The following is a 49,181-nucleotide window of genomic DNA, read 5'->3' on the forward strand; positions in this document are numbered from 1 at the left end:
ATCCTGATCATCGAAGCGATGAAGGTGATGAACCCGATCACCGCGCCGACGGGCGGCACCGTGGTCGCCGTGCTGGTCGACAGCGGCCAGCCGGTCGAATTCGATCAGCCGCTGGTCATCATCGCCTGACATGCCCGACATCAAGAAACTGCTGATCGCCAATCGCGGCGAAATCGCGCTTCGCATCCACCGCGCGTGCCACGAAATGGGGATCGAAACGGTCGCGGTGCATTCGACCGCCGACAGCGACGCGATGCACGTCCGCCTTGCCGATCAGGCGATCTGCATCGGCCCACCCGCTGCCGCCGAAAGCTATCTGAACATCCCGGCGATCATTTCGGCGGCTGAAATCTCGGGCGCCGACGCGATCCACCCCGGCTATGGATTCCTGAGCGAAAACGCGCGGTTTGCCGAAATCGTCGAAGCGCATGACATCATCTTCGTCGGCCCCAAGCCCGAACATATCCGCACGATGGGCGACAAGGTCGAGGCCAAGCGGACGGCGGGCGCACTCGGCCTGCCGCTCGTCCCCGGCTCCGACGGTGCGATCAGCGACGTGGCCGAGGCCAAGGCGATTGCCGAACGCGTCGGCTATCCGGTGATCATCAAGGCGGCGTCGGGCGGCGGCGGGCGCGGCATGAAGGTCGTCAATTCGCCCGAAGATCTCGAAACGCAGATGCAGCAGGCCGGGACCGAGGCCAAGGCGGCGTTCGGCGATGCGACGGTCTATCTCGAAAAATACCTCGGCAATCCGCGCCATATCGAAATTCAGGTGTTCGGCGACGGCAATGGCAATGCGATCCACCTCGGCGAGCGCGATTGCTCGCTTCAGCGCCGCCACCAGAAAGTGCTGGAGGAAGCGCCCTCGCCCGTCCTTTCGCCCGAAGAGCGCAATCGGATCGGCGGGGTCTGCTCAAAGGCAATGGCCGACATGGGCTATCGCGGCGCGGGCACGATCGAATTCCTTTGGGAAAACGGCGAATTCTATTTCATCGAGATGAATACCCGGCTTCAGGTCGAACATCCGGTCACCGAAGCGATCACCGGGCTCGATCTGGTCCGCGAGCAGATCCGCGTTGCCGAGGGGCATGGGCTGACGCTGCGCCAGCAGGATGTCGAGTTTCGCGGTCACGCGATCGAATGCCGCATCAACGCCGAGGACCCGCGCACCTTCGCGCCGTCGCCGGGCTTGGTGAAGGCCTATCATGCGCCGGGCGGCATGAGCGTTCGCGTCGATAGCGGGCTCTACGACGGTTACAAAGTGCCGCCCTATTACGACTCGATGATCGCCAAGCTGATCGTCTGGGGGCACAGTCGCGAGGGCGCCTTGCGCCGCCTGCGCCGCGCCCTGCGCGAATTCGTGATCGAGGGGATGAAGACCACAATCCCGCTCCATCAGGCCCTGCTCGACGACCCCGAATTCCAGAAGGGCGACTATACGATCAAGTGGCTGGAGGCGTGGCTGGCGCGCGACGACGACCGGTAGAGACTTCACCCTGTCGCGATCGCGTGCCACACTCGCGCGACAATATCGACAAGGGGAGATGTCCGATGCGCCGCCTGATCGCCACCCTGTTGCTGACGAGTGTTGCCGCCGCGCCGCTCGCCGCCGAAATCCCGACGCCCACACGGCCGGTGACCGATCCGAAAAGCGTAACCTCGCCCGCCAATCCCAAGGCGCGGGCAGTGCCGGTCGAGGACATCGGCACCTCGCGCAGCCTTGCCGGCGCGGCGTGGAGCGCCGATGGGAAGCAGATTTTTGTCGCCACCAACCTGACCGGCCGCACCAACATCTGGCGTACCGATGCCAGCGGCAGCTGGCCGGTCCAACTCACCCAGTCCGATGACGCGCAGACCGGCCTGACGCCATCGGCCGATGGCAAATATGTCTATTTCCAGCAGGACGTCGGCGGCAACGAATATCCCGACATCTACCGGGTCCCCGTCGACGGCGGCGCGGTCGAACAGATCACCCGCACCCCCGACCGGCGCGAAGGCAGCATGCTCGCGGGCGGCGCGAATGGTGCGATCGCGCTGTCGACGAAGCTCAAGAGCGAAGGCCAGTCCAACCTCGCGGTGATGGACGCCGACGGCACCGTCCGCGTGCTGACCAAGGAAGCCGACCCGCGGTTCGGCTGGGCCGCGGTTGCCTGGGTCGATGGCGGCAAGGCAATCATCGCCAATCGCGACCGTGTCGACAGCAAAGTTACCGAAGTCTGGCGCATCGACGCCGCGACGGGGGCAGCGACGAAGCTGATCGGCAAGGCCGACACTATCTATTTTGCCGGCGACGCCACTCCCGACGGGCGGCTGATCGCGGTCAGCACCGATGAAGGCACCGGCCAGCCACATGTCGGCATCTACGATACCGTCGCCAAGAGCTGGAAATGGGTGAAGTCGACGCCGTGGGAACAGCAGGCCTATAATTTCACCCGCGACGGCAAGGCGTTGATCTTCGCCACCAACGCCGACACGCGCACCACCCTGTATCGCTACGATTTGGCGAGCGGCACAGAAACGGCGCTGGCGATCCCGCCCGGCGTCAATGGACTGACAGGTGCCGATCCGCGCTCGCCCGACGGCAAGACGCTGCTCGTCACCCATTCGGGGGCGGACACGCCAACCAATCTCTATCTCTACGATCTCTCAAGCGGTCAGTCGCGGCCCGCAACCCAGCTCGCGATCGCCAGCCTGACGCCCGAAGTGTTGCCCAAATCGACGGTCGTCACCTACAAAAGCTTCGACGGAACGCTGATCAGCGCGGTAGTGACCATCCCCGCCAATCTGAAGCGCGACGGCAGCAACCCGGCGATCGTGTTGCCACATGGCGGCCCGACCAGCCAGGCGCTCGACGGTTACAGCCGCTACGCGACGGCCTTTGCGAGCCGCGGTTATATGGTGATCCAGCCCAATTTCCGCGGCTCGACCGGCTATGGCAAGGCGTTCCAGGACGGCAATTTCAAGGACCTGGGCGGCGGCGACCTGAAGGATACGGTCGCAGCGAAGAATTTCCTCGTCGCGACCGGCTATGTCGATCCCAAGCGCGTCGGCATTTTCGGCGGCTCCTATGGCGGCTTCATGACGCTGATGGCGATCGGTCGCACGCCCGACGAATTCGCCGCAGCCGTCCAGTGGTTCGGCATCATCAACTGGCGGACGATGTACCGCGATCAGGACGAGCTGCTGAAGGCCTATCAGCGCGGCCTGCTCGGCACGCCCGACAGCGATCCGAAAGTCTATGACGCCGCCTCGCCGCTCACCTACATCAACGCCGCAAAGGCACCGCTGCTGACGATCCAGGGCGAGAACGACATCCGCGTGCCGCGCGGGCAGGCGCAGGAAGTAAACGACATCCTGAAAGCCAAGGGCAATATCGTCGAGACGATCTTCTACCCGGCCGAAGGCCACGGCTTCCAGAAGCGCGAGAACCAGCTCGACTCGCTCAAGCGCACGGTCGCTTGGTTCGACAAATATCTGAAGGGCGCGCCGGCGAAGTAATGGTGCGCGCTGCACGCCGATTGCTGAAGCTGCTGGGCGGGGCGCTGCTGATCACTGTCGCGGTTATCGCGGGGACGCTGGTCGTCTTTCGCACGCCTGATACCGATGCCGCCGCGATGCGCGCCAAATATGGCGGGCCGCCGTCGCAGTTCGTCGATCTGGGCGGCGGGCTGACGGTGCATCTGCGTGACACCGGCCCGCGCGATGCGCCGGTGCTGGTGCTGCTGCATGGCTCCAACGCCTCGCTCCACACCTGGGAGCCATGGGCCGAGCGGCTTGGCAATCGCTACCGGGTGATCCGCTTCGACCTGCCCGGGCATGGCCTGACCGGCGCCAACCCGACGCACCGCTATGCCACTACCGATTTCGTCGATGTGGTCGAGCGCATGCGCACGAGGCTCGGCCTCAACCGCTTTGCCCTTGCCGGCAATTCGATGGGCGGCGGCGTGGCGTGGCATTATGCGCTCGCCCATCCCGAGCGAGTCAATGCGCTGATGCTGGTCGATTCGGTCGGCCAGCCCGAGCCGGGAAGCCAAACCCCGCCGCTCGCCTTTCGCATCGCGCGGATGCCGGTCATCCGCAATCTCGCCACGGTGGTCACGCCGCGCAGCCTGATCGCCGATGGCTTGCCGCAGGCCTATGCCAATCCCAAGCTTGCCGACGACAAGGCGGTCGACCTTTACTGGGAATTGCTGCGCTACCCCGGCAATCGCGAGGCGACGATCGAACGCTTTGCGACGCCGTCCGACCCCGCGACCCCGGCGATGCTCGGGCGGCTGGAAATGCCGGTGCTGATCTTGTGGGGGGCTCAGGATCGCCTGATCCCGGTGTCGTCAGGGCGATGGCTGCACGACCATATCCCGGGCAGCAAGCTGATCGTCTATCCCAACACCGGCCACATCCCGATGGAAGAACGCGCCGACCAGAGCGCGGCCGACGTGCGGGCATTTCTGGAACAAGCCAGCCGCGACCGCTGACCGACAGCTTGCCATTTCGATATTTCCATAGTAATCGAAATATCGAAATGAACGACTCGGACCGGATCATCGCCGCGCTCGGCGCGCTTGCCCAGCACCATCGGCTGGCTGCGTTTCGTGCGCTCGTTGAAGCGGGGCCGGCAGGTCTGGCGGCAGGTGATATCGCCACGCGATTGGGCATCGCCGCGTCGTCGCTGTCCTTCCATCTCGCGCAGCTCGAGCGCGCCGGGCTAGTCCGCGCCGTGCGCGCCGGACGCTCGATCATCTACTCGGCCGACTTCGCCGCGATGACGGCACTGGTCGGCTACCTCACCGAAAACTGCTGTGGCGGTGGCACTTGCGCGCCCGCCGACAATGCCCTCCCCACCGAAAGGAACGCCGCATGAAGCGCCTGCATGTCCATGTCGCTGTCGATGATCTCGACCGGTCGGTCGGCTTCTATTCGACCTTGTTCGCGAGCGAGCCGACCGTACTCAAGCCCGACTATGCCAAATGGATGCTCGACGATCCGCGCGTCAACTTCGCGATTTCGGCGCGCGGCGTGAAGGCAGGCGTCGAGCATCTGGGCATTCAGGTCGAGGACGCGGGCGAACTCGCGGAAGTCTATGCCCGGTTGGACAAGGCCGACGCGCGCGTGGTCGAGGAAGGCGCAACCACCTGCTGCTACGCCAAGTCCGAAAAGAGCTGGATCACCGATCCGCAGGGCGTGGTCTGGGAAACCTTCCTAACGCACGGTGACGCGACGACCTATGGCACGTCGGCGACGATCGACGCGCTGACCGCCAAGACCGCGTGCGGCTGCGCATGATGAACGCAACGATCTGGCACAATCCGGCCTGCGGGACATCGCGCAACACGCTCGCCATCCTTCAGCAGACTCCGGGGATCGAGCTGACCGTGATCGAGTATCTGCAAGAGCCACCGACCCGCGAAAAGCTGGTCCAGCTCCACCGTGACGCCGGACTGACGCACCGCGAGGGGCTGCGCACAACCAGCTCGCCTGCCGCCGAGCTTGTCGCTGAGCTCGGCCTGGCGGATGCCGATGAAGCGACGATCCTCGACGCAATGATGGCGCATCCGATCCTGATCCAGCGCCCCTTGGTGGAAACCGGCAAGGGCGTTCGCCTGTGCCGACCGCCCGAGACAGTGCACGAGATTTTGTGACCGCGGGCGGCAGCCGCGCGCTCGCGGCGGAATTCATCGGCTCGTTGATCCTATTCGCAACCGTGGTCGGTTCGGGCTTGATGGCCGAGCGCCTGGCGGGCGGCAATGTCGCCGTTGCGCTGATCGGCAATACCGCCGCCACCGGCGCCGTGCTTTACGTGCTGATCACGTTGCTCGGCCCGGTATCGGGCGCGCATTTCAATCCGGCGGTGACGTTGATGCTCGGCGCGCGCAGGTTGTGGCTGCCCTTTATCGCGATGCAGCTTGTGGGCGGCGTGGTCGGGGTCGTGGCCGCGCACGCGATGTTCGATATGCCACTGATCGCAGCAAGCACCCATATCCGCACCGGCACGGGCCAATGGATCGGCGAGTTCATCGCCACCTTCGGCCTGCTGTTCACGATTGTCGTCGGCAGCCGCCAGCGCCCGGAAGCCGTGCCCGCTCTGGTCGCGCTGTGGATCGTCGCGGGCTATTGGTTCACCTCGTCGACCAGCTTCGCCAATCCGGCGATCACGATTGCCCGCGCGCTGACCGACAGCTTTGCGGGGATTCGCCCGGTCGACGTGCCCGCCTTCATCATGGCACAGATCGCCGGCGCTTGGGTGGCCATGCGTTTTGCCAACTGGCTCAAGCCGACGGTCGCGCATCGCCAGCAGGCATAGTCCAAGCGGAACGCTGCCTGTTCAGCCGCGCGTCATTGCCCAGACATCGTTTGAATAGACGAACACGGTTTCGCCCCGCTCAACGTGCGAATTCTTGCCACCCGTTATCAGCATTCGGCTCCCGTCGACCCATGTCGCGACGCCGCCGCGCGGGCTCCAAGGCGCGCGAACCGGCACCCAGTTCTTCGCATCGTCCGACACCAGCATTTCGCTGCGAAAGCTGCCCGATCGATTCGCCCCCACCAGCCAGAGCCGGTCATCGAACACTTGCGGGCTGAAGCCCACCGGCCGTTCGGGCGCAATCTGCGCGCAGTCGCGCCGCCATAGCTTGCCATCGACGGTCGACCAGATGTCGTTGCTCGCTACGCCGTCTATTTCGCCGCCGCCGATGATGAGCAGGCGATCATGGAACACGACAGCCTTGGCCGCTGCGCGCGGCGACCAGGGCGGTTTCGGCATCGCTTCCCAGCGCAAACCATCGCGTGACCGCCAGACCTCGGCAACCGCCTGCCCCTTGCGGTAGCCGCCGATGATCCAGATCCACCCGCCAAAGCTGGCCGCAGTAGCGAAGATCAGCTCGGGAAAATCCGGCGCTTCGCCAACGGCCTCCCAACGCTGCCAATTCGCCGTGCGCTGGATCAACGGGTCGATTGCATACTCCTGATAATTCCCGCGATGTCGTCCCAATACCCATGTCGCGCCATCGTGGAACAGCGTCGGCATATAGGCGGTATTCGATCCCGATGGCGGCAATGGTTCTGGGTGCCACCGGATCGCATCGCGCGACGACCAACAGCGTTCCGACTGCAAAAGCATGAACCTGCCATCCGGCGCGACATGCACCGGAAAGTTATAGTTCTTGCGAAACGGCCCTGCAGGGATGAGCCGCGACCAGCGGTAGTTTGGCAAAGACGCGGGAACTGCCGGTGCTCTGGCGCAACCGGCAAGAGCCGCGACACCGGCCCCATAAAGCAGCTGACGACGCGAGAGCATAACCCAAGCCTCCGTATCAAAGGCTGTCACAAGCTTGAGGCGGTGACAAGATTGGACATGGTGACGCCGCCGTCCAGTGCGGCTAAAGCCTGCGCCATGACCGAAATCACGCCCGACATCGTCGCCCAGCACGGCCTGTCCGAAGACGAATATGCCCGCGTCCTGAAGGCGCTCGGGCGCGAGCCGAACCTGACCGAGCTCGGCATCTTCTCAGTGATGTGGTCGGAGCATTGCAGCTACAAGTCGAGCCGCATCCATCTGAAGAAGCTGCCCACCACCGGCCCGCAAGTCATTTGCGGCCCCGGCGAGAATGCCGGCGTGATCGATATCGGCGACGGGCAGGCGGCGATCTTCAAGATGGAGAGCCACAACCATCCGAGCTACATCGAACCCTATCAGGGTGCGGCGACCGGCGTCGGCGGCATCCTGCGCGACGTGTTCACGATGGGCGCGCGGCCGGTCGCCAACATGAACGCGCTGCGCTTCGGACGGCCCGATCATCCCAAGATGCGCCACCTGATCGCGGGCGTCGTCCACGGCATCGGCGGCTATGGCAATTGCGTGGGCGTGCCGACCGTCGGCGGCGAAGTGAATTTCCACCGCGCCTATGACGGCAACATCCTCGTCAACGCGATGACGGTCGGCGTCGCAGAGCAAGACAAGATCTTCTATTCGGCTGCGTCGGGCGTCGGCAATCCGATCGTCTATGTCGGCTCCAAGACCGGACGCGACGGCATTCACGGCGCAACGATGGCCTCGGCCGATTTCGGCGAGGATTCGGAGGAAAAGCGCCCGACCGTGCAGGTCGGCGACCCCTTCACCGAAAAGCTGCTGATCGAAGCCTGCCTCGAACTGATGGCGTCGGACGCGATCGTCGCCATTCAGGACATGGGCGCGGCGGGACTCACTTCCTCGAGCGTCGAGATGGCGTCGAAGGGCGGCGTCGGCATCCGGCTCGACATGGACAAGGTGCCACAGCGCGAGACCGGCATGACCGCCTATGAAATGATGCTGTCGGAGTCGCAGGAGCGGATGCTGATGGTGCTCAAGCCGGGCCGCGAGGCCGAGGCCGAGGCGATCTTCCGCAAGTGGGAACTTGATTTCGCGGTGATCGGCGAAGTCACCGATACCGGGCGGATGGTACTGGTCCACCACGGCGCGACGGTCGCCGACATCCCGCTCGCCCCGCTCGCCGATGATGCGCCGCTCTACGACCGGCCCTGGGTGCCGACGCCGCCTGCGAAGGCGCTGGTCGATGTGCCGAGCTGCACCGATGTCGCGGCCGATCTGCTCAAGCTGATGGCCTCGCCCGATCTCGCCAGCCGTCGCTGGATCTGGGAACAATATGACCAGAAAGTCGGCGGCGACACGCTCCAGCCGCCCGGCGGCGACGCGGCGGTGGTGCGCGTGCATGGGGCAAAGAAGGCGCTCGCCATCACCACCGATTGCACCCCGCGCTATTGCTTTGCCGACCCCGTCGAGGGCGGCAAGCAGGCGATCGCCGAGGCGTTCCGCAATCTCAGCGCGGTCGGAGCAAAGCCGCTCGCGACCACCGACTGCATGAATTTCGGCAACCCGCAGCGGCCCGAGATCATGGGCCAGTTCGTCGGCTGCATCGAGGGCATGGCCGAGGCGTGCCGTGCGCTCGACTTCCCGATCGTGAGCGGCAACGTCAGCCTCTACAACGAGACCAAGAACGACGACGGATCGGGCAGCGCGATCCTTCCCACCCCCGCGATCGGCGGCGTCGGGCTGATCGACGACTGGACCAAGGCGGCGACGATTGCCTTCAAGGGCACCGGCGACGTCATCGTGCTGATCGGCGAGCCGCGCCATCACCTCGGCCAGTCGCTGTGGCTGCGCGAACTGCACGGGCGCGAGGATGGCCCGCCGCCGCGCGTCGACCTCGACGCCGAACGTCGCGCCGGCGACTTCGTGCGCGACTGGATCGCGAAGCGCGCGCTCAGCGCGGTCCACGACGTGTCCGACGGCGGGCTGCTGGTCGCGGTCGCCGAAATGGCGCTGGCCGGGAATATCGGTGCGATGCTGTCGGCGCCGCTGCCCTATGGCCTCGCCGAGACCTATTTCGCCGAGGATCAGGGGCTTTACGTCGCCACCGTGCGCGACGAGCAGCTGAACGATTTCCTCCACGCCTCGATCGATTCGGAGGTCAATGTCGAGCGGATCGGGCGGACGATCGCCAAGCGCATCATCGTGGAATGCCCGCGCACCGACCATGTCGTGGCGCTCGACGATCTGCGCGCGGCGCATCAGGCGTTCTTCCCGACGCTGATGGGAGCGACGGCCGCCTGAAGATTTTTTCGGTGGCGCTGTCGAGATCGACCATAGCGCAACGTCTCTGATCGGAAGGATTGATCGCGCTGATCGGTCCCCTGTGATGGAGATGACGATGGAAATGGCGATGACGGCACGGCGATTGCCAGTCGGGCTTCGGGTATTGGCCGCGCTTGGCGTGGCGTGGAATGTCTTCGGCATCGTCCAGTGGTCGGGCCAGGTCTTCGCGACGCCGACGATGCTGATGGCGAAGGGCATGACTCAGGCACAGGCGACGCTTTACGCTGCGCTACCGGCCTGGATGACAACGGTGTTTGCGATCGGCGTATTTGGCGGGACGGTCGGCGCACTGCTGTTGCTGGCGGGTCGCCGCGCGGCCACGACGGCGCTCGCCGTGTCGCTGGTCGGTTACGTCGCGCTTTACATTGGCGACATCACCGAAGGCGTTTTTGCGGCGTTTGGCGTGCCGCAAGTTATCATCCTGTCGACCGTCGTCGCGATTGCGGTCGGCCTTTTGACCTTGGCACTGCACGCCGATCGACGCGGGTGGCTGCGCTAGAGGGGTAGTCCATACCCGATCGGGCAGGCGGCGCACGGCGAGCGCTTGCCCGATCGGTCAACGGCAGGCATCGTCGCGCGATGCTCGACCACCCTGCCCAGCCCTGGCCCGGCCTGCCCGCCCTCCCCGACGACGATCGCATCGCGCGCGCGCAGGCGTTTCGCGACGAACTCCGCCAGCGGCGCACCTGCCGTTACTTCAGCGACACGCCGGTGCCGCGCGCGGTGATCGAAGCCGCGATCGAGGCGGCAGGCACCGCGCCATCGGGTGCCAACCACCAGCCCTGGCATTTCGCGGTGATCGGCTCGCCCGAAATCAAGGCGCAGGTCCGCGCCGCCGCCGAGGATGAGGAGCACGCCTTTTACGCGGGCAAGGCCAGCCCCGAATGGCTTGAGGCGCTGGCGCCGCTCGGCACCGATGCCGACAAATCCTATCTCGAGGTCGCGCCCTGGCTGATCGTCGTCTTTGCCCAGCGGCGCGGCGGGATCGACCCCGGCGACGACAAGCAGAATTATTACGTCAACGAAAGCGTCGGCATCGCCACCGGCTTCCTGCTGGCCGCGCTCAACGCGGCGAACATCGCGACGCTCACCCACACCCCCAATCCGATGCGCTTCCTCAACCGCGTCTGCGCCCGGCCCGACAGCGAGAAGCCGATGATGATCGTGGTCGCCGGCCATGCCGCGCCCGACGCGACCGTGCCGCTCCACGCGCTGCGCAAGAAGCCGCTCGACCAGATCAGCAGCTGGCTGTGACGCGGCGCCCGCCGCAGCGAGCGTTGACCCTCCGGCTGTGTTAACGTAATAAGACGGCAAATTCGGGGGGATTTCATGGCCGACACCGCGCCCTCGGGCGATCGCATTGCCACGCTCGACGTCGTTCGCGGCGTCGCGGTGATGGGCATCCTGATCATGAACATCGCCGGTTTCGGCATGCCCGAAGCCGCTTATCTCAACCCGCGTGCCTATGGCGGCGATACCGGGATCGATCTGGGCGTCTATCTTTTCAATTTCGTCCTGTTCGACGGCAAGATGCGCGGGCTGTTCTCGTTCCTGTTCGGCGCGTCGACGTTGCTGGTGATCGAGCGCGCGCAGGCCCGGGGGGCAAGTGCGGCGCGCATTCACTATGCGCGAATGGCGTGGCTGTTGGTGTTCGGGTTGCTCCACCTTTACCTGCTGTGGTGGGGTGACATCCTGCAGCATTATGCACTGATCGGCCTGATCCTGTTCTTCTTCCGCAACTGGCGGCCACGGGCGCTGGTAATCACCGGCGTGATCCTGCTCAGCGTGCAAACGCTGCTGGTGGCCGGGCTGCCGTTCGCTGTCGCGGCAACCGAGGCCGCTGCCAACAAGCCCAAGGCGACCGCCAAGGCGATCGAGCGGCGCCAGGACATGGAAGACACATTCGGCAAGCCCTCGGCCAAGAAGATCGCCGAGGAGCTGGCGGACTATCGGGGCAGCTACGCCGACACCGTCGCCAAGCGCGCCGAAGAAAGTGCCGCACCGGTGTTCGGCACCCTGGTCTTCGTCGGCATGGAAACGCTCGCCTATATGCTGTTCGGCATGGCCTTGCTGAAGACAGGCATGTTGCGCGGTGAATGGCCGGTCGAACGCTATCGCCGCTGGCTGCTGATCGGTTTCGGCATCGGCATCCCGGCCTATGTCGCGCTGGCCTGGTATCTGGTGAGCGCGGGGTTCAGCGCCTTTGCGACGGCACTGTGTGTCGTTGCGCTGTCGGCGCCGTTCCGCCCGCTGATGATCATGGGCTGGGCGAGCCTGATCGCGCTGCTGGCGCGGCACGGCGGTGCGCTGGTCGATCGTGTCGCGGCGGCCGGGCGGATGGCGTTCACCAATTATCTGATGACGACGATCATCTGCACCACGCTCTTCTATGGCTATGGCTTCGGGCTGTTCGGCTATCTCAGCCGCGCGCAGCTCTACATCGTTGTGTTCGCGGTCTGGGCGCTGATCCTGCTGTGGTCGAAGCCGTGGCTCGAACGCTTCCGCTATGGCCCGTTCGAATGGGTCTGGCGCAGCCTCGCTCGAGGGCAGTTCCAGCCGATGACGCGGTGATTGCGATGCGCTCGCAATAAGGCCCTTGCGAATCACTCGCATTAGCGTAAGCTATGTGGCGAGAGCGAGGGTCAATGGTCGTCTGCATCTGCAACAACATCCGCGAGCAGCAATTGCGCGAAGCCGCCCGGCGGGATGATGCGGTCAGTGCGTGCGCGACCTATCGCTCGCTCGGCTGCCGCGCCAAATGCGGCCAGTGCATTCGCGCCGCTCGGGCAATTTTGGCGGAAGAACGCGCCGCCGCTTGACGGTCACTCCCCTTCACTGTCAGAGGGAGTAGCAGTGTCGGCAAGGAGCGCATTATGAAGGGCGACGCCAAGGTCCTCGACTTCCTCAATCTCGTCCTGAAGAACGAGCTGACAGCCGTCAATCAATATTGGCTCCATTACCGGATGCTCGACAATTGGGGCGTTCGCAAACTCGCCGCGCACGAGCGCCACGAATCGATCGAGGAAATGCAGCACGCCGACAAGCTGGCGGAGCGTATCCTGTTCCTCGAAGGACTGCCCAATTTCCAGCTGCTCGGCCGCCTGCGCATCGGCGAGAGCGTCGAAGAAATCCTGAAGGCCGATCTCGCGCTCGAGCATGAAGCGATCGCCGTGCTTCGCGACGCCATCGAGCATTGCGAAACCGTCCGCGATTATGTGAGCCGCGACCTGTTCGCGTCGATCCTCAGCAATGAGGAAGAGCATGTCGACATGATCGAAACCCAGTTCGAAATGATCGAACGGATGGGGATCGGCAACTACATCCAGCTCAACAGCACCGCGGCCGAAGCCTAGGCGCGACCGAAGCCACTCACCGAGCGCTTGCCGAAACCCTGGCGGCGTTCGACCAGCGGATTGGCTTCGCGCAGCAACAGCATTAGCGTTTCATCGAACAGCTGGCGCAGCCCGACGACCGTTTCCAGCGCCTCGTCGGGCGAGTCATGCGTTTCGACACACTGGCGGGCGATCAGTTCGATTCGCTCCGCCGCGTCGGCCAGCGGCCCGGCGCCGAACTGGCGCGCTTCGCCCTTCAACGTGTGCGCGGGAATCACCATCGCAGCGGCATTCTTCGCCCGCATCGCGACTTCGATCGCCTCGACCGACTTGGTGCCGTCTTCCTGAAAATAGCCGAGAATGCGCACGAAACCAGCGCCCAGTTCCGCGCGCGCGGTGGCGAAGGCATCCCAGTCGACCAATTTGCTCTGCGTTACCGACACGCGTCCACCCTTTGCCCAAGCCGGCCCCGCCCACCGGGTTCCCGACCGTCTTAGCCGAGGGGGGTAAATGAGTTGTTGACGCCGCTGCGCCGCTCAACTCGAAAATGTGACGCGGAATCCTTTTTGATCAACGTGATGTCCGCGCCCGCCGCGGCTGCAACGGCGGCAAGTTCGCCCGGTGCAGCGGGATCGTCGGCGACGATCTCGACCCGCTCGGCGCCCTCGCGCAATGCCCGCCCCAGCCGGATCGCAGGCCACGGGCAACGCAGCCCGCGCGCGTCGATCCGCATGGTCAATTGCCGAACGGATTCTTGGGCGCGCGCAGCGTGAGGCGCACCGGCACCGCGCCGAAGCCCAGATCGCGGCGGATGCCATTGACCAGATAGCGCTGATAGCTCTCGGGCAGCTGATCGACGCGAGTGCCGAACAGCACGAAGCCCGGCGGGCGCGTCTTGGCCTGCGTCAGATAGCGCAGCTTGATGCGCTTGCCGCCGGGCGCGGGCGGTGGATTGGCCTCGACCGCGCGTTCGAACCAGCGGTTGAGCTCGCCGGTCGACACCCGCCGCGACCATGCCTCGCGCACCTCGAACGCGGCCGCCAGCAACTGATCGATGCCCTTCCCCGTCACCGCCGACACCGTCAGCAGCGGCACGCCGCGGATTTGCGCCAGCCCTTCGTCGAGCGCCGCGCGCACGCCGTTGAACAGCTTCGAGGCATCTTCGGCCACGTCCCATTTGTTCATCGCGATGACGAGCGCGCGGCCTTCCTGCAGCACGCGGTCAGCGATCTTCAGGTCCTGCACTTCCAGCCCGCGCGTCGCATCGAGCAGCAGGACCACGACCTCGGCGAAATCGATCGCGTGGAGCGCGTCGGCGACCGACAATTTCTCGAGCTTGTCCTGAACATTGGCGCGCTTGCGCATGCCGGCGGTGTCGATCAGCCGCACCTTGCGCGGCCCCGAGGCAGGATCGTCCCAGATCCAGTCGACCGCAATCGAATCGCGCGTGATGCCGGCTTCGGGGCCAGTGATCATGCGGTCTTCGCCGAGAATGCGATTGACCAGCGTAGACTTACCCGCATTTGGCCGCCCGACGATCGCGAGCTTGAGCGGCGCGGCAGGATCATCGAGGTCGACTTCCTCCTCGGCCTCGGCCTTGCCGTCGAGGTGGGGGAACAGCGCTTCGAACAGGTCGCCCATGCCTTCGCCATGTTCGGCCGAGAGCTGCACCGGATCGCCGAAGCCGAGCGCGAGCGAATCGAGCACGCCCGCCTCACCCGCGCGCCCCTCGGCCTTGTTGGCGACGAGCACCACAGGCGTGGTCGATCCGCGCAACCAGCGCGCGATCTCTTCATCGAGCGGCACGATGCCGGCGCGTGCGTCGATCATGAACAGCGCGACGTCGGCCATCTTCAGCGCCGCTTCGGTCTGCTGCCGCATCCGGCCAGGGAGCGTCTGTGCGTCCTCATCCTCGTAACCGGCGGTGTCGACGACCCGGAAATCGAGGCCGATCAGAGTCGCATCGCCTTCGCGTCGATCGCGGGTGACGCCGGGGCGATCGTCGACCAGCGCCAGCTTCTTGCCGACGAGCCGGTTGAACAGCGTCGATTTGCCGACATTGGGACGACCGATAATCGCGACGACGGGAAGATGTGCCATCGCCGCCTCCTAGGCCGAAAGGCCGGTCACTGCCAGCGTCTCAGCGATAGGCCGTAATCTTGCCCTTGCTGTCGAGCACGTAGAGGATGTTGTTGGCAACGATCGGGGGCAGCGAAAACGGCGCGGCGCCTTTGATCTTGCTGCCGACTTCGCCGTTCGACGCCTTGACCGACAGAATTTCGCCGCGCGAGTTGACGACGATCAGTCGCCCGCTCGCCAGCACCGGCCCCGACCAATAAATCGGATTGGTGCGCTTCTTCTTGTTCTTGAAGCCGCCGATGTCGGTGATCCAGCGAACTTTGCCATTGGCACGCGACAGGCAGAGCATGCGGCCGTCGTCGGTCGACACGAACAGCCATTCGCCCGCGATCCACGGCGTCGAAATGCCGGCGATGTTGAGTTCCCACAGCCGCCGCCCGGTGGTGATTTCAAGCGCGACCATGCGCCCGCCTTCGCCGATCGCATAGGCACGGTCCTGATCGATCACCGGCGAGGCATCGATGTCGGCGATGCTCGACACCGACGTCGACGCGCTGGTGCGCGACAGCGTGTCGGACCAAAGCGTGCGGCCGTTTTCGTAGCGATAGGCGTTGAGTTCGCCCGACGAGAAGCCCGCGACCACCGTGCCGCGGCCGGTAGCCGGTGCCGCGACGCCGAACACACCCTGCGACTCAAGCGTGCCGGTCTGGCTCCACTGCACCGAGCCATCCGCCTGCGATAGCGCGAACAGCTGGTTATCCTGGCTCAACACATAGACGGCACCGTTCGACACCGTCGGGGCGCCGCGCAGCGGGCCGCCCGGCTTCACGCGCCACAGCAGCGCGCCGTCGCTGGCCGACAGCGCGACGACGTCGCCAAGGCCGTCGGTTGCGAACAGCTTGCCGTCATCAAAGCTGACGCCGCCGCCGAAGCGAGCTTCGCGGTTCTTCTTGTCGGCAAAGATCGGCACGCTCCACAGCTTGCGCCCCGTGTCGGCGGCGAACGCCGTCACCATCGCGCCGACATCGACCACAAACAGCTTGCCGTCGGCAACGACCGGCGCCGCGCCCAGCCGCAGCTTCGGTGTGCCGCCGCGGATACGCGCACTCCACAGCCGGGTCGGGTTGGCCGCCAGCGTGACATGCCCCATCGATTTCGACGCGTCGCCGCCGGGCTGCGCCCAGTTGATATTGGTTTCGGCGGGCGGCAGCAGCACGTCGACCTGCGCCATCGCCGGATCAGCCTCGGCCCCGTTTTCGGACACGAGGATCGGCACGCGGTCGCCCAGGGTCGGCGTCTTTTTCGGTCCCTTGAACGTCCCGCAGGCGCCGAGCGCGAGCAGCGCGGTCAGCGCGACCGAAAGCGTCAGTCTGTTCTTCATTGCGGCTTCGTTTCCTTGCTGGTCGCGACGGCGGCCACGTCGAGCGTGCCGGCCATCTGCACCGCGCGTGTGCGCAGCGTTTCAGGCTGCTTTTCATCGTCGGCGACAGCCTTGAGCAGCTTGGCTGCCTCGGCGCGGCGGTTGGTCTGGAGATAGGCCATCGCGACCAGTTCGCCGGCGCTGCCGAACCAGGGATTCCCCTTGACCGCGAGTGGCTTCAGTCGCGTGATCACCGTGTCGGGCTTCAGCGTATCGAATTCGGCCGTCGTCTGACGGATCAATGCAAGATCGCGGAACGCGGGCGACAGGCCCTGATCATTGGCAATCGCGCCGAATATGCGCGCAGCCGCCTTCAGATCGTTCTTCTGCAGCGCAATGTCGCCCTGCACGAAGCGCGCGCTGGCGGCATAGCCGTCGCTCGACGAGGCCGCGAGTTCGGCCAGCGGCTTTTCCGCCGCCTTCACATCGCCCCGGCCAAGCGTTTCGAACACGGTCGACAGCTTGACACCCAGCGCGCCCGCCGTTTGCTCCCGGTTGTTCTGCCAGATCAGATAACCGCCGAACACGGCCAGCCCGACCACGACTGCGCCGATCAACAGGCGACCATAGCGCTGCCACAACCGGACTGCTTGTTCGCGCCGCAATTCTTCATCGACTTCGCGCAGGAATGCTTGGTTGGTTTGCGGCGTAACGGCCAAGTTCAATTCCCCTTGGGTCTGGAAAGGCGCGGACCTTAGCGGCGCGGCGCGCGATGCGAAAGTGCCTCAATCCTTGGGCGCGTAAGTCTGTTCCGGTCCGGGAAAGGCACGGGAACGCACCTCGTCCGCATAGGTTTGAACCGCGGCGGAAATACGGCCAGCGAGATCGTCATAGCGCTTCACGAAACGGGGCGTGCGATCGAACATGCCAAGCATGTCGTCGATCACCAGCACTTGCCCGTCGCACTGCGCCGACGCGCCGATGCCGATCGTTGGGCAATCGAGCGTGCGCGTCGCCTCGACCGCAATCGGTTCGACCACGCCTTCGATGACGATGCCGAACGCGCCCGCCTGATCGATCGCGCGCGCATCGTCGAGGATTTTGGCCGCCTCAGCCTGGGTTCGGCCACGCGCACCGTAGCCGCCAAGCACATTCACTGCCTGCGGCGTCAGCCCGACATGTCCCATCACGGGAATGCCTCGCTCGACGAGGAAGCGCACCGTCGGCGCCATCGCCTGCCCACCTTCGAGCTTTACCGCCGCCGCGCCGGTTTCCTTCATCAGATAGGCGGCGCTTTCGAACGCGACTTCAGGCGAGGTTTCGTAGCTGCCGAACGGCATGTCGATCACCACGACTGCGTGATAGCTGCCGCGCACCACCGCCGCGCCATGCGCCGCCATCATCTCGAGCGTGACCGGCAGCGTCGAGGGCAGGCCATAGATCACTTGCCCCAGGCTGTCGCCGACGAGCAGCAAGTCGCAATGCGGATCGAGCAGCTGCGCCATCCGCACCGTGTAAGCGGTCAGCATCACCAGCGGCTCAGCACCCTTACGCGCGCGGATCGCGGGGATGGTCAGCCGCTTCATCGGCGCAGGCGTCGGCGTCGCGCGGCTGGTGGCGGTATCGATGGTGTAGGTCGTCGACATGGGCGTAGCGCTAGCGCGAGACGGCCGTCGCCGCCAGCGTAGACGTCAGTCGAGTTCATCTGTCTTGACTCAATGTCAGTTTTATATAACATTGAGTCAAGAATGGTTACCATTTAAGGAGCACACATGGCCTTTCGGGAAAAAATCCATTGGGTTGCCTTCGCAAGCCTTGCCGCCGCATTTGGCTGGTATTTTCTGGCTTACCCCTGGTCGATCGTCGACCGCCCGGCCGGCGTCGCCGCGGTCGCAGGCATGTTGGTGCCTGTAACCATTGTGATTATCGGATCAATGTCTATCGCAGCCGCTGCACTGGCCATCCGCGCGCCACGCGAAGCTCATCTTAAAGAAGATGAGCGCGAGCAGATCATTCACCTCAAAGGCACCCATGCAGCTTATTACCCGCTCGTCTTGGGAGCGTGGGCAAATTTATTCTCGATCTTTCACCATTTCAGTTCGGCAATGCAGCTCAATATACTTATAGCTACTGTTGTAATTGCAGAGCTTGTCCGCGTCGGTGCCCAGCTTTATTACTACCGGCGCGGCTATTGAGTGATGGCTTTGCCCTTCACCAATAATATCAGGACCTTGCGCTTCCTCGCGGGCGAAATGACGCAGGCTGAACTTGGCGAGGCGATCGGCGTCACCCGCCAGACGATCGCGGCGATCGAAGCGGGCAAATATTCGCCCTCGCTGGAGGCTGCGTTCCGGATCGCGGCCGTATTCGGCAAGCCGCTGGACGAGGTCTTCCAGTGGCGGGTGCCCGAGGACTAGCGCAGCCAGCCGCGCCCCGTTGCGAGCCGGGCGAACCAGAGCTGGACCACACCCATCGCGATGATGAAGACCGGGAAGCCTGCTGCGACCAGCAAACCCTTCACGGCGATCAGATCGGTCGCGCCGAGCGTGTAGCCGAACTGCACGATCACGCTGACCAGCGAAACGAGGAACAGCAGCCTTGCGTGCGCCGAACGCGCCAGCAACAGCACCCCGCCCAGCGCGCCCGACAAAACGGCGATGGCATAGACAGCATTGAGCCACATCGGCATCGAGGTCAGTAGCTGGCGATCATAGTCGGGCAGCGCGGCGATCCCGGCGCTGTCGAGCACCTGGCTGTAGAAGGCGAACAGTCCCATGCACGCCCACAGGAACAGGACCACGCTGACGATCCAGAACCATAGCGGCGGTTTGCCGAATTGTGCGCTCATTGCGATCCCCTCCCCCCTTGATCCGCGTCGATGCTGCGCGCGAATCGTCGACGGCACAAGATCAGGCGTGGAGCGCGGCCTTGGCACGGATCTGCAGCCAGCGCGCCAGCCCGTTCGATTCGGCCATCAACGCGAGTTCGTCGCCGCTCGCCTGGCCGAAATTGACGATTTCGACCATCCGCGTGAACACCAGCCCCGGATGCGGACGCTCGACCAGCGCCACGCTATCGCCGGCCTGCAGCACGCCCTCCTCGATCGTGCGATAATACCAGCCCGACCGCCCCGAGCGGACCATCGCCTTGGGCATCGTCGCATCCTCGAAACGGAGCGCGAATTTGAAACAGGGCTGGCGCGGCTGGCAGACCTGCAGCCGGGCGCTGCCGATCGCGTGGATGTCGCCGATGCAAAGATCGGCCTCGGTGATGCCCGCGATCGTCAGATTTTCACCGAACACGCCGGGCGTCAGCCGCGCGGCGTGTCCCGGGCGCTCGCTGGCCCATACCGGATAGTGATCGGCCGAATAGGCATAGACGGCCTTGTCGGGGCCGCCGTGCACCGTCAGGTCGGCGGTCTCGTCACCGACCAACTGATGACCGCGCAGCTCGACGGGGCCGTCGACCGGATGCTTGACGATGCCGCTTGGGACGGCGTCGGGACCGATCGGCGCGATCTTGCCGATCTGCAGCGATTGAAGCGTGGCGATCACGGTCATGGAGATGCTCCCGACGAAGGGTCAGGCGACCTTAACGCCCTTCCAGAAGGCGAAATAGCCCTTGATGTTGTCGGCGGCCGATTTCGGCTCGGGATAGTACCACACCGCATCGGCATTGCGCGCGTCGCCGACCACGATCGTCTTGTAGCTGGCCACACCCTTCCACGGGCAGGTCGAATGGGTGCCGCTATCTTCCAGCAGCGCCGTGTTGACGGCGTCGGGCGGGAAATAGTGATTGCCCTCGACGACAATCGTCTTGTCCGATTGGGCGATGACCGTGTCGTTCCAGGTCGCGGTTACCATGGCGATGCTCCGTTGTTGCGCCCGCGATATGGGGGCCGCGCGCTCCGGCGCCAGAGGCTCAGGCGAGCTTGGCACCATATTCGTCGGGCTTGAAACCCAGCAGCAGCGCATCGCCGGCCTCGAGCACCGGGCGCTTGATCAGCGTCGGGTTGGCCAGCATCAGCGCGATCGCCTTGGCTTCGTCCAGATCGGCCTTGTCGGCATCGGGCAGGTTGCGAAAGCTCGGCCCGCTCCGGTTGAGCAGCTTTTCCCAGCCGAGCACGTCGGCCCAGCCGCGCAGCCGGGCTTCGTCGATGCCCTCGGCGCGGTAATCGTGGAAGCGGTGGGCGATGCCATGCGCGTCGAGCCACGCGCGCGCCTTGCGAACGGTGTCGCAGGTCTTGATGCCATAGATCGTCGTCATGCCCGCTTCCCTAGCCCGAGCGGGCGCAAGAGGGAATGGCAGGCGCGTCACCGCCGCAGAGGCGATTCTCGCTGTCGGGATGCCGCGCGGCTAGCCTCGCTAGCCTGCGGCAATCCGGACAATCAGGCGGGGCTCAGATCGGCCCCGCTGGTGACAGCGCCATGCGATGCCGAGCCGACGCTGCGCGCATATTTGGCATAGACGCCGATGACGTCGCGCTGGCGCCTGGGCTCGGGCTGGGGCCGCGCGGCAAGATCGGCGTCGGTTTCGAGCACGCGTGCCTCGACGTCGATCCGCACCCGGTCACCGGTCGCGAGACGCGCGATCGGGCCGCCGCGTGCAGCCTCGGGGCTGATATGCCCGACCATGAAGCCATAGGTCGCGCCGGAGAATCGCCCGTCGGTGACGAGCGCGACGCTGTCGCCCAGCCCCCGCCCCTGGATCGCCGCCGTCACCGCCAGCATCTCGCGCATGCCGGGCCCGCCCACCGGCCCTTCGCCGCGAATGACGACGACATCGCCCGCCACGATCTCGCCCGCTTCGAGCGCGGCAAAGGTCGCTTCCTCGCCGTCATACACTTTGGCGGGACCTTCGAAGCTCAGCCGCTCATGCCCCGCCAGCTTCACCACGCAGCCTTCGGGGGCGAGATTGCCGTAGAGAATGCCATAGCCGCCGCGCGCCTTGATCGGCGCGTCGGCGGTGACGATCACTTGCTGGCCCGGCGTCTCGTGGGCGTCGGCGAAAGTCTCGAACAAGGTCGCGCCAGTGACGGTCGGCGCGTCGGTGATCAGCCCCGCTTCCATCAGCCGCCGCCCGAGCAGCCGCGTGCCGCCTGCCGCGCTCATGTCGGGCGCCATGAAGCGACCACCGGGCTTGAGATCGGCGATCACTGGCGTGGTGCGCGACAGCGAATCGAACAGGTCGAGCCCGAACTCGTCGGCGCCGATCCCGGCCTCGCGCGCGATCGCGAGCAGATGGAGGATCAGATTGGTCGAACCCGCCGTCGCGGTGCCCGCCACCGCGGCATTCCGCAAGCTGGTCGGCGTGATTAACTTGCGGGCATTGCGCCCCGCGCGCACTGCCCCCACCAGCACCCGCCCCGCCTCGGCCGCTGTCGCGCCCTTGTCGGGATGCGTCGCGGGAACATCGTTGAGGCCCATCGGCGACAGCCCGAGAAAACTCATCGCCAGCGCCATCGTGTTGGCGGTGAACTGCCCGCCGCACGCCCCTGCGCCGGGGCACGCCGCTACCTCCACCGCCTTAAGCCCGGCATCGTCGAGCGTGCCTGCGCCATGCGCGCCGACGGCTTCGAACACATCCTGAATCGTGATCGCCTTGTCGCCGATGTGCCCCGGCATGATCGACCCGCCGTAAAGAATGACGCTCGGCAGATCGAGGCGCGCCGCCGCGATCGCCGCCGCCGGGATCGTCTTGTCGCAGCCGACGAGGAACACCACCCCGTCGAGCATGTGCCCGCGCACCGCGAGCTCGGCCGAATCGGCGATCGTCTCGCGACTCATCAGGCTCGCGCGCATCCCCGGCGTCCCCATCGAAATGCCGTCGGTGACGACGATCGTGTTGAAGTCGACTGCCGTCCCGCCCGCTTCCTCGATCCCGCGCCGCACATCATCGGCCAGCCCGCGCAGATGCATGTTGCACGGCGTGACCGTCGACCAGCTGTTGACGATCGCCAGCATCGGCTTGGCCATCGCCGCATCGTCGAAGCCGGCGGCGCGCAGCATGGCGCGGGCGGGCGCGCGCGCGGCGCCGGTCACCAGATCGCGCGACGGCAAGTGATTATCGGGCATATGTGCAGTGTTCCCCATCGCTATCGGCATTGGCGTCTAGCGCGACCGATCGCTTGACGATATAAAAAATCGCGTACAAGCGCTATTTGGTTGTAATGTTACGCGCAACACCCCCCGCGTCCCCGCCGGGACCGGGGGTTTTTGCTGCGATTGAAGGAAGACGCATGAAGATCGTTCTGCTCCCCGGCGATGGCATCGGCCCCGAAGTGACGCGCGAGGCGCGGTTGTGCCTTGAGATGATCGGCAATGCGTGCGGCCATGATTTCGTGTTCGAGGAACGCTCGATCGGCGGCCTCGCCATCGATCGCCACGGCAAGCCGCTGCCCGCCGCGACGATCGGCGCCTGTGTCGAGGCCGACGCCATCCTGCTCGGGGCGGTCGGCGGTCCGGCGTGGGACAGCGCCAAGCAGCGCCCCGAAATGGGGTTGCTCGAACTGCGTGCGGTGCTCGATCTCTATGCCAATCTGCGCCCGGCGCGCGTGATTCCGGGCCTCGAGCATCTCTCGCCGCTGCGCCCCGAGATCGCCGCCGGTGCCGATGTGCTGGTCGTGCGCGAACTGACCGGCGGCAGCTATTTCGGCGAAAAGAAATTGAACGACAGCGAGGCGAGCGACCTGTGCAGCTATAGCCGGGTCGAAGTCGAGCGGATCGCGCATGTCGCGTTCAAGGCCGCGCGCGGGCGGCAAAAGCGTGTGACCTCGGTCGACAAGGCCAATGTGCTGGCGACGTCGAAACTCTGGCGCCGCACTGTCGAAGATGTCGCCCGCGATTACCCCGATGTTGCGCTCGATCACATGTACGTCGATTCGGCGGCAATGGCGCTGGTGATGAACCCCCGCCGCTTCGACGTGCTGCTGACCGAAAACATGTTCGGCGACATCTTGTCCGACGAAATGTCGGTGATCGCCGGGTCGATCGGGCTGCTGGCGTCGGCCAGCGTGGGCGACGGCGGGCCGGGCCTGTTCGAGCCGATCCATGGCTCCGCACCCGACATCGCTGGCAAGGACCGCGCCAACCCCTGCGGCGCGATTGCGAGCGCGGCGATGCTGCTCGAGGACGGCCTTGGCCTTGCCGCCGAAGCGGCGATGCTGCGCGCGGCCCTTGACGATGCGCTGCACGGCTCGGTGCTGACCCGGGACCTTGGCGGCGATGCGAGCTGCTCGGCGATGGGCGCCGAAATCCGGCGCCTGCTTGACGCGCGGCTCGGCGCGCGCGACGCGCATGTCGACCTGATGTCGAGCAATCGAGGTTTTTGAAAATGGTGCCGCGTACCCTCTATGAGAAAATCTGGGATGCGCATGTCGTCGCGCGCCAGGCCGATGGCACTTGCCTGATCTATATCGACCGGCATCTGGTTCACGAAGTCACGTCGCCCCAGGCTTTCGAGGGGTTGCGCGCGGCCGGGCGCCGTGTGCGGCGGCCCGACCTGACGCTCGCGGTGCCCGATCATAATGTGCCGACAACGCGGCGCACCGATACCGACGGCAATCGCCTGCCCGTCAGCGATCCGCAGAGCGCGGCGCAGCTCGCCGCGCTCGACGCCAATGCCCGCGATTTCGGGGTGCGCTACATCCCCGATGGCGCGGCAGCGCAAGGCATCGTTCATGTCGTCGGCCCTGAACAGGGCTTCACGCTGCCCGGCACCACCGTCGTCTGCGGCGACAGCCATACGGCGGCGCATGGTGCCTTGGGCGCGCTTGCTTTCGGGATCGGCACCAGCGAAGTCGAGCATGTGCTGGCGACGCAGACGCTACGGCTGACGCCCGCCAAGACGATGGAAGTCCGCGTCGACGGCGCGCTTGGCTTCGGCGTGTCGGCGAAGGACCTGATCCTTGCGATCATCGGCCGCATCGGGGCGGCGGGCGGCAACGGCCATGTCATCGAATATCGCGGGCAGGCGATCCGCGCGCTCAGCATGGAAGGGCGGCTGACGGTCGCCAACATGTCGATCGAGGCGGGCGCGCGATCAGGGCTGATCGCGCCTGACGAAACCACCTTCGCCTATCTGAAGGGTCGCCCGATGGCCCCCGTCGGCGACGACTGGGACCGCGCGGTCGCGTGGTGGGAGACGCTCGCGACCGACGAGGGCGCGCGCTTCGACAAGAGCGTGGCGATCGACGCCGCCACGATCGCCCCCACCGTCACCTGGGGGACGAGCCCGGAGGATACCGCCCCGATCGACGGCGTCATTCCCGATCCCGCCAGCTTCGCCGATCCCGCCAAGCGCGACGCGGCCACGCGCTCGCTGGCCTATATGGGCCTCAGCGCGGGCACGCGCTTGCGCGACGTCGCGATCGAGCATGTCTTCATCGGTAGCTGCACCAACAGCCGGATCGAGGATCTGCGCGCCGCCGCCGCCGTGGTGGGCAGTCGGCGGGTGCATTCGCGCATCAAGCAGGCGCTGGTCGTCCCCGGCTCGCGCCTCGTCAAGCATCAGGCCGAGGCCGAAGGGCTCGACCGCATCTTTACCGAAGCGGGCTTCGAATGGCGCGAGCCGGGTTGTTCGATGTGCCTGTCGATGAACCCCGACCGCGTGCCGCCCGGCGAGCGCTGCGCCTCGACCTCGAACCGCAATTTTCAGGGCCGCCAGGGGCCGGGCGGCACGCGGTCGGGGTTCATCGACAGGCACATCGAACAACCCGGCTGGCCGATGTGCGCGAGTTGATGGCATGAGCGGCGTCACCAGGATCACGGGCCGCGCCTGCCCGCTCGGCCTCGCCAATGTCGACACCGACATGATCATTGCCGCCGATCATTTGAAGACCACAGTGCGCAGCGGGCTTGGCGAGCACGCCTTCGCGGCCCTGCGCGCGCAGGGATCGGTGATCGGCGACCCCGCTTATGCCGGTGCGCCGATCCTGATCGCGGGCGCCAACTTCGGCTGCGGGTCGAGCCGCGAGCATGCCGTCTGGGCGATGATGGATCGCGGCATCCGCGCGGTGATCGCGCCGAGCTATTCGGACATTTTCGGCGGCAATGCCTTCAAGAACGGGCTGGTCGCCGTCGAATTGCCGCAGGCCGCGATCGACCAGCTGATGGTCGGTGCGGCCGATTCCGAAATCACGATCGATCTCGAATCGATGACGGTGACGCGCGGCAATCTCGCGTTCGACTTCAGCCTTGATCCGTTCCGGCGGCAATGCCTGATGGAAGGGCTCGACGAAATCGCGATCACCTTGCGCGACGACCCCGCGATCGCTGCCTATGAAGCCAGGGCGCCCGCGCTCGGCTGGTCGATGGGGTCCGCCTTCACTGGCTGAGCCAGCTGCGCCTGGATCAAGGCACGGACATCGACGCGCGCCTTGAGCCGGTTTGCGAGCAGATAGACGCCGGCGATCTTGCGCTGGAGGAACAGCGCATCGACTGGCGGGATGTGCCAGTTGGCGCGGTCGGCGGCGATCTCCAGCCCCTCGGCGCGCATGGCATTGGCTGCCTCGACCTGACCGAAATCGAACACGCCTTCGCGGCGAAACAGGTCGAGGGCGTGACCGATAATGGCGTCGATCGACTTGCGGTGCCGCTCGACCGCGCGCTCGGAAAACAGCCCGAGCGCGATCATCGCGTCGCGCGCGGCATCGGCGTCGTCGGCAAGGGCGGCTTCGAACAGCCGCCGATAGCCATCGACGACTGTTTGCGGGAATGCCCGGGTCGCGCCGAAATCGAGCAGGATCAGCCGCCCGCTCGCGCGGTCATAGCGATAGTTCGCAAAATTGGGATCGGTCTGCATCAGCCGGAATTCGAACAATTCGCGCAAGGTGAGCGTGCTGAGCAGCAGCATCACCCGGTCGCGCTCGTCCTGCCCGGCGCGGGCAAGCGCCTCGACCGGCATGCCATGGATATAGTCCATCGCCAGAATCTCGGGACCGCTCAGGTCGGCATGGAAGCCCGGCACGCGATAGTCGGGCGCATCGGCGAGCAGCCGGGCGAAAGTGCTAAGGCAAGCGCCCTCGCGCGCATAATCGGCTTCCTCGTGCAACTGGCGCTTCGCTTCGACCAGCAGCGGCGCGATGTCGAGCGACTTGGGCAAGAGGTTCGACAGCCGCAGCAAGGTCGCGACATTGTCGACATCGCTGTCGATGCTGCGTGCGACGCCGGGATATTGGATCTTCACCGCCAGATCGCGCCCGTCGCGCGTGCGTGCGCGGTGAACCTGGCCGATCGACGCGGCGGCGAACGGGCGCGGCGTGAACGACTGGAACTTCGCCTGCCAATCGCGGCCCCAGCGCTGCGTCAACACCGTCTGCAACTGGCGCTCGGGCATGTGCTGTGCGTCCGATCGCAGCCGCGCGAGGATTTCGGCAAGCTCCGGCGGCAGCATTTCGCCCGCGTCCATCGACACGAGCTGGCCGAGCTTCATTGCCGCGCCGCGCAACTGGGCGAGCTGGTCGGTGACTTTGGCAGCATTGGCGGGTGTCAGCAGCAGGTCACTCATCGACGGGCGCTTGCCGGCTGCGAGCTGGCGCGCGCCGTCTATCGCCATGCCACCAGCGATGTTGGTCGCCAGCCCGCCGAACCGCGCGAGGCGCGACAGCCGCCCGCTCGGCACGCGCACGCCCTTGGATTGCGGTCGGTCGGCGGTCATCGGCGTTCCTGTGTTGTGAGCATATCGCATGTGGGAGCGTTTGCGCGCCCGACAATACCGCCCTTGGGAACCAACCCCCTGACAAGCACCGGCGTTGGCGCCATAGCTTGGGCATGAGCAGTCTGACGGTCTGGTACGATGGCGCCTGCCCGCTGTGCACGCGCGAGATTGCGCTGATGCGGCGGCTCGACCGGCGCGGGAGGATCGATTTCGTCGATGTCGCCGGCGCCGTCGGGGATGGGGGCGCCTGCCCGATCGACCGGGCGACGCTGCTCGCGCGATTCCATGCGCGCGAGGATGGCGTGCTGCTATCGGGCGCGGCGGCCTTTGCCGCGATGTGGCGAGCGATCCCGCTGCTGCGCCCGCTCGGGCTCGCGGCGCGCAACCGGTGGATGTTGGCGGCGCTCGAATGGCTCTACCTGCGGTTTCTCACCGTCCGCCCTTCCCTGCAAAGGCTGGCGCGATGAGCGTGCGGCGCGATCCCGTCGGCCCGGGGCAGGAAAGCGTGTGGGACTATCCGCGCCCGCCACGCGCCGAGCGCACCGATCGCCACTTGCTGATCCGCCACGGCGGCGCGACCGTCGCCGAGACGCGCCGCGCGATCCGTACGCTCGAGACCAGCCATCCGCCGACCTATTATTTTCCGCCCGAGGATGTCGACCAGTCGCTGCTGCGCGCTGCCACCGGCACGAGCTTTTGCGAATGGAAGGGCCATGCCCGCTATGTCGATGTGATGATCGGCGACGACGTGCTGCCGGGTGTCGGCTGGTTCTACCCGAAGCCGACGCCGGGCTTCGCGCTGCTCGCGAACCACGTCGCCTTTTATGCGGCACCCTTCGACGAAGTGCTGGTCGATGATGTCCAAGTGAAGCCGCAGCCGGGCGGATTTTACGGCGGCTGGATCACGCCCGACCTCGCGGGGCCGTTCAAGGGCGTCCCCGGCAGCCGTTTCTGGTAGGCAGCGCGCGTCGGTTCCCAACCTCTCACCGTTCGCCCTGAGCTTGTCGAAGGGCCGTTCTTCTTTCTCCACTGGCTCGCAAGAAAGAAGGACAGTGCTTCGACAAGCTCAGCACGAACGGGTTGAGTGGACTTCCTTCAGGATCAGAATTGCAGTACCGCTCACCCCGCCGCGCGACTGGCGATCGGGTGGAGCACCACCGGGAAACGCGGCCGACGTCCCGCCGCCTCGCCTGGGCATCCTACCGACCGATGGAGCCCCGCCATGACCGATTTCAGCCCGATCCGCGTTGCCTTCCTGCTGTTTCCGAACGTCACCCAGCTCGACCTCACCGGCCCGGCGCAAGTGCTGTCGCGACTCGGCAATGTGTCGGTCGATCTCGTCGCGAAGACGCGCGAGCCGGTGCCGACCGACGCCGGTTTCGCGCTGCTGCCGACCGCGACCTTTGCCGATGCCGCGATGCCCGACATCTTGTGCGTCCCCGGCGGCTTCGGCGTCAACGACGCGATCGACGATGCCGCGACGCTCGGCTGGGTGCGCGACGCCGCCGCTGGCGCGCAGTGGGTGACGAGCGTGTGCACCGGATCGCTGATCCTCGGCGCAGCGGGGCTGCTCCGGGGGTATCGCGCGACGACGCACTGGGCGCAGCACCACCATCTCGCAAGCTTCGGCGCGATTCCGGTCCACGAGCGGGTGGTGTTCGACCGCAACCGCGTGACAGGCGGCGGCGTGACGGCAGGGATCGATTTCGCGCTGGCGCTCACCGCAGCAATTCGCGGCGAGGCGCATGCGCGGCTGGTGCAATTGAGCCTTGAATATGATCCCGCCCCGCCGTTCGACAGCGGCTCGCCCGAACGCGCGGATGCCGAGACGCTCACGCGCTATCAGGCGCTGGCAGCCAAGGGTGCGCCGGGGCGGGATGCGCGCACGCAAGCGGCAGCGGCGCGACTGGCTGACGGGTAAACTCCCCCCCCCCCGTTCGTGTCGAGCGCGGTCGAGGAGAGCGGAGCGAGCAGCACCAGGCGCGTCGCTTGTGGCCTGTTTCTCGACTTCGCTCGAAACGAACGGGTCGGGAGACAAGCGGATTGGTCAGGCCCGCTTCGCCCCGCGCAGCCGGTGCCAGACGAACCACACCACCGCTGCCACCAGCAGCACGCCGATCAGCGCGTCCGCCGAATGGAACGCGGCTTTCACGCGCGGATCGTTGTCCCATTTCTCGCCCAGCACCATGCCGAGCCATGCGAGGCCAAAGCACCACGGCCATGAGCCCACGAAAGTGTAAATGTGGAACGGCACCAGCGGCATCCGCGCGACGCCCGCCGGAAAGGCGATGAACGATCGGATCGCCGGCAGCAGCCGCCCGATCAGCACCGCCATGTTGCCGAAGCGTGCAAAGAAGCGGTCGGCCGCCTCGATCTCGCCCTCGCCGATCAGCAGCCATTTGCCATAGCGCAGCAGCAGTGGCCGCCCGCCGCGCTTGCCGACTTCATAAGCGACGATCGACCCCAGATTGCAGCCGATCGCGCCTGCGGTCGCCGCCAGATAGAGGTTCATCTGGCCCTTGTAGACCAGATACCCCGCAAACGGCATGATGATCTCGGACGGCAGCGGGATGCACGCACTTTCGATCGCCATCAGCACGGCAATGCCGACATAGCCCCCCGAGCTGATCACCCAGATGGTGAAGCCCGCCAATACCGCCAGAATTTTCTCAACCATGGCCGCGGCGCATGCGCGATTGCGACGCGCTTGGAAAGAGGAAACGCGCCTCAGGCGCTGGCGCGGGACCGCCGCGCCGCTGTCAGCGCCCCAGCGAGCGCCAGTGCCAGCATAAGATAGACGGTCAGCCCCGCCCAGGGCGTCCACCCCCAGAATTCGCTCGGCAAGTCGCGGAAGCGACCTGCGGGCCAATCCTCGGCGAGGATCGGGCGCCACAGCGGGAAGCGATACGTATCGGGCGCGACGATCTCGGTCGCGGCAATCGCCAGGTTGATCGCGATCGACACGCCGAGCAGCGCGGCTGCTGCGATCCGCGCCCGCGCGCGCTCGAGTGTCGCCCATAGCGGCGCAAGCGCGAGCGCGAGCATCGGAATCGCCGGCACCGAATGGCGCGGCCCGGTCGAAAAACCCCCGTCCCAATAGACATAGGCGGCATTCACGAGCAGCACGACCGCGATCACCGCCGTCAGCATCAGCGCAAACGCCCGGTCGATCCGCGCCAGCCGCAGCAGACCAATTGGCGCCAGCGCCAATACCGGCGCGACCCAGATCAGCCCACGCCGCAAACCGAAGACAATTTCATAAAGCACTGCCGACTTTGGCGTGGTCAGACCGAACAGCCCCTGCTGCATCCCTTCGAAGCCGACCACGCCCTGATAACCGAGCCGGAACAGCGTGCCGAACGCGAGCAGATTATACCCGATCAGCGCCGCGGCCGCCGTCAGCCCGCCTGCGACTGCCCAGATCGCCAGCCGCATTGGCTGTGGCTGCCCGCGCAACCGCCACAGCGCCCACAGGCCGATGACACTGCCGCCCAGCACCGCCTGATATTCGATCACGACGGCCCAGCCGAGTGCCGCGCCAGCGATCAACGCGTGGCGGGCCGATGGCGCGGCGGCAGTCGCGCGCCACCCGGACCAAATCGCGATCGTCCACAGCGCGGCGACGGGCGCATGGCCGAACAAGGTGGTCGACCAGCCCCACACCGGCGTGCCGAGCGCATAGGCAAGAGCGGCGAACAGCGCGGCATCGTCGCTGCCGGTCAGGTCGCGCGCGAGCGACCAGAGTGCGACTGCTGCCAGTGCCGTCAACAGCGCGGTCACGAAAATCGTCGCCAGCCGCAGTCTCAGCCGCAAATAGCGCGACAGATCGGGCGCCTCGATCCGCTTTTCGAGCAAGCGCGCGCCTTCGCCGGTCGCAACGAACGCGCCCGCCACCACCGGCGTCGCGAGCAAGGTCATCCCCGGCGCTTTGTCGAGATAGGTATGCGGGCCGAACTGTGCCTTGTCGATCGTGAGCGCTGCGAACTCGTCGATCGTCGCATCGCCCTGTTCGGCAAGCGAAATCGCCGCGAACAGCCGGGTCGAGTTATTGGGATTGAACTCCCACGATCCGAACCAGCCGCACGACAGCCAGACCAGCGCGAACAGCAGCGCGGGAACGGCCCGGCGGTCGGCAAGCCAGCCCATGCCTCAGCCGAACAGCCACTGGCCGAGCAGGCGGTTGAACGGGAAGGTGAAGAAACCGGCGATCAGCAGCGCACCGAACACCATCGCCCGCACCGACCGGCGATGCTGCTTGATCTTGTGCGTGCGCGCCGACCACCAGATCAACGGCGCCTGAATCAGCACCCATGCCGACAGGATATGAATGATGCTGAAGCCGCCGTGATTGGCGTTGCGGATCAACAGGCTGTCGAGCGCAGTCGCGATCATCGCCGCGACCCAGAGGGTGCCGAGCAGTCGGTGCGGCCTGTCGCCCCGGCGACGCAGCAGCATCACCGGCGTCAGCGCAAGCGCCAGCGTCATTGTCGCAAGATGGACCCAAAGTACGATCGGCACGCGCGGCCACGACGGATAGCCGCGCAGGATCGCGGCCAGCACGAAGCCGAGCAGCATGACGGCGCCAAGCGCCAGCAGCCGTTCGAACAAGTCGGCAGCAAGCGACGGAGGCGGCGCTGGCCGGGTCGCTCGCGCCGATGCCGTCGTGCTCCCCAACGCCACCTGCCTATTGCGGCGTGTTGGCGGCTTCGGCTTCCTTGCGCGCCTTGTTGTCACCGCGCGCGCGCCGGAATTGCTGGACGATGCAGCCGCTATTGTTGGCGCCGACCGGCGCACAACTACCGATGCCAGTCGCCCCCGTTTCCAGGATGTCCTGAGATCGGTTGGCCCAGCTCTGATATTCGGGCTTGATCGATTCGGGCCGGATTTCCTTGGGAATGCGGAATTGTTCGCCGGCCGGGCGGCGCACGCACACGACGATTTCATTGCCGTTCGCATCGGTCGGGCACTTGGCGCGCTCGCCATAAAGGAACAGGACGCCGTTTACCGGCGCCTCGCGCGTACCTGATGTCGCGGTGGTCGCGGTCTGGGTGGGCTGGGAAGGCGCCGGGGTCTTGGGCGTATAAATCGTCGGCGGCGGCAGCGTCGACGGTCCGCTCTGCGTCTGCGCGGCAGCGGCGCCGGGGAGCGCGATCGCCACAGCGATTGCGAATGATGTCATCGGCTTCAGCATCGCATGTCTCCTGCGCCCCGTTGGGGCATCAATGCTACACTCGTTTGGCAGTTGCAATTGCCACGCGGCAGCCAAGGCGAATCGCCGCACTCAATAACGGGTAGGCGGGCGCATTTTCGGCACCGGCGGCAAAGGCCGCATCGCGGTGCTCGACTTCGTCGGCCTGAAAATCGGCAATCGCGTGCGCCAGCTCGGGATCGCTGTCGCCCAGCGCTTCGAGCTGCTCGCTGTAATGGCGGTCGATTTCGGTTTCGACCGCCGCCGTGCACGCCATCGCCGCTTCGGGGCCGAGTGCTGCCGTGACCGCGCCGAGTGCAAAGCCTGCGACGTTCCAGACCGGCTGCAGCAATGTCGGCCGCACGCCGCGCTGCGCCATCATCGCGTCGAAGAAAGCGCGGTGGCGCTCTTCCTGATTGGCCATGCCGGCAACCGCACGCGCCGTCTCACCACGATCGCCGAGCACCGCGAGCTGGCCAGCGTAGATGCGCGTCGCGCCATATTCGCCCGCCTGATCGACGCGGATCATCGCGTCGGTCCGCCGCCGCGCGTCGCCGGGCTTCCACCTGCTCATGCCTTGCTCCCTCGTGTCAGCAGCGCCAAGATGGTGGCGCCGCCTGCCAGCGAGAAGAGCGCGTTAAAGCCGGCGAGCGAAATACCGAACAAGGTCCATTGCGGCGCGTCGCAGCGCACGATCGGCGCATTCATGATCCGCGCGAGAATTTCATCGGGCGTGCCCCCGGCGCCACGCATGGTCGAGCTGCACGGCGTGATGCCCTGCCACCAGTGATATTCGACCCCGGCATGAAACACGCCGATTGCACCGCTCGTCAATATGGCGAGCGCGGCGAGCGCGACCAGCACGCGCGCGGTCCCCTGGTTCGGCACCATGAACGCCACCAGCGCGATAAAGATGGCGGTGTAATGCGGCCAGCGCTGCCAGTGACACATCTCGCACGGGAAGAGCCCGCCGAGATATTGCGAACCGAGCGCGCCTGCCATCAACGCGCCGGGCACGACCAAGGCCAGCGCGCGCGCGGCGGTGAAATTGCGGGCGGCCACCGTTACTTCTTCGGCGCGGGCGCCGGGGTCGGCTCTTCGAGCTTGGGCAACGGGGTGCCGAGCCGCGCGATCGTCGCGACCTGCGTCGGCCCGCCGAGCCGCGCGATCGTCTGCAGCGCGTAATAGAGCTGGTAATCGTCGATGTTCTTCGCCTTCAGCGCCTCGGGCGTCGCCGCCAGCCGTGAATCGGGCTTGGTGTCTTCCTCCAGCACCTTGTTGTCGACCTTCGCCTCGTTGATCAGGTGGCGGCGGAGATCGTCTTCACGGAACACGGGCCGAGTCTTGTAATCGGGATCGCTGAGGTTGGGCACCACGACATCGGGGTCGATCCCGCCTTCCTGCACCGACCGACCCGAGGGCGTGAAATAACGCGCCGTGGTCAGCCGGACCTCGCTGGTCGGGCCAAGCTTGAGCAGCGACTGTACCGATCCCTTGCCGAAGCTGCGCTCGCCGATGATCAGGCCGCGATGCTGGTCCTGCAACGCGCCTGCGACGATTTCGGACGCCGACGCAGTGCCGGCGTTGACGAGTACGACGATCGGCAGCCCCTTGGTGTCGTCGCCCGCGCGGGCATAGTAACGCTGGATGTCGGTCTTCTCGCGGCCGCGCTGCGACACAATCTCGCCGTGATCCAGAAATGCATCGGACACCGCCACCGCTTCGTTCAGCAGCCCGCCGCCATTATCGCGCAGATCGACGACATAGCCGATCGGATCATGCCCCAGCTTCTTGCGGATCTGGGCAATCGCGTCGCGCGTGTAATCGCCGGTGTGTTCCGAAAATGTATTGATGTTGATGATGCCGATGTCGCCCTTGACGTCCCATTTGACGGGCTTCTGGATGATCAGTTCGCGGGTCAGCGACACCTCAATGGGCTTCTCCGCCCCGCGGCGCACCAGCCGCAGGCTGATCTTGGTGCCAGGCTTGCCGCGCATCTGGCTGATCGCTTCATCCAGCGTCAGGCCATAGAGCAGCTTGCCGTTGATGTGCGTGATATAGTCGCCCGACTTGATCCCTGCGCGCCATGCGGGCGTGTCTTCCTGCGGGGTGATGACCTTGACCGCACCGTCCTCGGACGTCACCGACAAGCCGAGGCCGCCATAGTTGCCCTCGGTCTGGATGCGCAGATTTTCGTAATCGGCGCCGTCCTCATAGGAGCTGTGCGGATCGAGCGCCGACAGCATGCCCTGGATCGCGCCCTTGATCAGCACCTTGTTGTCGACCTTGTCGACATAGTTCGCCTTGACCAGATTATACACGTCCATGAGCTGGTCGAGCTCGCGATAGGCATCGCTATCGGCCTGGGCCATCGCCGAGGTCGTGACCGGCACGAGCGCAAGGGCGGAGACGATGGCCGTGGCGTGAAGCAGCTGGCGGGGCATCGAACGGATCATGGGAACGCAGCACTTTCTTGAGATCGAACGCCGCTAGTCTAGCGGCTATTCGCGCGCTTTCAACGATCCTTCAGCCAAGCAGCCGCGCAATGTCGATCGCGCGGTCGCGGCGGCGCAGCTCGACGGTGACGCGCGCGGCATCGCCAGCGACGGCGTGGCCGATCGGCGCGCCCTGCACGACCGTGTCGCCTGCGCGGACGCTGGTGTCGGCAAGCTCGGCGACCAGCGAGGTCCAGCCGCCGCCATGATCGAGAATGACGACCACGCCATAGCCGCGGAACCGGCGCGCATAGACCACCCGCCCGGCCGCCGGGGCAATCACCTGCGCGCCTCCCGCCGCAGCGATCGTCAGCCCGCGCGAGCGTACGCCGGAATCGGACAATTCGCCAAGACCGGTCAGCAGCTTGCCGGTGACTGGCAAGCGATAGGCAGGGACTGGCGCCGGCCCAGCCGCGGCGTCGGCCGGGGGTGCCGCTTCGCCGGGCCGGAGCGGGCGCGGCAGCGGTGCGGGCAGGCTTTCGAGTTCAGCGCGCAGACTGGCGCCGTCGCTCGCGCGCGCCATCAGGTCGACGAGGTCGCGCGCGCGTTCGCCCAGCGCAATCGCGCGATCCGATTCGAACAGCGCGTCGCGCCCCAGTGCGCGCGACTTCAGCCGATGTTCGGCTTCGAGCCGCGCGAGCGCGAGCCGTTGCGCCTCGAGCGCGGCGCGCCCGTCAGCAAGGCTCTTGACGGCGAGCCGCTGGCCCTCCTCCAGCCGCCGCGTGCGTTCGAGCTGCCCGCGCAGCGCCGCGGTACGCGCCCGCACCACCGGGCTGACCGTGGCCAGCACCGCGCGGACATGGACCAGATCGCTGACCGACCCCGGCTGGGCGAGGCTGATCACCACAGGCCGCCGCGCCAGCGATTGAAGCGCGGCGAGCAGGCGCGCGATCGGTTCCTGCTGCGCGGCGAGGCCCTTGTGCTGCCGGTCGAGCTGCGAGCGGATGAGCGCAATGCGGGCCTGCGCCGCCGCGATATCGGCTTCGGCGCGCTGGATCCGCGCAGCAACGGCGGCTTCCTGCGCCTGCGCCCGGCGCACTTCATTGCGCTCGGCCGCCGCGGCCGCCTCCAGCCTGTCGGCGCGCGCTTGTGCTGCCGCCGCCTGCGCCTTTGCGGCGGCGAGTCGATCCTGCTCCCCGGCGGCTGCAATCGGCTGCGACGCGGCGACCGCCGCGCCAATGGCCAATCCCGACAACATCAACCCGCGCCGCATGGCGCTATCCTTCGCGGTGATAGGGATGATTGGCAAGGATGCTCGTCGCACGATAAAGCTGTTCGGCGAGCATCGCGCGCGCGAGCAGATGCGGCCAGGTCGCGCGCCCGAACGACAGCAGCATGTCAGCCTCACGCCGCGCCGCATCGTCGAAGCCATCGGCAGCGCCGATCATGAACCGCGCCTCGCGCACGCCATCATCGCGCCAGCGCCCAAGCCGGTCCGCAAAGGCCCTGGACGAGAGCACCTCGCCAGTCTCGTCGAGCAGGACCAGCCGTGTCTGGCCCTCGATCGCGGGCAGTTTGCCGCCGCTATCGGGCAGCTCGGTCAGCCGGACCGGCCAGCTCAGCCGCTTGACATAGCGATCGACGAGCTCGGCCTCGGGCGAGCGCCCGATCCTGCCCCGCGCGACAATGTGGAGCAGCAAGGATCAGTGCTGGCTTGGGTCGGGCACTGCAACCGGCGCGTCGCCGAATGCCCACATCCGCTCCAGATTGTAGAAGCTGCGAACTTCGGGGCGGAACAGATGCACGATCACGTCGCCAGCATCGATCAACACCCAGTCTGCGGTCGGCAGGCCTTCAACACGGCACGACCGGCCGAGATCGCTCTTGATCTTCTCGGTCAGCTTCGACGCCATCGACGCCACCTGCCGCGTCGAGCGGCCGCTGGCGATCACCATGTGATCGGCGATGCTCGACTTGCCGGCGAGCGGGATCGAGACCGCGTCGACCGCCTGATCATCGTCGAGCGATGACAAGACGAGCTGGTGCAGCGCCTCGACGCTGTCGGCGTCGGGCGAACGATAAGCTTGCGGGGATGATGCCAAGGGAACTCCTAGGGTGAAGGCGGGCCGCGATGCCCGCTGGTGTCGTCGGGGGTCAGAAAACGGGTCTGCCAGGCGGGATCGGCTTTTCTCAGCCGTGTCGCCGAAGTCTCGTCGGGGCGAAAGCGCAACAGCACGAGGGCCGGCAAACTCCACCTCGTCCAGTCTTGTGCCTGATATGCGGGGTGGACGAACCGCCGCAACCAACCCATCGCGGGGGCCGCGCGGGCAGCAGCATCATAACCCGGACGGGCGATCACCGCAATCGGAACCTTCTGCGCAATCCTCCGCCAGCCGCGCCAATGGTGGAACTGGACGAGATTATCGGCGCCCATCAGCCAGATAAACTGCTTGCGCGTGTAAAGCTGCGTCAGCTTGTCGATCGTGTCGACCGTGTATCGCGTGCCGAGCCGGCATTCGATGTCGGTGACGCGAATGGGTGCATGCCGTGCCATCCGCCGCGCCGACGCCATCCGGACTTTGAGCGGCGCCATATCGGGCACCCCTTCCTTCAGCGGATTGCCGGGCGAGACCAGCCACCACACTTCATCGAGATCGAGCGCGACGAACGCCGCCATGCTGATCGCGCGGTGCCCCTTGTGCGCCGGGTTGAACGACCCGCCGAGAATGCCAATGCGAGTCACAATGGACCTTCGACCTCTGCGACCCAATTCTCGCTTGCATGCCGCACGCGCGCAATTTCCAATGCGTCATCGCGCAGGCGGTAGATGATCAGATAGGGCGTGGTCCGTACTCCCAAGACGCGAAATTTCTGATTGAGTGCCCGGCCGATGCGTGGATAATTGACAAGTCTCAGCACCGTTGCTCTGATGGCTTTGGCAATCCGCGCGGCGGCCATGGAATTGTCCGCCATCAGAAATTCATCGATATCTTGAATATCGCGCAGCGATGCTTCCGACCAGATCAGTCGCGGCATCGGGCCTCATGCTTGGCGATCATCGCGTCAAGTTCGGCCATGACGACTTCATGCGATACGGTCCGGCCTGCATCGAGATCGTCGAGACCCTCCTGCACAAAATCTAGAAAGGCGGCCTCGCGCCTCACGGCTTCGGCAACCGCCCTTGCGACGAACTTTGATCGGCTATGTCCGCCGGCGGATGCCACACGATCGACAAGGTCGATCGTTTCACTGTCCAGCCGCGTCGTGACGACAATCGAATTGCTCATGCATCAAATGTATACAATCGATTCAGACCGTCAACCCCGCACCTGCCCCGTGCCGCGCCCGACCCATTTGTACGTCGTCAGGCCTTCGAGCGCGACCGGGCCGCGGGCGTGGAGGCGCCCTGTCGCGATGCCGATTTCCGCGCCCAGCCCGAATTCGCCCCCGTCCGCATATTGGGTCGAGGCGTTCCACAGCACGATCGCGCTATCAACTTCGGCCAGGAAGCGTTCGGCAACCGCTGCGTCATCGGCGACGATTGCATCGGTGTGGTGCGAGCCGTGCCGCGCGATATGCGCAAGCGCGCCGTCGATCCCGTCGACAAGCGCGACCGATGCGACCGCGTCCAGATATTCCGTATCCCAGTCCTCCGGTGCCGCCGCCCCGATCGCGGGGACAAGCGCGCGCGCGCCGATGTCTCCACGCACTTCACACCCCGTTGACGCCAGCGCTTCGATCAGTGGCGCGGCGTGCGGCCAGGCGCGGTCGATCAATAGCGTTTCCATTGACCCGCAAATGCCTGTGCGCCGCATCTTGGCATTGACGGTGATTGCCTGCGCCATAACCGGATCGGCCGAGCCATCGACATAGACGTGGTTGATCCCGTCGAGATGCGCGAGCACCGGCACGCGCGCATCGGCCTGAACGCGCGCGACAAGGCTCTTGCCACCGCGCGGGACAATCATGTCGATCGCTCCTGCCGCGGTCAGCATTGCCCCCACCAGCGCCCGGTCGGTCGACGTGACGCGCTGCACGGCTTCGGTCGGCAAGCCCGCCTCGCCCAGCCCCGCCACGAACGCCGCATGGATGGCCGCGCTACTCGCCGCCGCTTCGGAGCCGCCGCGCAGGATTGCGGCATTGCCCGACATCACGCACAGTGCCGCCGCGTCGGCGGTCACATTGGGCCGGCTTTCGTAGATGATGCCGATCACGCCGATCGGCACCCGCACGCGGGCAAGCGCAATCCCGCTAGGCGCCGTGCGATTGTCGATCACCGCCCCGACCGGGTCGTCGAGCCCGGCAACGGCTTCGACGCCCGCCGCGATGCCCGCAACACGCGCCGGATCGAGCTTCAGCCGGTCGAGCATCGCGTCCGACAGCCCGCGTGCTGCGCCGCCGGCCATGTCCTGCGCATTTGCAGCGAGAATCTCCCCTTCGGCGGCGCGGATCGCGGCCGCGGCCGCCCGCAACCCCGCTGCCTTGGTCGCGCTCGGCATACGCGCCAGCGTCTGGCTGGCGGCGCGCGCGGCAGCCGCCATCGTGGCAATTTGGGCTTCGGGCGACATCGTCTCGGTCATGGCGCAAAGGCTATCACGGCGCGCACGCATCGCCAACGCGACTGCACAATAAGCAGTCGCGTCGTCGGCAGCGTGTTGTTACGCTATGGCGATGCAAGGGGGATTCGAAGCAGCAGGCGATCTCGCCACCGGCGGTCTGATCGGGCGCGCGCTCGAACCAGAGGCCGGGGAAGCCGTCGCGCACGGCCCGCACGCGCACGGCCGCTGCCTGAACTGCCAGACGGCACTGGTCGGCGACTATTGTCACGAATGCGGCCAGGCCGCGCATGTCCACAAGACTTTATGGTCGATTGTCCACGACGTGCTGCACGGCGTGTTCCACTTTGAGGGCAAAATCTACCGCACGATTCCGATGCTGTTCTACAAGCCGGGATCGCTGACGCGTCGCTATATCGCCGGCGAACGCGTGCGCTTCGTATCACCGCTCGCGCTGTTCCTGTTCTCGGTGTTCCTGATGGTGGCGACCTTTGAGACGATCGGCGCGCCCTTCGGCACGCCCGGCAAGGACGACAGCTTCACCAAACTCAGCGCCCCCGAAATTCAGGCGCAGATCGACAAGAATCAAGCACTCGACGCCAAGCTTTCGCCGCAACTAGCTGCGTTGGAAAAGGAGCAGGCCGCGATCAAGGCCAAGGGCGGCGACACCGAAGCCATCGAGGACCGCGTCGATAAACTGCGCGACGAACTCGAATCAGTGCGCGAGGATCTGAAGGGCGCGCGCACCGCCAAGAGCCTTATGGACGGCAAGTCGGGCTACACCGACGAATTCGGCAAGCCGAACTTCGACGTCCACACCGGTTCGGCCACGCTCGACGAGCGCATCAAGAAGGCCGCCAAATCCCCCGAACTGTTCTTCTACAAAATGCAATCGAGCGCGTATAAATTCAGCTGGGCGCTGGTGCCGATCTCGCTGCCCTTCATCTGGCTGCTGTTCTTCTGGCATCGCAGCGTGGGGCCTTACGATCACGCCATTTTCGCCATTTACTCGCTCTCGGCGATGACACTCGGCGCGGTCGCGCTGAGCGTGCTGCGCGTCATCGGCGTACCTGCCGGGGTGATCGGCACGATCTTCGTCTTTGGCCCGCCGCTCCACATGTACAAGCAATTGCGCGGCGCCTACGGCATCGGCCGCTTCGGCGCCGCCTGGCGAACCTTTGTGCTGCTATTGTCGGCGATGATTGCCGGGACGCTGTTCTTTGTCGTCGTGCTCAGCCTGGCATCCTGACCGGCGCGATCAGGCCTTGCAGGGATAGCGCTTGGTCATGAACGCGGCGAACGCGTCCTTGACGTTCGCCTTTTGCCGGGCAGGCGGCAGCGACTTGAATTCCTTGATGATGTCGTCGCTGGTCACCTTCGCCGTGCCCTTGGGCGGCGGGCAGCTCGATGGCTTCTTGCCCGCCGCAACCTGAGCAGCCAGCCCGGCACGATAAGCGTCGGAGGCCTTCATGATTTCCTGCCGCAGGAGCCCAACGTCGGGCGATGCCAGCGCGAGCACGCCCTGCGCCTTCAGCGCATCGGCCTTGGCGAGGAATTCGCTGACGGTCATTGCCGACGCGATTGTGGGCACGGTCAGCACGGCCGCTGCGGCGAAAATCGATAATCTGCGCATGTCTTTCCCCCAAAGCCTGTCGGTGATCACAAGAACTCAGTGTGCGGCACAAGCGAATCGTTTTGCCAGATAAAGTGCCATGCCTTGGCTCAGCGGCTGCGCCCGCTGCTCGGTGGTCAGCGCGCTCAAACCCGCCATCACATCACCAAGCGACATCTGTGTGGTACCGGGTGCCGGCAGACACACGTTGCTCAGCTTGCCGCTTGCCAGCCCGGCATCGATCTGGGCACGCGCCAAGCGGCCTGCCTCAACCAGTCGCAACCGGATCGCCGCAGCCTCAGGCGACGAAACCGCTTCCTCGCCGCCGCGCGCAACCAGCGCCCGCGCCTCAACGAGGAGCTCATCAGATGAAATTTCGGGCGCAGCCGCCGCAGCAAGGACAGGCGCCAACAACAGCGCTAGAGCAATCAATTTCATGCGCGCGCCCTAGCCGTTTCATTGTGAATTCGCAATGAACCGGCGAAGCAGAGTCAGGCACCCGCGGGGCTCGGATTGCCGAACGGATTGCCCGGTCGGCGCGTCTTCGGCACCGAGCTGCCTGCGGTCGGCAGTGAAGCCGTCAGGCCCGAACCCGGATCAGGCCGGTCGATGTCCTCGCCCGCGATGATCCGCTTGGCCTCTTCGCCGCTCAGCGTCTCATAGGTCAGCAGCGCATTGGTCAGCCGGTGGAGCTGCTCGAGATTGTCGGTCAGCACCTTGCGCGCGACGGCCTCGGCCTCTTCGACCAGCTTGCGCACTTCGGCGTCAATCTGGCGCGAGGTTTCCTCGGAGATATGGGCGCGGCTGCCCATGTAGCTCGGCTCATCCTCGCGGTAATGCAGCCAGCCGAGCGTCTTCGACATGCCATATTCCATGACCATCGCGCGAGCGATGCGGGTGGCTTGTTGCAGGTCGCTCGACGCGCCGGTGTTGAGCTCCTCCTCGCCATAGATCAGCTGCTCGGCGATACGGCCGCCGAACGCCATCGCGAGCGACGCCTTCATCTGCTTCTGGTTGCGGCTGAGCGTATCGCGCTCGGGCAGCGTCCAGGTGACGCCCAGCGCGCGCCCGCGCGGGATGATCGTCACCTTGTGCAGCGGGTTGTTGCCATCGACCTGCAGCGCGACGATCGCGTGACCGGCTTCGTGATAGGCAGTCGCCTTCTTTTCTTCCTCGGTCATCACCATCGACCGGCGCTCGGCGCCCATCATGACTTTGTCCTTGGCTTCCTCGAACTCAGCCATCGCGACCAGCCGCTTGCCGCGCCGGGCCGCGAGCAGCGCGGCTTCGTTGACGAGGTTGGCGAGATCGGCGCCCGAGAAGCCCGGCGTGCCGCGCGCGATGACGCGGGCATCGACGTCGGGCGCCAGCGGCACCTTCTTCATATGGACCTGCAGGATCTTGATCCGCCCCTCGATATCGGGGTGCGGCACCACGACCTGGCGGTCGAAACGGCCGGGGCGCAGCAGCGCGGGATCGAGCACGTCGGGGCGGTTGGTCGCGGCGATGATGATGATGCCTTCATTCGCCTCGAACCCGTCCATTTCGACGAGCAGCTGGTTGAGCGTCTGCTCGCGTTCGTCATTCGAATTGCCCAAGCCACCGCCGCGATGGCGGCCGACCGCGTCAATTTCGTCGATGAAGACGATGCACGGCGCCGACTTCTTGGCCTGTTCGAACATGTCGCGCACGCGGCTCGCGCCGACGCCGACGAACATTTCGACGAAGTCCGACCCCGAAATGGTGAAGAAGGGCACGCCCGCCTCGCCCGCAATCGCGCGCGCAAGCAGCGTCTTGCCGGTGCCGGGCGAGCCGATCAGCAGCGCGCCCTTGGGGATTTTGCCGCCAAGGCGCGCGAACTTCGTCGGGTCCTTCAGGAACTCGACGATTTCCTGCAATTCCTCGCGCGCTTCGTCGATGCCGGCGACGTCGTCGAAGGTGACCTTGCCTTCCTTCTGCGTCAGCAGCCGTGCACGCGACTTGCCGAAGCCCATCGCGCCCGATCCCGAATTCTTCTGCATCTGGCGCAGCACGAAAAAGGCGATGCCGAGGAACAGCAGGAACGGCAGCGACTGGACGAGCAGCACCTGCCAGATGTTCGGGCCATCCTCAGGCCGCGCATTGATCGCGACGCCCTTGCTCAGCAGGCGGTCGGTCAGCTGCGGGTCAGCCGGCGTATAAGTGCGGAACTTGTCGCCGCTGGTCAGCCTGCCGGTAACGACATTGCCCGCAATATTGACCTCGCGCACCGAGCCTTCCTGCACTTTCTGCAGGAAAGTCGAATAGGGCAGCGAGCCATTTTGCGGCGCAGACTGCTGGCCGTCCCCGATCAGCACGACGAACAGTGCGATCGCGACGAGGATCGCGAGCCACACCATGATGCTCTTCATCCAGGGATTGCCGTTGTCGGGCTGCTTGTCGTTGTCGTTCATTCAGGGGCACCTTTCACAAGTGCCAAGATAAGCACGCGCCGGTTAATGGCAATGGAACAAGTTACGGGATTAAGACTATCAGTGCGATCGACGCGGCGGGGCTTCGCTGAAGCGCCAGACGGTGCCTTTGGGAGTGACGAAAATCCCGGCCTGCGTGGCCGATTTGCCGCCCTCGAGCGCGTCGAGCAGCGGTTCGATGTTGGTCGCATCGGTAAAGTCGGGGCGCGTGATGCCGCTCACCAGCCGCACGTCGTGGATGGCGGCGCGCGCCAGCCTTCGTTTCAGCTCGCGCGGGAGGTCGGCAAGGTCGAGCCAGATTTGCACGTCAGGATCATCGACTGCTGCCGGCGTGACCTTGCGCGTCAACCAAAGCCAGCGCTCCATCGCGCGCAGCGCTGCCTCGGCTTCGGCGACGTGCTCGGCCGAATGCGCGAGCTGCGCGGGATCGAGCAGCGGGGTATTCGCCAGCAGCCCGCGAAACTGCGTGCGGTCGAACCGGCCATCGGCGTTGCTGGGGTCATTGATGAACGGAATCGCGCTTTCGACCACGACCGACGCCAACTCGTGTCGCCGCCAGCCTAGCAGCGGACGAATGAGGTCGAGCGACCAGACGTCGGAGATCGCGGGATATTGACGGCGGACGACCTTCGATACGTCGACCGTCTGGCGTGCGCGAATGCCCGCCAGCCCCGCCACGCCCGAGCCGCGCGCCGCGCGCATCAGAAAGGTCTCGGCCTGGTCATCGGCATGATGCGCGGTCGCCAGCAGATGCGCGCCGACATCGATCGCCCAGTGCTCGAGCAGCCGGTATCGCTGGCGCCGCGCCCAGTCGTGCAGATTGTCGCGCGGGTCGCGGTGTTCATGGATTGCCAGCGTCGCATGCGGCACCCCCAATTGGGCGCACCACGTCGCGACCATCGCTGCCTCGTCGGCGCTTGCCGCCCGCAAACGGTGATCCACCGTCGCTGCCGCCACCTGCCCCGGAAACGCGGCCGCCGCCAGCGCGAGCATCGCCATGCTGTCAGGCCCGCCCGAGACCGCGAGTGCCAGCCGCCGGTCACCGATCGGCCCGGCCAGTGCTTCCACATCCCGCCGGAAGCGCGCAACCGGCGCCCCCGTCGGCAGGGTCATGTCACTTGCACTTTTCGGCGGTGCGGTTGCGCGCGACGTCGGCCTTCATCGTCGCGGTGATCTTCGCGCCATAAACGTCGAGCAGTTCGTCATAGACTTTGCAAATGTCCGCCGACGGCTTGCCGAGCTGCTTCAGCGCGGCGGCGAGGTAGAACAGGCTGTCGGGCGCGCGTTCGCCGTCGTGGAAATTCTTGTAATTGTCGTAGAAGGCGTGGCTCGCGAGGCTCGGCTTGCCCTGATCGAGATAGGTCCGCCCCAGCAGATTCTGCGCCCAGCTTGCGCGCCGGTGCGTCGGATATTTGGCGACGACCTGCTTCAGCGGCACTTCGGCCTCGGGGTAGAGCTTGGCCTGCCACAGCCGATAGCCATAGACATAGAGGTCATCGGCAGCATCGCCGGTCGCGGGCTTTTCGATTGCGGCGACGCGCGAAGCGCGCGCGGGATCGAGTGCAGGCGTGGCCGGCTTTGCCGTCGTCGTTGCGGGCTTGGTGGCGGGGACAGTGGGCGGCACCGCTGGGCCAGTCGTGGCCGTTGCTGTCGACGACGCGCCGTCTTCCAGCGCTTTCAGCCGCGCATCGGTGGTCCGCTTGTACGCATTGAACGCTTCTTCGAGCACTTGCAGCTTGTACTGGTTCTGCTCGGTCTGGCTGGTCAGCGACGTCAGCTGGGCTTCAAGCGCGCTGACGCGGGCGGCGAGATCGCTGACGGCGCTGGTCGCCGGCACGCCGGGCGACTGCACCGGCTGGTCGGCAGGGGTGATGTCGGGCGCGAAATATTGCGCATTTCCGCCGGGAAAGACCTTGCGCTGGACCGCGCGCATCTCGCGCTCGAGCCGGTCGACCCGCCCCTCGATCGTGCTTTGCGCTCGCGCGGCGTCGCCTGCGACGATGGCCGCAACCATCAGGATTACTGTCAGAAATAGGTTACGCATCATCTTCCCCATCGGCTCGCCGCGCTCGACTATAGCGGACGCGGTTGCCGCCTTGCCAGCCCTATGGCGTCGGCGTCGGCGTCGCACCGGGCAGCGACGCTGCCGCCGCCGCATTCGCGCGGCGCGTCTCCTCCGCCCCGCTGACCGCAGCGGGTGCCGGTCGCCGGGCCGTGGCACGACGTTCGGACGCGCGCGGGCGCTCGCGCGACCGTTCGGGCACGGCCTGCGTCGACGTTCCTGCCGGCGCGACAGCAGCATCAGGCGCTGGCGCAGTACCGCGCGCGAGCAGCGCGGCCGCACTGACCTCGACATCTTTGATCGCGCGCTCGCCGGTGCCAAGCGGCGCCACTGCCGAGCCATTGACCGTCACGGTCAACTTGTCGGGGCGGCCGACATTGATCATCGGCTTCACGGCATCAGTGGGAATTTCATAGCGCTCGCCGGGCTTCATCTCGGCTTCGTACAGCGTCTGGTCGGCGGTGTAGATGCGCAGCCATACGACGTCATTGGCAGTCAGCACGACCTGCCCGCCAGTCGGCGCGGGCGGCATCGCGGCGACGGGCGACGGCTCGGGTGCCGCCGGGGCGCTATCGGTCACCGCCGGGGCCGATGTCGTATCGCCGCCCTGGAACAAATTGGTGCCATAGAACAGGCCGAGCGCCGCAACCACCAGCAGCGCCGCAATCGCACCGCCGACCGCCAGCCCGCGCGGCGGCAGGCGCTTGGGATCGGGCGTTTCATAAGGCTGATACTGCGTCGTCGGGACGGGCGAACCGCGCTGGCCGCGGACTTCGCGACCGATCGCCACTTCGTCGAGCCCGACGACCCGCGCATAGGCCTTGGCAAAACCAACGGCATAGGTCGGCGACGGCAGCGCCGAGAAATCGGAATTCTCGATGCCCTCCAAATGGCGCATCGGCACACGGGTCCGCTCGGCGATTTCGGCAAGCGACATGCCCTGCGCCTCGCGGGCGTCGCGCAGCCGTTCTCCGGCCGTCTTCGGAAAAAGCGTTGCCTCTTCGGCTGGCTCGCCGCCGGCCGCATTGCTGTCGGTCATGTCCTGCTCCCCGTGCCGCCGCGCGGCTTGTCACAGAGGCAATCGGCGCTGTCAACGCAGCCCGAGCGGATTTGCCGACCGCTCAACTCAGCTCGACCTTGTGCTCGGCGGCCCAGTCGCTCAGCGTCCCGCGCAGATCGCGGGGGGCTGCGGCCAGCACCGCCGGGATGTCGCGCGTTAGCGTGGCATGATCGAGCGAGCGGATCATCGCCTTGATCGGGCCGACTGCGGCGGGCGTGATCGACAGCCGCTCGATGCCGATCCCGATCAGCGCCATCGCCTCCAGCGCGCGCCCGCCCATTTCGCCGCACACCGCCAGATCGACGCCGTGCGCACGCGCCGGCCCGACAATGCGCGACAGGAACCGCAGGATCGACGGGCTCAGCCAGTCATAGCGCTCGGCGAGCTTCGGATTGGCGCGATCGGCCGCGAACAGGAACTGCGTCAAATCGTTCGTGCCGACCGACAGGAAATTGAGCTGTGGCAGCAGCACGTCGAGCATTTCGGCAAGCGCCGGCACTTCAAGCATTGCGCCGTAGCGGATTTCAGCGGGCAGCTTGCGCCCGCGGTCGGCAAGCCACGCCCGCTGGGCCTCGAATAGCGCGCGGGCCTCTTCGAACTCCCACGGCTCGGACACCATCGGGAACATCACGTTGAGCGTACGTCCCGCCGCGGCTTCGATCAGCGCGCGCGCCTGCACCTTCATCAGCCCGCCGCGCTCCAGCGCCAGCCGCAGCGCGCGCCAGCCCATCGCCGGATTTTCCTCCGCGCCGCTGTCATCGCGCAGATAGGGCAGCACCTTGTCGCCGCCGATGTCGACGGTGCGGAAAATCACCGGGCGCTGCCCCGCCGCGTCGAGGACATCGCGATACAATCGCTGCTGGCGCTCGCGCTGCGGCAGCGTGGCCGACACGAGGAACTGGAATTCGGTGCGGAACAGCCCGATCCCGTCGGCGCCGGTCAGATCGAGTGCCGCGACATCGTCACGTAAGCCGGCGTTGACCATCAGCGTGATGCGCTTGCCGTCCATCGTGGTGGGCGGCAGCTCGCGCAGCGCCGCGAAGGACGCGCGCCGCTTCTGGCTCAGCAGCAGCTTGCCCTCGAAACTCTCTTCGATCGCCGGCGTCGGCCGCGCGAACACGGTGCCTGCCGTCACGTCGAGCAGCAGCAGATCGCCTTCGCTCACCAGCCGCCGCACATCGCGCACGCGGCCGAGCACCGGCACCCCCATCGCCCGCGCGACGATGGTGACGTGGGCGGTCAGCGACCCTTCTTCGAGGATCACGCCCTTCAGCCGCCGCCGGTCATATTCGAGCAGTTCCGCCGGCCCGAGATTGCGCGCGATCAGGATCGAATCCTGCCGCAGCCCCATCTGTGCTGCCGTCCCCATCTGGCCCGACACGATCCGCAGCAACCGGTTCGCCAGATCCTCAAGGTCGTGCATCCGCTCGGCGAGCAGCGGGTCGTCGATCTGGCGCATCCGCATCCGCGTGCGCTGCTGCACGCGCTCGATCGCCGCTTCGGCCGTCAGGCCGCTGTCGATCGCCTCGTTGATCCGGCGGCTCCAGCCTTCGTCATAGGCGAACATCTTGTAGGTTTCGAGCACGGCCTCATGCTCGCCGCCGACGCCGAATTCGGCCTGCGCCGCCATCCGTTCGATCTGCTCGCGCATCCGGTCGAACGCGGCATAGACGCGGTGGCGCTCGGCCTCGGTATCCTCGGCAACGGTATGGTCGATGGTGATGCGCGGCTGGTGAAAGACTGCCACGCCCCGCGCCATGCCGTCGACCAGCTTCAGCCCCGCGATCCGCGTCGCATTCTGCGGCGCCGGGCGCGCGGCGACGGCGGTGTCGTCGATCAGGTCGGCATTGGCGATCAGCTCGGCGAGCACCATCGCCACGGTCTGCAGCGCCTCGATCTCGACATCGGCATAGCGGTGCGGGTCGGCATGCTGAACGCAAAGCACGCCGACCGCGCGCTCGCGTCGGATGATCGGCACGCCGGCAAAGCTGTGGAACTTCTCCTCACCGGTTTCGGGACGATAGGCGAAATCGGGATGGCTTGCTGCTTCGTCGAGATTGAGCGGTTCGTTCTCCTCGGCGATCGTGCCGACGAGGCCCTCGCCGAGCGCCAGCTTTGTGACATGGACGGCGGCCTGATCGAGCCCTTGCGTCGCGAACAGTTCGAGCACGCCTTCGCGCAGCAGATAGATTGAGCAGACCTCGCTGGCGGTTGCATCGCCGATGATCTGGACGACCTGATTCAGCTTCGCCTGCGCCGTCGTCCGCGCGGCCATCACGTCGTGCAGGCGGACCAGAATTTCGCGGGCAGAGGCGGCGGCGGACAGGGGCATAAACCCGGACTATCAGAAAGGCGGCGGCGTTAACAGCAGCCCCGACCCGGGGTGGCGCTGCATCAGCGCAGGATCACGTCGCCGTGGGTCACCGTGATCCGCCAGCGGAATTCGACGCGCTGGCCATCGATCGGCCGCCCGTCGCGCTTGCCCGGCGCCATCCGCAGCAGCGGGACGGCAGCCAGCACCGCACGCCGGAGCCCGGGATAAAACGGCGTTTCCTTGAGCACCCGGCACGTCACCCGCGTGCTGAGCGCAATCGCGCATTGCATCCGGTAATCGACTTCGAGCGATCCCTGCATGAGTTCGGGATCGACGAGCGGGAAGAATTCGTCGTCGGTGACCTTGTGCAGCCAGCGCGGCGGCACAGTGCCGGGCGAACCGCCCCCGCCCGAATCGAGGTCATAGAC

At 66.1% G+C, this 49,181-nt stretch carries 58 protein-coding genes and 1 riboswitch; of the genes, 23 read left to right on the plus strand and 35 right to left on the minus strand.

The window, feature by feature from the left end:
• From AX672_RS05335 to AX672_RS05370, 8 genes are all read left to right on the plus strand, one after another.
• Window positions 1-129, plus strand: a 129-nt coding sequence (locus AX672_RS05335) for an acetyl-CoA carboxylase biotin carboxyl carrier protein (protein ID WP_168727349.1), incomplete at its 5' end; no start/stop codon positions are given.
• A gap of 1 nt (window position 130) precedes the next feature.
• Window positions 131-1,486 carry an acetyl-CoA carboxylase biotin carboxylase subunit gene (gene accC, locus AX672_RS05340; RefSeq protein WP_066649375.1) on the plus strand — a complete coding sequence of 452 codons (1,356 nt, stop codon included), beginning with the start codon at window positions 131-133 and terminating at the stop codon, window positions 1,484-1,486.
• Window positions 1,487-1,551: 65 nt separating this feature from the next.
• Entirely contained in the window at window positions 1,552-3,498 is a 1,947-nt protein-coding gene (locus AX672_RS05345) for a S9 family peptidase (RefSeq protein ID WP_066649377.1), read from the plus strand.
• A 2-nt stretch (window positions 3,499-3,500) separates the two neighbouring features.
• Window positions 3,501-4,475 (plus strand): alpha/beta fold hydrolase, encoded by a 975-nt coding sequence (locus tag AX672_RS05350; protein WP_231731159.1) that lies wholly within the window; start codon window positions 3,501-3,503, stop codon window positions 4,473-4,475.
• Between the two features lie 47 nt (window positions 4,476-4,522).
• The gene (locus tag AX672_RS05355) at window positions 4,523-4,861 is read left to right on the plus strand and encodes an ArsR/SmtB family transcription factor (protein ID WP_066649388.1); all 339 of its coding nucleotides are present in this window, start codon (window positions 4,523-4,525) and stop codon (window positions 4,859-4,861) included.
• Window positions 4,858-5,283 carry an ArsI/CadI family heavy metal resistance metalloenzyme gene (locus tag AX672_RS05360; RefSeq protein ID WP_066649391.1) on the plus strand — a complete coding sequence of 142 codons (426 nt, stop codon included), beginning with the start codon at window positions 4,858-4,860 and terminating at the stop codon, window positions 5,281-5,283. Before AX672_RS05355 ends, AX672_RS05360 begins: the two co-directional genes overlap by 4 nt.
• On the plus strand, window positions 5,283-5,639 hold the full coding sequence (arsC, locus tag AX672_RS05365) for an arsenate reductase (glutaredoxin) (RefSeq protein ID WP_066649543.1): 357 nt from the start codon (window positions 5,283-5,285) through the stop codon (window positions 5,637-5,639). The genes AX672_RS05360 and arsC overlap by 1 nt, the downstream gene beginning before the upstream one ends.
• Window positions 5,636-6,301 (plus strand): aquaporin, encoded by a 666-nt coding sequence (locus AX672_RS05370; RefSeq protein WP_066649395.1) that lies wholly within the window; start codon window positions 5,636-5,638, stop codon window positions 6,299-6,301. Before arsC ends, AX672_RS05370 begins: the two co-directional genes overlap by 4 nt.
• A gap of 21 nt (window positions 6,302-6,322) precedes the next feature.
• Here AX672_RS05370 and AX672_RS05375 read toward each other — a convergent pair whose 3' ends face one another.
• Window positions 6,323-7,024 (minus strand): hypothetical protein, encoded by a 702-nt coding sequence (locus AX672_RS05375; protein WP_066649398.1) that lies wholly within the window; start codon window positions 7,022-7,024, stop codon window positions 6,323-6,325.
• A 366-nt stretch (window positions 7,025-7,390) separates the two neighbouring features.
• Between AX672_RS05375 and purL the strand changes: the two genes are divergently transcribed.
• The 6 genes from purL to bfr all read left to right on the plus strand — a co-directional run bounded on the left by purL (window position 7,391) and on the right by bfr (window position 13,002).
• The gene (purL, locus tag AX672_RS05380; RefSeq protein ID WP_066649401.1) at window positions 7,391-9,607 is read left to right on the plus strand and encodes a phosphoribosylformylglycinamidine synthase subunit PurL; all 2,217 of its coding nucleotides are present in this window, start codon (window positions 7,391-7,393) and stop codon (window positions 9,605-9,607) included.
• A 97-nt stretch (window positions 9,608-9,704) separates the two neighbouring features.
• A complete protein-coding gene (locus AX672_RS05385) occupies window positions 9,705-10,148 on the plus strand; it encodes a hypothetical protein (RefSeq protein WP_202189246.1) in 444 nt (147 codons plus the stop codon).
• 80 nt (window positions 10,149-10,228) lie between these two features.
• On the plus strand, window positions 10,229-10,903 hold the full coding sequence (locus tag AX672_RS05390) for a nitroreductase family protein (RefSeq protein WP_066649412.1): 675 nt from the start codon (window positions 10,229-10,231) through the stop codon (window positions 10,901-10,903).
• A 75-nt stretch (window positions 10,904-10,978) separates the two neighbouring features.
• Window positions 10,979-12,220: a DUF418 domain-containing protein gene (locus tag AX672_RS05395; RefSeq protein WP_066649414.1), complete on the plus strand. Its 1,242-nt coding sequence runs from the start codon at window positions 10,979-10,981 to the stop codon at window positions 12,218-12,220.
• Window positions 12,221-12,294: 74 nt separating this feature from the next.
• Window positions 12,295-12,468, plus strand: a complete 174-nt coding sequence (locus tag AX672_RS05400) for a (2Fe-2S)-binding protein (protein WP_066649416.1) — start codon at window positions 12,295-12,297, stop codon at window positions 12,466-12,468.
• A 54-nt stretch (window positions 12,469-12,522) separates the two neighbouring features.
• A complete protein-coding gene (gene bfr, locus AX672_RS05405) occupies window positions 12,523-13,002 on the plus strand; it encodes a bacterioferritin (RefSeq protein ID WP_066649427.1) in 480 nt (159 codons plus the stop codon).
• Here bfr and AX672_RS05410 read toward each other — a convergent pair.
• From AX672_RS05410 to panB, 6 genes are all read right to left on the minus strand, one after another.
• A complete protein-coding gene (locus AX672_RS05410; protein WP_066649436.1) occupies window positions 12,999-13,424 on the minus strand; it encodes an Hpt domain-containing protein in 426 nt (141 codons plus the stop codon). The genes bfr and AX672_RS05410 overlap by 4 nt on opposite strands.
• A gap of 50 nt (window positions 13,425-13,474) precedes the next feature.
• Window positions 13,475-13,714 (minus strand): sulfurtransferase TusA family protein, encoded by a 240-nt coding sequence (locus AX672_RS18160; protein WP_082730396.1) that lies wholly within the window; start codon window positions 13,712-13,714, stop codon window positions 13,475-13,477.
• A gap of 2 nt (window positions 13,715-13,716) precedes the next feature.
• On the minus strand, window positions 13,717-15,081 hold the full coding sequence (der, locus tag AX672_RS05420; RefSeq protein ID WP_066649439.1) for a ribosome biogenesis GTPase Der: 1,365 nt from the start codon (window positions 15,079-15,081) through the stop codon (window positions 13,717-13,719).
• A gap of 40 nt (window positions 15,082-15,121) precedes the next feature.
• Complete coding sequence (locus tag AX672_RS05425) at window positions 15,122-16,441, minus strand: PQQ-like beta-propeller repeat protein (protein WP_066649441.1); 1,320 nt, start codon at window positions 16,439-16,441, stop codon at window positions 15,122-15,124.
• Window positions 16,438-17,139, minus strand: a complete 702-nt coding sequence (locus AX672_RS05430; RefSeq protein ID WP_066649443.1) for a tetratricopeptide repeat protein — start codon at window positions 17,137-17,139, stop codon at window positions 16,438-16,440. Before AX672_RS05430 ends, AX672_RS05425 begins: the two co-directional genes overlap by 4 nt.
• Before the next feature lie 66 nt (window positions 17,140-17,205).
• Window positions 17,206-18,066 carry a 3-methyl-2-oxobutanoate hydroxymethyltransferase gene (gene panB / locus AX672_RS05435; RefSeq protein WP_066649445.1) on the minus strand — a complete coding sequence of 287 codons (861 nt, stop codon included), beginning with the start codon at window positions 18,064-18,066 and terminating at the stop codon, window positions 17,206-17,208.
• Between the two features lie 126 nt (window positions 18,067-18,192).
• Between panB and AX672_RS05440 the strand changes: the two genes are divergently transcribed.
• Window positions 18,193-18,615 carry a hypothetical protein gene (locus AX672_RS05440; protein WP_066649448.1) on the plus strand — a complete coding sequence of 141 codons (423 nt, stop codon included), beginning with the start codon at window positions 18,193-18,195 and terminating at the stop codon, window positions 18,613-18,615.
• Between the two features lie 3 nt (window positions 18,616-18,618).
• Window positions 18,619-18,837: a helix-turn-helix transcriptional regulator gene (locus AX672_RS05445; RefSeq protein WP_066649451.1), complete on the plus strand. Its 219-nt coding sequence runs from the start codon at window positions 18,619-18,621 to the stop codon at window positions 18,835-18,837.
• On the opposite strand, the gene AX672_RS05450 is transcribed toward AX672_RS05445, so the two are convergent.
• The 5 genes from AX672_RS05450 to ilvD all read right to left on the minus strand — a co-directional run bounded on the left by AX672_RS05450 (window position 18,834) and on the right by ilvD (window position 22,512).
• A complete protein-coding gene (locus AX672_RS05450) occupies window positions 18,834-19,268 on the minus strand; it encodes a hypothetical protein (protein WP_066649454.1) in 435 nt (144 codons plus the stop codon). The two genes, AX672_RS05445 and AX672_RS05450, sit on opposite strands and share 4 nt — an antisense overlap.
• Window positions 19,269-19,329: 61 nt before the next feature.
• Window positions 19,330-19,980 (minus strand): MOSC domain-containing protein, encoded by a 651-nt coding sequence (locus AX672_RS05455; protein WP_066649461.1) that lies wholly within the window; start codon window positions 19,978-19,980, stop codon window positions 19,330-19,332.
• 21 nt (window positions 19,981-20,001) lie between these two features.
• Window positions 20,002-20,283: a DUF427 domain-containing protein gene (locus AX672_RS05460; RefSeq protein ID WP_066649463.1), complete on the minus strand. Its 282-nt coding sequence runs from the start codon at window positions 20,281-20,283 to the stop codon at window positions 20,002-20,004.
• A 58-nt stretch (window positions 20,284-20,341) separates the two neighbouring features.
• Entirely contained in the window at window positions 20,342-20,686 is a 345-nt protein-coding gene (locus tag AX672_RS05465) for an ArsC family reductase (RefSeq protein ID WP_066649465.1), read from the minus strand.
• Window positions 20,687-20,808: 122 nt separating this feature from the next.
• Window positions 20,809-22,512 (minus strand): dihydroxy-acid dehydratase, encoded by a 1,704-nt coding sequence (gene ilvD, locus AX672_RS05470; protein WP_231731161.1) that lies wholly within the window; start codon window positions 22,510-22,512, stop codon window positions 20,809-20,811.
• 146 nt (window positions 22,513-22,658) lie between these two features.
• Here ilvD and leuB point away from each other — a divergent pair, with 146 nt between their 5' ends.
• From leuB to leuD, 3 genes are read left to right on the plus strand one after another with little or no spacing between them, the layout of a single operon-like run.
• Entirely contained in the window at window positions 22,659-23,750 is a 1,092-nt protein-coding gene (gene leuB, locus AX672_RS05475) for a 3-isopropylmalate dehydrogenase (protein WP_066649471.1), read from the plus strand.
• Between the two features lie 2 nt (window positions 23,751-23,752).
• Window positions 23,753-25,159, plus strand: a complete 1,407-nt coding sequence (gene leuC / locus AX672_RS05480; RefSeq protein ID WP_168727350.1) for a 3-isopropylmalate dehydratase large subunit — start codon at window positions 23,753-23,755, stop codon at window positions 25,157-25,159.
• A 4-nt stretch (window positions 25,160-25,163) separates the two neighbouring features.
• A complete protein-coding gene (gene leuD, locus AX672_RS05485; protein ID WP_066649473.1) occupies window positions 25,164-25,754 on the plus strand; it encodes a 3-isopropylmalate dehydratase small subunit in 591 nt (196 codons plus the stop codon).
• Here leuD and AX672_RS05490 read toward each other — a convergent pair.
• Window positions 25,697-27,076, minus strand: a complete 1,380-nt coding sequence (locus AX672_RS05490) for an ABC1 kinase family protein (protein WP_066649545.1) — start codon at window positions 27,074-27,076, stop codon at window positions 25,697-25,699. The two genes, leuD and AX672_RS05490, sit on opposite strands and share 58 nt — an antisense overlap.
• A gap of 113 nt (window positions 27,077-27,189) precedes the next feature.
• On the opposite strand from AX672_RS05490, the gene AX672_RS05495 reads away from it, so the two are divergent.
• The 3 genes from AX672_RS05495 (at window position 27,190) to AX672_RS05505 (ending at window position 28,997) form a co-directional block, all read left to right on the plus strand.
• Window positions 27,190-27,543, plus strand: a complete 354-nt coding sequence (locus AX672_RS05495; RefSeq protein WP_066649475.1) for a thiol-disulfide oxidoreductase DCC family protein — start codon at window positions 27,190-27,192, stop codon at window positions 27,541-27,543.
• Window positions 27,540-28,034, plus strand: a complete 495-nt coding sequence (locus AX672_RS05500) for a DUF427 domain-containing protein (RefSeq protein WP_066649479.1) — start codon at window positions 27,540-27,542, stop codon at window positions 28,032-28,034. The genes AX672_RS05495 and AX672_RS05500 overlap by 4 nt, the downstream gene beginning before the upstream one ends.
• Window positions 28,035-28,197: 163 nt before the next feature.
• A riboswitch (ZMP/ZTP riboswitch) is annotated at window positions 28,198-28,279 on the plus strand.
• A gap of 19 nt (window positions 28,280-28,298) precedes the next feature.
• Window positions 28,299-28,997: a DJ-1/PfpI family protein gene (locus AX672_RS05505; protein WP_066649482.1), complete on the plus strand. Its 699-nt coding sequence runs from the start codon at window positions 28,299-28,301 to the stop codon at window positions 28,995-28,997.
• A 126-nt stretch (window positions 28,998-29,123) separates the two neighbouring features.
• On the opposite strand, the gene AX672_RS05510 is transcribed toward AX672_RS05505, so the two are convergent.
• The 14 genes from AX672_RS05510 to AX672_RS05575 all read right to left on the minus strand — a co-directional run bounded on the left by AX672_RS05510 (window position 29,124) and on the right by AX672_RS05575 (window position 39,279).
• The gene (locus AX672_RS05510; protein WP_066649488.1) at window positions 29,124-29,753 is read right to left on the minus strand and encodes a DedA family protein; all 630 of its coding nucleotides are present in this window, start codon (window positions 29,751-29,753) and stop codon (window positions 29,124-29,126) included.
• Window positions 29,754-29,803: 50 nt separating this feature from the next.
• On the minus strand, window positions 29,804-31,222 hold the full coding sequence (locus AX672_RS05515; protein WP_066649491.1) for a hypothetical protein: 1,419 nt from the start codon (window positions 31,220-31,222) through the stop codon (window positions 29,804-29,806).
• A gap of 3 nt (window positions 31,223-31,225) precedes the next feature.
• A complete protein-coding gene (locus AX672_RS05520) occupies window positions 31,226-31,750 on the minus strand; it encodes a DUF2306 domain-containing protein (RefSeq protein ID WP_066649547.1) in 525 nt (174 codons plus the stop codon).
• Between the two features lie 10 nt (window positions 31,751-31,760).
• Window positions 31,761-32,267 carry a hypothetical protein gene (locus tag AX672_RS05525; protein WP_066649494.1) on the minus strand — a complete coding sequence of 169 codons (507 nt, stop codon included), beginning with the start codon at window positions 32,265-32,267 and terminating at the stop codon, window positions 31,761-31,763.
• Between the two features lie 34 nt (window positions 32,268-32,301).
• Window positions 32,302-32,838 carry a demethoxyubiquinone hydroxylase family protein gene (locus AX672_RS05530; RefSeq protein WP_066649497.1) on the minus strand — a complete coding sequence of 179 codons (537 nt, stop codon included), beginning with the start codon at window positions 32,836-32,838 and terminating at the stop codon, window positions 32,302-32,304.
• Window positions 32,835-33,326, minus strand: coding sequence for a disulfide bond formation protein B (locus AX672_RS05535; protein ID WP_269454029.1), 492 nt, complete (start codon window positions 33,324-33,326; stop codon window positions 32,835-32,837). Before AX672_RS05535 ends, AX672_RS05530 begins: the two co-directional genes overlap by 4 nt.
• A gap of 2 nt (window positions 33,327-33,328) precedes the next feature.
• Entirely contained in the window at window positions 33,329-34,708 is a 1,380-nt protein-coding gene (locus AX672_RS05540) for a S41 family peptidase (protein ID WP_066649551.1), read from the minus strand.
• Between the two features lie 82 nt (window positions 34,709-34,790).
• The gene (locus AX672_RS05545) at window positions 34,791-35,972 is read right to left on the minus strand and encodes a murein hydrolase activator EnvC family protein (protein WP_066649500.1); all 1,182 of its coding nucleotides are present in this window, start codon (window positions 35,970-35,972) and stop codon (window positions 34,791-34,793) included.
• Between the two features lie 4 nt (window positions 35,973-35,976).
• Entirely contained in the window at window positions 35,977-36,399 is a 423-nt protein-coding gene (locus AX672_RS05550; RefSeq protein WP_066649503.1) for a 23S rRNA (pseudouridine(1915)-N(3))-methyltransferase RlmH, read from the minus strand.
• Between the two features lie 3 nt (window positions 36,400-36,402).
• Window positions 36,403-36,801 carry a ribosome silencing factor gene (rsfS, locus tag AX672_RS05555; protein WP_066649506.1) on the minus strand — a complete coding sequence of 133 codons (399 nt, stop codon included), beginning with the start codon at window positions 36,799-36,801 and terminating at the stop codon, window positions 36,403-36,405.
• A gap of 8 nt (window positions 36,802-36,809) precedes the next feature.
• The gene (locus AX672_RS05560) at window positions 36,810-37,442 is read right to left on the minus strand and encodes a nicotinate-nucleotide adenylyltransferase (protein WP_066649509.1); all 633 of its coding nucleotides are present in this window, start codon (window positions 37,440-37,442) and stop codon (window positions 36,810-36,812) included.
• Window positions 37,439-37,735 (minus strand): type II toxin-antitoxin system RelE/ParE family toxin, encoded by a 297-nt coding sequence (locus AX672_RS05565; RefSeq protein WP_066649512.1) that lies wholly within the window; start codon window positions 37,733-37,735, stop codon window positions 37,439-37,441. Before AX672_RS05565 ends, AX672_RS05560 begins: the two co-directional genes overlap by 4 nt.
• Complete coding sequence (locus AX672_RS05570) at window positions 37,723-37,986, minus strand: CopG family ribbon-helix-helix protein (RefSeq protein WP_066649515.1); 264 nt, start codon at window positions 37,984-37,986, stop codon at window positions 37,723-37,725. Before AX672_RS05570 ends, AX672_RS05565 begins: the two co-directional genes overlap by 13 nt.
• 30 nt (window positions 37,987-38,016) lie before the next feature.
• Window positions 38,017-39,279, minus strand: a complete 1,263-nt coding sequence (locus AX672_RS05575; protein ID WP_066649519.1) for a glutamate-5-semialdehyde dehydrogenase — start codon at window positions 39,277-39,279, stop codon at window positions 38,017-38,019.
• Window positions 39,280-39,370: 91 nt separating this feature from the next.
• Here AX672_RS05575 and AX672_RS05580 point away from each other — a divergent pair, with 91 nt between their 5' ends.
• Window positions 39,371-40,504, plus strand: coding sequence for a DUF3667 domain-containing protein (locus AX672_RS05580; protein ID WP_066649565.1), 1,134 nt, complete (start codon window positions 39,371-39,373; stop codon window positions 40,502-40,504).
• A 9-nt stretch (window positions 40,505-40,513) separates the two neighbouring features.
• On the opposite strand, the gene AX672_RS05585 is transcribed toward AX672_RS05580, so the two are convergent.
• The 8 genes from AX672_RS05585 to AX672_RS18840 all read right to left on the minus strand — a co-directional run.
• Complete coding sequence (locus tag AX672_RS05585; RefSeq protein WP_066649522.1) at window positions 40,514-40,888, minus strand: hypothetical protein; 375 nt, start codon at window positions 40,886-40,888, stop codon at window positions 40,514-40,516.
• A gap of 36 nt (window positions 40,889-40,924) precedes the next feature.
• The gene (locus tag AX672_RS05590) at window positions 40,925-41,305 is read right to left on the minus strand and encodes a hypothetical protein (protein WP_066649525.1); all 381 of its coding nucleotides are present in this window, start codon (window positions 41,303-41,305) and stop codon (window positions 40,925-40,927) included.
• 53 nt (window positions 41,306-41,358) lie between these two features.
• A complete protein-coding gene (gene ftsH, locus AX672_RS05595) occupies window positions 41,359-43,299 on the minus strand; it encodes an ATP-dependent zinc metalloprotease FtsH (protein ID WP_066649529.1) in 1,941 nt (646 codons plus the stop codon).
• Window positions 43,300-43,377: 78 nt separating this feature from the next.
• Window positions 43,378-44,430 carry a tRNA lysidine(34) synthetase TilS gene (gene tilS / locus AX672_RS05600; RefSeq protein ID WP_066649535.1) on the minus strand — a complete coding sequence of 351 codons (1,053 nt, stop codon included), beginning with the start codon at window positions 44,428-44,430 and terminating at the stop codon, window positions 43,378-43,380.
• 1 nt (window position 44,431) lies between these two features.
• Window positions 44,432-45,361, minus strand: a complete 930-nt coding sequence (locus AX672_RS05605) for a hypothetical protein (RefSeq protein WP_066649567.1) — start codon at window positions 45,359-45,361, stop codon at window positions 44,432-44,434.
• Window positions 45,362-45,422: 61 nt separating this feature from the next.
• Window positions 45,423-46,418, minus strand: coding sequence for a helix-turn-helix domain-containing protein (locus AX672_RS05610; RefSeq protein WP_066649537.1), 996 nt, complete (start codon window positions 46,416-46,418; stop codon window positions 45,423-45,425).
• Window positions 46,419-46,500: 82 nt separating this feature from the next.
• Window positions 46,501-48,771, minus strand: a complete 2,271-nt coding sequence (gene ptsP, locus AX672_RS05615) for a phosphoenolpyruvate--protein phosphotransferase (protein WP_066649539.1) — start codon at window positions 48,769-48,771, stop codon at window positions 46,501-46,503.
• A gap of 62 nt (window positions 48,772-48,833) precedes the next feature.
• On the minus strand, window positions 48,834-49,181 hold a 348-nt coding region (locus tag AX672_RS18840; RefSeq protein WP_202189247.1), incomplete at its 5' end, for an energy transducer TonB.

This window comes from Sphingomonas sp. CCH10-B3, assembly GCF_001556185.1.
GTDB lineage: Bacteria > Pseudomonadota > Alphaproteobacteria > Sphingomonadales > Sphingomonadaceae > Sphingomonas > Sphingomonas aquatica.

What these genes read in the sequence shown, in the direction of transcription:
- AX672_RS05500 (WP_066649479.1), top strand. Translation starts at nt 27,540, where the DNA reads ATGAGCGTGCGGCGCGATCCCGTCGGCCCGGGGCAGGAAAGCGTGTGG.
- AX672_RS05400 (WP_066649416.1), top strand. Translation starts at nt 12,295, where the DNA reads ATGGTCGTCTGCATCTGCAACAACATCCGCGAGCAGCAATTGCGCGAA.
- ilvD (WP_231731161.1), bottom strand. Translation starts at nt 22,512, where the DNA reads ATGGGGAACACTGCACATATGCCCGATAATCACTTGCCGTCGCGCGAT.
- accC (WP_066649375.1), top strand. Translation starts at nt 131, where the DNA reads ATGCCCGACATCAAGAAACTGCTGATCGCCAATCGCGGCGAAATCGCG.
- AX672_RS05385 (WP_202189246.1), top strand. Translation starts at nt 9,705, where the DNA reads ATGGAAATGGCGATGACGGCACGGCGATTGCCAGTCGGGCTTCGGGTA.
- AX672_RS05450 (WP_066649454.1), bottom strand. Translation starts at nt 19,268, where the DNA reads ATGAGCGCACAATTCGGCAAACCGCCGCTATGGTTCTGGATCGTCAGC.
- ftsH (WP_066649529.1), bottom strand. Translation starts at nt 43,299, where the DNA reads ATGAACGACAACGACAAGCAGCCCGACAACGGCAATCCCTGGATGAAG.
- AX672_RS05575 (WP_066649519.1), bottom strand. Translation starts at nt 39,279, where the DNA reads ATGACCGAGACGATGTCGCCCGAAGCCCAAATTGCCACGATGGCGGCT.
- AX672_RS05495 (WP_066649475.1), top strand. Translation starts at nt 27,190, where the DNA reads ATGAGCAGTCTGACGGTCTGGTACGATGGCGCCTGCCCGCTGTGCACG.
- AX672_RS05345 (WP_066649377.1), top strand. Translation starts at nt 1,552, where the DNA reads ATGCGCCGCCTGATCGCCACCCTGTTGCTGACGAGTGTTGCCGCCGCG.
- leuC (WP_168727350.1), top strand. Translation starts at nt 23,753, where the DNA reads ATGGTGCCGCGTACCCTCTATGAGAAAATCTGGGATGCGCATGTCGTC.
- bfr (WP_066649427.1), top strand. Translation starts at nt 12,523, where the DNA reads ATGAAGGGCGACGCCAAGGTCCTCGACTTCCTCAATCTCGTCCTGAAG.
- purL (WP_066649401.1), top strand. Translation starts at nt 7,391, where the DNA reads ATGACCGAAATCACGCCCGACATCGTCGCCCAGCACGGCCTGTCCGAA.
- der (WP_066649439.1), bottom strand. Translation starts at nt 15,081, where the DNA reads ATGGCACATCTTCCCGTCGTCGCGATTATCGGTCGTCCCAATGTCGGC.
- AX672_RS05525 (WP_066649494.1), bottom strand. Translation starts at nt 32,267, where the DNA reads ATGCTGAAGCCGATGACATCATTCGCAATCGCTGTGGCGATCGCGCTC.
- AX672_RS05580 (WP_066649565.1), top strand. Translation starts at nt 39,371, where the DNA reads ATGCAAGGGGGATTCGAAGCAGCAGGCGATCTCGCCACCGGCGGTCTG.
- AX672_RS05510 (WP_066649488.1), bottom strand. Translation starts at nt 29,753, where the DNA reads ATGGTTGAGAAAATTCTGGCGGTATTGGCGGGCTTCACCATCTGGGTG.
- AX672_RS18160 (WP_082730396.1), bottom strand. Translation starts at nt 13,714, where the DNA reads ATGCGGATCGACGCGCGCGGGCTGCGTTGCCCGTGGCCTGCGATCCGG.
- AX672_RS05360 (WP_066649391.1), top strand. Translation starts at nt 4,858, where the DNA reads ATGAAGCGCCTGCATGTCCATGTCGCTGTCGATGATCTCGACCGGTCG.
- AX672_RS05445 (WP_066649451.1), top strand. Translation starts at nt 18,619, where the DNA reads ATGGCTTTGCCCTTCACCAATAATATCAGGACCTTGCGCTTCCTCGCG.
- AX672_RS05505 (WP_066649482.1), top strand. Translation starts at nt 28,299, where the DNA reads ATGACCGATTTCAGCCCGATCCGCGTTGCCTTCCTGCTGTTTCCGAAC.
- AX672_RS05565 (WP_066649512.1), bottom strand. Translation starts at nt 37,735, where the DNA reads ATGCCGCGACTGATCTGGTCGGAAGCATCGCTGCGCGATATTCAAGAT.
- AX672_RS05590 (WP_066649525.1), bottom strand. Translation starts at nt 41,305, where the DNA reads ATGAAATTGATTGCTCTAGCGCTGTTGTTGGCGCCTGTCCTTGCTGCG.
- AX672_RS05530 (WP_066649497.1), bottom strand. Translation starts at nt 32,838, where the DNA reads ATGAGCAGGTGGAAGCCCGGCGACGCGCGGCGGCGGACCGACGCGATG.
- AX672_RS05540 (WP_066649551.1), bottom strand. Translation starts at nt 34,708, where the DNA reads ATGCCCCGCCAGCTGCTTCACGCCACGGCCATCGTCTCCGCCCTTGCG.
- leuD (WP_066649473.1), top strand. Translation starts at nt 25,164, where the DNA reads ATGAGCGGCGTCACCAGGATCACGGGCCGCGCCTGCCCGCTCGGCCTC.
- arsC (WP_066649543.1), top strand. Translation starts at nt 5,283, where the DNA reads ATGAACGCAACGATCTGGCACAATCCGGCCTGCGGGACATCGCGCAAC.
- AX672_RS05375 (WP_066649398.1), bottom strand. Translation starts at nt 7,024, where the DNA reads ATGCCGACGCTGTTCCACGATGGCGCGACATGGGTATTGGGACGACAT.
- AX672_RS05545 (WP_066649500.1), bottom strand. Translation starts at nt 35,972, where the DNA reads ATGCGGCGCGGGTTGATGTTGTCGGGATTGGCCATTGGCGCGGCGGTC.
- leuB (WP_066649471.1), top strand. Translation starts at nt 22,659, where the DNA reads ATGAAGATCGTTCTGCTCCCCGGCGATGGCATCGGCCCCGAAGTGACG.
- AX672_RS05515 (WP_066649491.1), bottom strand. Translation starts at nt 31,222, where the DNA reads ATGGGCTGGCTTGCCGACCGCCGGGCCGTTCCCGCGCTGCTGTTCGCG.
- AX672_RS05460 (WP_066649463.1), bottom strand. Translation starts at nt 20,283, where the DNA reads ATGGTAACCGCGACCTGGAACGACACGGTCATCGCCCAATCGGACAAG.
- AX672_RS05570 (WP_066649515.1), bottom strand. Translation starts at nt 37,986, where the DNA reads ATGAGCAATTCGATTGTCGTCACGACGCGGCTGGACAGTGAAACGATC.
- AX672_RS05465 (WP_066649465.1), bottom strand. Translation starts at nt 20,686, where the DNA reads ATGACGACGATCTATGGCATCAAGACCTGCGACACCGTTCGCAAGGCG.
- AX672_RS05610 (WP_066649537.1), bottom strand. Translation starts at nt 46,418, where the DNA reads ATGACCGACAGCAATGCGGCCGGCGGCGAGCCAGCCGAAGAGGCAACG.
- panB (WP_066649445.1), bottom strand. Translation starts at nt 18,066, where the DNA reads ATGTCGACGACCTACACCATCGATACCGCCACCAGCCGCGCGACGCCG.
- AX672_RS05390 (WP_066649412.1), top strand. Translation starts at nt 10,229, where the DNA reads ATGCTCGACCACCCTGCCCAGCCCTGGCCCGGCCTGCCCGCCCTCCCC.
- AX672_RS05605 (WP_066649567.1), bottom strand. Translation starts at nt 45,361, where the DNA reads ATGCGTAACCTATTTCTGACAGTAATCCTGATGGTTGCGGCCATCGTC.
- AX672_RS05395 (WP_066649414.1), top strand. Translation starts at nt 10,979, where the DNA reads ATGGCCGACACCGCGCCCTCGGGCGATCGCATTGCCACGCTCGACGTC.
- AX672_RS05490 (WP_066649545.1), bottom strand. Translation starts at nt 27,076, where the DNA reads ATGACCGCCGACCGACCGCAATCCAAGGGCGTGCGCGTGCCGAGCGGG.
- ptsP (WP_066649539.1), bottom strand. Translation starts at nt 48,771, where the DNA reads ATGCCCCTGTCCGCCGCCGCCTCTGCCCGCGAAATTCTGGTCCGCCTG.
- AX672_RS05585 (WP_066649522.1), bottom strand. Translation starts at nt 40,888, where the DNA reads ATGCGCAGATTATCGATTTTCGCCGCAGCGGCCGTGCTGACCGTGCCC.
- AX672_RS05455 (WP_066649461.1), bottom strand. Translation starts at nt 19,980, where the DNA reads ATGACCGTGATCGCCACGCTTCAATCGCTGCAGATCGGCAAGATCGCG.
- tilS (WP_066649535.1), bottom strand. Translation starts at nt 44,430, where the DNA reads ATGACCCTGCCGACGGGGGCGCCGGTTGCGCGCTTCCGGCGGGATGTG.
- AX672_RS05440 (WP_066649448.1), top strand. Translation starts at nt 18,193, where the DNA reads ATGGCCTTTCGGGAAAAAATCCATTGGGTTGCCTTCGCAAGCCTTGCC.
- AX672_RS05425 (WP_066649441.1), bottom strand. Translation starts at nt 16,441, where the DNA reads ATGAAGAACAGACTGACGCTTTCGGTCGCGCTGACCGCGCTGCTCGCG.
- AX672_RS05355 (WP_066649388.1), top strand. Translation starts at nt 4,523, where the DNA reads ATGAACGACTCGGACCGGATCATCGCCGCGCTCGGCGCGCTTGCCCAG.